Source organism: Modestobacter excelsi (assembly GCF_005930495.1).
Taxonomy (GTDB): Bacteria; Actinomycetota; Actinomycetes; order Mycobacteriales; family Geodermatophilaceae; genus Modestobacter; species Modestobacter excelsi.
In genome coordinates this window covers 1-46,573 of record NZ_SJEX01000037.1, presented here as the reverse complement: position 1 = coordinate 46,573, position 46,573 = coordinate 1, and the positions used below count along the sequence as shown (strand labels likewise).

At 73.6% G+C, this 46,573-nt stretch carries 39 protein-coding genes; 11 read left to right on the top strand and 28 right to left on the bottom strand.

Annotation, left to right across the window (positions count from 1 at the left end; genetic code table 11):
* Positions 1-1,767: SCO7613 C-terminal domain-containing membrane protein (locus FHL80_RS13515; RefSeq protein ID WP_216870699.1), on the top strand; the 1,767-nt coding region annotated here is incomplete at its 5' end.
* A 78-nt stretch (positions 1,768-1,845) separates the two neighbouring features.
* Here the strand turns inward: FHL80_RS13515 and FHL80_RS13510 are convergent.
* From FHL80_RS13510 to FHL80_RS13465, 10 genes are all read right to left on the bottom strand, one after another.
* Complete coding sequence (locus tag FHL80_RS13510; protein ID WP_138733924.1) at positions 1,846-2,403, bottom strand: GNAT family N-acetyltransferase; 558 nt, start codon at positions 2,401-2,403, stop codon at positions 1,846-1,848.
* Positions 2,404-2,534: 131 nt separating this feature from the next.
* Positions 2,535-2,906 (bottom strand): metal-sulfur cluster assembly factor, encoded by a 372-nt coding sequence (locus tag FHL80_RS13505; RefSeq protein ID WP_026844238.1) that lies wholly within the window; start codon positions 2,904-2,906, stop codon positions 2,535-2,537.
* Between the two features lies 1 nt (position 2,907).
* A complete protein-coding gene (gene sufU, locus FHL80_RS13500) occupies positions 2,908-3,384 on the bottom strand; it encodes a Fe-S cluster assembly sulfur transfer protein SufU (protein WP_138733923.1) in 477 nt (158 codons plus the stop codon).
* On the bottom strand, positions 3,384-4,721 hold the full coding sequence (locus tag FHL80_RS13495) for a cysteine desulfurase (RefSeq protein WP_138733922.1): 1,338 nt from the start codon (positions 4,719-4,721) through the stop codon (positions 3,384-3,386). The genes sufU and FHL80_RS13495 overlap by 1 nt, the downstream gene beginning before the upstream one ends.
* Positions 4,718-5,551, bottom strand: a complete 834-nt coding sequence (gene sufC / locus FHL80_RS13490) for a Fe-S cluster assembly ATPase SufC (RefSeq protein ID WP_138733921.1) — start codon at positions 5,549-5,551, stop codon at positions 4,718-4,720. Before sufC ends, FHL80_RS13495 begins: the two co-directional genes overlap by 4 nt.
* 14 nt (positions 5,552-5,565) lie before the next feature.
* Complete coding sequence (locus tag FHL80_RS13485) at positions 5,566-5,922, bottom strand: non-heme iron oxygenase ferredoxin subunit (protein WP_138733920.1); 357 nt, start codon at positions 5,920-5,922, stop codon at positions 5,566-5,568.
* Between the two features lie 3 nt (positions 5,923-5,925).
* Entirely contained in the window at positions 5,926-7,251 is a 1,326-nt protein-coding gene (gene sufD, locus FHL80_RS13480; protein ID WP_138733919.1) for a Fe-S cluster assembly protein SufD, read from the bottom strand.
* A complete protein-coding gene (gene sufB, locus FHL80_RS13475) occupies positions 7,251-8,690 on the bottom strand; it encodes a Fe-S cluster assembly protein SufB (RefSeq protein ID WP_138733918.1) in 1,440 nt (479 codons plus the stop codon). The genes sufD and sufB overlap by 1 nt, the downstream gene beginning before the upstream one ends.
* Positions 8,687-9,502 carry a helix-turn-helix transcriptional regulator gene (locus FHL80_RS13470; protein ID WP_246078658.1) on the bottom strand — a complete coding sequence of 272 codons (816 nt, stop codon included), beginning with the start codon at positions 9,500-9,502 and terminating at the stop codon, positions 8,687-8,689. The genes sufB and FHL80_RS13470 overlap by 4 nt, the downstream gene beginning before the upstream one ends.
* A 97-nt stretch (positions 9,503-9,599) precedes the next feature.
* Positions 9,600-12,155, bottom strand: coding sequence for an ATP-dependent Clp protease ATP-binding subunit (locus tag FHL80_RS13465; protein WP_138733917.1), 2,556 nt, complete (start codon positions 12,153-12,155; stop codon positions 9,600-9,602).
* Between the two features lie 171 nt (positions 12,156-12,326).
* Between FHL80_RS13465 and FHL80_RS13460 the strand changes: the two genes are divergently transcribed.
* A complete protein-coding gene (locus FHL80_RS13460) occupies positions 12,327-13,292 on the top strand; it encodes a COX15/CtaA family protein (RefSeq protein WP_246078657.1) in 966 nt (321 codons plus the stop codon).
* An 87-nt stretch (positions 13,293-13,379) separates the two neighbouring features.
* Here the strand turns inward: FHL80_RS13460 and FHL80_RS13455 are convergent, their stop codons facing one another.
* On the bottom strand, positions 13,380-14,303 hold the full coding sequence (locus FHL80_RS13455; protein ID WP_138733916.1) for a heme o synthase: 924 nt from the start codon (positions 14,301-14,303) through the stop codon (positions 13,380-13,382).
* A gap of 321 nt (positions 14,304-14,624) precedes the next feature.
* Here FHL80_RS13455 and tkt point away from each other — a divergent pair, with 321 nt between their 5' ends.
* The 5 genes from tkt to pgl all read left to right on the top strand — a co-directional run bounded on the left by tkt (position 14,625) and on the right by pgl (position 21,661).
* Positions 14,625-16,856: a transketolase gene (gene tkt / locus FHL80_RS13450; protein ID WP_138733915.1), complete on the top strand. Its 2,232-nt coding sequence runs from the start codon at positions 14,625-14,627 to the stop codon at positions 16,854-16,856.
* Between the two features lie 33 nt (positions 16,857-16,889).
* Positions 16,890-17,996, top strand: a complete 1,107-nt coding sequence (gene tal / locus FHL80_RS13445) for a transaldolase (RefSeq protein ID WP_138733914.1) — start codon at positions 16,890-16,892, stop codon at positions 17,994-17,996.
* A 119-nt stretch (positions 17,997-18,115) separates the two neighbouring features.
* A complete protein-coding gene (gene zwf / locus FHL80_RS13440) occupies positions 18,116-19,633 on the top strand; it encodes a glucose-6-phosphate dehydrogenase (protein WP_138733913.1) in 1,518 nt (505 codons plus the stop codon).
* Positions 19,634-19,667: 34 nt separating this feature from the next.
* Positions 19,668-20,852 carry a glucose-6-phosphate dehydrogenase assembly protein OpcA gene (locus FHL80_RS13435; protein WP_138733912.1) on the top strand — a complete coding sequence of 395 codons (1,185 nt, stop codon included), beginning with the start codon at positions 19,668-19,670 and terminating at the stop codon, positions 20,850-20,852.
* Entirely contained in the window at positions 20,849-21,661 is an 813-nt protein-coding gene (gene pgl / locus FHL80_RS13430; RefSeq protein ID WP_138733911.1) for a 6-phosphogluconolactonase, read from the top strand. The genes FHL80_RS13435 and pgl overlap by 4 nt, the downstream gene beginning before the upstream one ends.
* A 40-nt stretch (positions 21,662-21,701) precedes the next feature.
* Here pgl and FHL80_RS13425 read toward each other — a convergent pair whose 3' ends face one another.
* The 10 genes from FHL80_RS13425 to uvrC form a co-directional block, all read right to left on the bottom strand.
* Positions 21,702-22,043 carry an RNA polymerase-binding protein RbpA gene (locus FHL80_RS13425; RefSeq protein ID WP_138733910.1) on the bottom strand — a complete coding sequence of 114 codons (342 nt, stop codon included), beginning with the start codon at positions 22,041-22,043 and terminating at the stop codon, positions 21,702-21,704.
* 252 nt (positions 22,044-22,295) lie between these two features.
* Positions 22,296-22,529 carry a preprotein translocase subunit SecG gene (gene secG, locus FHL80_RS13420; protein WP_014741619.1) on the bottom strand — a complete coding sequence of 78 codons (234 nt, stop codon included), beginning with the start codon at positions 22,527-22,529 and terminating at the stop codon, positions 22,296-22,298.
* A 114-nt stretch (positions 22,530-22,643) separates the two neighbouring features.
* Positions 22,644-24,416 (bottom strand): ABC transporter substrate-binding protein, encoded by a 1,773-nt coding sequence (locus FHL80_RS13415; protein WP_246078655.1) that lies wholly within the window; start codon positions 24,414-24,416, stop codon positions 22,644-22,646.
* 37 nt (positions 24,417-24,453) lie between these two features.
* The gene (gene tpiA, locus FHL80_RS13410) at positions 24,454-25,263 is read right to left on the bottom strand and encodes a triose-phosphate isomerase (protein WP_138733909.1); all 810 of its coding nucleotides are present in this window, start codon (positions 25,261-25,263) and stop codon (positions 24,454-24,456) included.
* Positions 25,264-25,274: 11 nt separating this feature from the next.
* On the bottom strand, positions 25,275-26,483 hold the full coding sequence (locus FHL80_RS13405) for a phosphoglycerate kinase (RefSeq protein WP_138733908.1): 1,209 nt from the start codon (positions 26,481-26,483) through the stop codon (positions 25,275-25,277).
* 2 nt (positions 26,484-26,485) lie between these two features.
* Positions 26,486-27,493 (bottom strand): type I glyceraldehyde-3-phosphate dehydrogenase, encoded by a 1,008-nt coding sequence (gap, locus tag FHL80_RS13400; protein WP_138733907.1) that lies wholly within the window; start codon positions 27,491-27,493, stop codon positions 26,486-26,488.
* 218 nt (positions 27,494-27,711) lie between these two features.
* A complete protein-coding gene (gene whiA / locus FHL80_RS13395) occupies positions 27,712-28,689 on the bottom strand; it encodes a DNA-binding protein WhiA (protein ID WP_014741624.1) in 978 nt (325 codons plus the stop codon).
* Between the two features lie 73 nt (positions 28,690-28,762).
* Positions 28,763-29,800, bottom strand: coding sequence for a gluconeogenesis factor YvcK family protein (locus FHL80_RS13390; RefSeq protein WP_138733906.1), 1,038 nt, complete (start codon positions 29,798-29,800; stop codon positions 28,763-28,765).
* Complete coding sequence (rapZ, locus tag FHL80_RS13385) at positions 29,800-30,753, bottom strand: RNase adapter RapZ (RefSeq protein ID WP_138733905.1); 954 nt, start codon at positions 30,751-30,753, stop codon at positions 29,800-29,802. Before rapZ ends, FHL80_RS13390 begins: the two co-directional genes overlap by 1 nt.
* Positions 30,750-32,819 carry an excinuclease ABC subunit UvrC gene (gene uvrC / locus FHL80_RS13380; protein WP_138733904.1) on the bottom strand — a complete coding sequence of 690 codons (2,070 nt, stop codon included), beginning with the start codon at positions 32,817-32,819 and terminating at the stop codon, positions 30,750-30,752. The genes rapZ and uvrC overlap by 4 nt, the downstream gene beginning before the upstream one ends.
* 159 nt (positions 32,820-32,978) lie before the next feature.
* On the opposite strand from uvrC, the gene FHL80_RS13375 reads away from it, so the two are divergent.
* Positions 32,979-33,824: an alpha/beta fold hydrolase gene (locus tag FHL80_RS13375; protein ID WP_138733903.1), complete on the top strand. Its 846-nt coding sequence runs from the start codon at positions 32,979-32,981 to the stop codon at positions 33,822-33,824.
* 412 nt (positions 33,825-34,236) lie between these two features.
* Here the strand turns inward: FHL80_RS13375 and uvrA are convergent, their stop codons facing one another.
* Positions 34,237-37,164: an excinuclease ABC subunit UvrA gene (gene uvrA, locus FHL80_RS13365; protein ID WP_138733902.1), complete on the bottom strand. Its 2,928-nt coding sequence runs from the start codon at positions 37,162-37,164 to the stop codon at positions 34,237-34,239.
* Between the two features lie 190 nt (positions 37,165-37,354).
* Complete coding sequence (locus FHL80_RS13360; protein WP_138733901.1) at positions 37,355-38,785, bottom strand: amidase; 1,431 nt, start codon at positions 38,783-38,785, stop codon at positions 37,355-37,357.
* A 47-nt stretch (positions 38,786-38,832) separates the two neighbouring features.
* On the opposite strand from FHL80_RS13360, the gene FHL80_RS13355 reads away from it, so the two are divergent.
* Positions 38,833-39,498 carry an MBL fold metallo-hydrolase gene (locus FHL80_RS13355; RefSeq protein ID WP_138733900.1) on the top strand — a complete coding sequence of 222 codons (666 nt, stop codon included), beginning with the start codon at positions 38,833-38,835 and terminating at the stop codon, positions 39,496-39,498.
* A gap of 16 nt (positions 39,499-39,514) precedes the next feature.
* Here the strand turns inward: FHL80_RS13355 and FHL80_RS13350 are convergent, their stop codons facing one another.
* Positions 39,515-39,982 (bottom strand): cupin domain-containing protein, encoded by a 468-nt coding sequence (locus FHL80_RS13350; RefSeq protein WP_138733899.1) that lies wholly within the window; start codon positions 39,980-39,982, stop codon positions 39,515-39,517.
* A gap of 190 nt (positions 39,983-40,172) precedes the next feature.
* Here FHL80_RS13350 and FHL80_RS13345 point away from each other — a divergent pair, with 190 nt between their 5' ends.
* Together FHL80_RS13345 and FHL80_RS26260 are read left to right on the top strand one after the other, a co-directional pair.
* The gene (locus FHL80_RS13345) at positions 40,173-40,415 is read left to right on the top strand and encodes a hypothetical protein (RefSeq protein WP_138733898.1); all 243 of its coding nucleotides are present in this window, start codon (positions 40,173-40,175) and stop codon (positions 40,413-40,415) included.
* Between the two features lie 8 nt (positions 40,416-40,423).
* A complete protein-coding gene (locus tag FHL80_RS26260) occupies positions 40,424-41,113 on the top strand; it encodes a hypothetical protein (RefSeq protein WP_246078654.1) in 690 nt (229 codons plus the stop codon).
* 81 nt (positions 41,114-41,194) lie between these two features.
* Here the strand turns inward: FHL80_RS26260 and FHL80_RS13330 are convergent, their stop codons facing one another.
* The 4 genes from FHL80_RS13330 to FHL80_RS13315 form a co-directional block, all read right to left on the bottom strand.
* Positions 41,195-41,956, bottom strand: coding sequence for an SDR family NAD(P)-dependent oxidoreductase (locus tag FHL80_RS13330; protein WP_138733897.1), 762 nt, complete (start codon positions 41,954-41,956; stop codon positions 41,195-41,197).
* A gap of 12 nt (positions 41,957-41,968) precedes the next feature.
* Positions 41,969-42,970 (bottom strand): acetamidase/formamidase family protein, encoded by a 1,002-nt coding sequence (locus FHL80_RS13325; RefSeq protein WP_138733896.1) that lies wholly within the window; start codon positions 42,968-42,970, stop codon positions 41,969-41,971.
* Positions 42,971-43,001: 31 nt separating this feature from the next.
* Positions 43,002-44,216, bottom strand: coding sequence for an alpha-hydroxy acid oxidase (locus FHL80_RS13320; RefSeq protein WP_138733895.1), 1,215 nt, complete (start codon positions 44,214-44,216; stop codon positions 43,002-43,004).
* Between the two features lie 113 nt (positions 44,217-44,329).
* Positions 44,330-46,387, bottom strand: coding sequence for a S9 family peptidase (locus FHL80_RS13315; protein WP_138733894.1), 2,058 nt, complete (start codon positions 46,385-46,387; stop codon positions 44,330-44,332).
* Positions 46,388-46,573: the final 186 nt, after the last annotated feature.

The following is a 46,573-nucleotide window of genomic DNA, read 5'->3' as shown; positions in this document are numbered from 1 at the left end:
CTGCCGCCCCCGCCCGCCCCGCCGGCCGGCGAGGGCCTGCGCCGGGTGGCACCGCAGCAGGTGCTGCTGGCCGCCGGCGCCGTCGCCCTCGTGGTCGCGGGGGCCGCGTCCCTCAGCGTGATCGGCCGGCTGGGCTCCACCGTGCTGGCGCTGGCCGCCCTCGCGGCGTCCGTGCGCAGTGCGCGGCGCGGCCTGCGGGCCTCGGAGGAGACCCTGGCCATCGCGGCGGTGTCGTTGTCGGTGCTCGGCGACCGCGCCTCTCCGACGGGCCGGGGCGTGCTGGTGCTCGGGCTGCTCGCCGGGCTCTGGTGGCTGCTCGGGCGGATCGCCCGGAGCACCGTCACCTGGCCGGTCGCTGCGTGGCTCGCTGCCCAGTTCGCCGTGCTCACCGCGCTGACCGGCGGGGACGCGGCATCGCTGACCCAGGTCGCGGCGGTGCTCGGCACCGCCGTCGCCGGCCTGCTGGTCGCGCTGCGCGCCCGGCGGCCGGTGTCGGAGATCGCACTGGTCACCGCGGCGCCGTGGTGGGTCACCGGCGTCGTCGCGGGCCTGCGCCTGGTGTGGACGACGTCCTCCGGGCCTGCCGCCGTCCTCGTCGGGCTGCTGCTCGTCGCCGCGGCGGGCGCGCTGCTCGCGCTGCGCCGCCGGCCGTCCCTGCGGCCGCTGCTCGGCCCCCGCCCGGCGGTGCCCGTGCTGGCCGGTGGGGTCACCGGCGCCGCGGTCGCCGGGGTGCTGCAGGCGCTCGGGCCGGCGGGCGTCCCGGCGGCGGGTTACGTCGGGCTGGTCACCGCGGCGCTGGTCGGCCAGTTCGCCTCCCCCCACCCCCGGTCGCTGCTGCGCCCGGCCGGTCTCGCGCTCGCCGCCACGGCCACCGGGGCGTCCGTCGTCCGGCTGCTGGTCGACGGCCACGGGACGGCGCTGGCCCTGCTGCTGCTCACCGCCGCGGCGCCGGCGGTGCTGGTCGCCGCCCGGCAGCCGGCCGACCGGCCCGGCGCGCTGCCCGTCATGGTGGGCTGCCTGGCCGGGTCGGCCCTGCTGGCCGAGGCCGACGGGTCGCTGGCCCCGGGCTGGACCGGGCCGCTGCTGCTGACGCTGGCGGTGGTCGCGCTCGCCGCGGCCACCCTGGAACGCCATTCCCGGGCCGAGGTGCCGCTGGCGGTCTCCGCCGTGGTGGTGGGCGCGGTCGCCGTGGCCCACGTCGCGCGCACGGGGCACGCGGCTGCCGCCTCGGTCGCGCTCGCCGTGCTGGGCGCCGCCCTGGTCGGCTACGCCGACCGCACCGAGCGCGTCCCGGCGCGTGCGGTCGGCTGTGCGGCGCTCGTCGGAGCCGCCTGGCTCGCCGTCGGGGACGCCGGGGTGCGCGTCCCGGAGGCCTACACCCTCCCCCTGGCCGCGGTGCTGCTGCTGTACGCCGGCCGCCGGTTGCGCACCGGCGACTCGTGGGGGTCGTGGGGGCCGGCCCTCCTCGCGGCGTTCGGCCCGTCGGTGGTGCTGGGCCTCGTGCAGCCCGACCTGCTGCGGGTGCTGCTCGTCGTCGCCGCCACGCTCACCACGATCACGGCCACCGGCGAGGGGGTGCGGGCCCCGTTCCTGGTGGGCGCGACGAGCCTCGTCGTCGTCGCCGTCGGCCGGTTGGCCGCGGTGCTGCCGGCGGCCGGGTCGGTCGCGGTGGCCGTCGCCGGCGTGCTGCTGCTGGGCGTGGGCGCGAGCTACGAGAGCCGCCGCCAGGCCCGCGAGGCGGTCGCCTCCCTCGCCGACATGCGCTGACCACCCCTCGCCAGAGGCATGCCCTTGGCCACGGCCCCGACCGCCGAAGGCGTGCCCTTGGCGGTCGGGCCACCGGGGTCAGGGGGTGAAGAGGACCTCGGCGGCGAGGGGGCGCCAGCCGGCGGCCAGGAAGGACTGCAGGGACGCCGTGTTCGCCGGCGCGACCTGGGCCCAGACCGGCGCACCGTCGGGCACCAGGCCGGGGGCGGCCACCGCCAGGGCGGTGCCCAGCCCCCGTCCGCGCGCGGACGGCTCCACCTCCACGCCGACCTCCCACCGGCCGCACACGCCCCGGCCGAGGGTGACCAGCCCGTCGGCGTCCGGGGTCGTCCACACCCGGACGTCGGTGCGGTGCCGCAGCGACCGCTGCACCCGGGGGTGCGCCGACGGCTGCGCCTGGACCAGCTCGACCCCGGGGCGCAGCGGCGCCGACGGCGCGACGAGCAGCCCGTCGAGGACGCCCGGTTCGGCGCCGACCCGGTCGGCGAGCGCCGCCAGGAACCGGGCACCGAGCGGGACCTCGATCCGGTCGCGCGCCACCTGTGCGGCGACCCACGCCGGGTCGACGTCGGCCGCGACGACGTGCCACGCCGTGCCACCGACGACGAGTGCCCGCACCCCGGAGGGTGCGGGCACTGTCGTCACGCTCGCGTCAGCCGCCGGCGCTGCGCCAACGGCCAGCTGGTCGAGCAACGCAACCAGCGGATGGCCCTTCCGCAGGGTCCCGCTCCGAGCCTGCGAGGGGTGGGGGGCGGAAGGGTCCTTCGTCAGACCCGGAAACCCAACGCGCGCAGCTGCTCCCGGCCGTCGTCGGTGATCTTGTCCGGGCCCCACGGCGGCATCCAGACCCAGTTGATCCGGATGTCGTCGACCAGGCCGGGGCCGGGGCCACCGGTCAGGGCCTGACGCGCCTGGTCCTCGATGACGTCGGTCAGCGGGCAGGCCGCCGAGGTCAGCGTCATGTCGATGATCGCGACGTTGGCCTCGGTGTCGACGTCGAGGCCGTAGACCAGGCCCAGGTCGACGACGTTGACACCCAGCTCGGGGTCGACGACGTCGCGCATGGCCTCCTCGACGTCCTCGAGCAGGGCGGACTTGCCGCCGTAGAGGCCGGCGTCGGGGGTGGTGGGCTCGGTCATGTCAGCCAGCCTTCTCGATCGGGGTGGACGACGGGGCGGAGAGAGCGCGGGCGCTCGCGTCCTTCAGCGCCATCCAGCTCATCAGTGCGCACTTGACGCGGGCCGGGTACTTGGAGACGCCGGCGAACGCGACGGCGTCCTCCAGGTCGTCCTCGAGCTCCTCGGCCACCGCGGTGTCGCCCTTGCTCTGCATCAGCCGCATGAACTGCTCGCCGGTGCCCAGCGCCGTGGTCACGTCCTTGCCGATGACCAGGTCGTACATCGCCGACACCGACGCCTGGCTGATCGAGCAGCCCATGCCCTCGTAGGAGACGTCGGCGATCGTGTCGCCCTCGAGGTGCACCCGCAGGGTCACCTCGTCGCCGCACGTCGGGTTGACGTGGTGCACCTCGGCCTCGAACGGGTCGCGGAGTCCGCGCCCGTGGGGGTTCCGGTAGTGGTCCAGGATGATGTCCTGGTACATCGACTGCAGCTGCATCAGTTCGTCCCGCCCTCGGTCACGACAGGTGCAACACCGAAGAAGCGCTGGGCTTCCCGGACACCCTCGGCGAGCGCGTCGATGTCGTCGTAGCCGGTGTGCACGTAGAACGTGGCCCGGGTGGTGGCCGGCACGCCGTAGCGGCGGACGACCGGCCAGGCGCAGTGGTGCCCGACCCGGACGGCGATGCCCAGGTCGTCGAGGACCTGACCGACGTCGTGCGGGTGGATGCCCTCGACGGTGAAGCTGATCGCCCCACCGCGGGCCACCGTGTCCGGCGGGCCGATGACCGTGACGCCGGGGATCGCGTGGAGCTGGTCCAGCGCGTACGCGGTGAGCGCCTCCTCGTGGGCCAGCACCTTGTCCATGCCGAGGGCCTGCAGGTACTCCACCGCGGCGCCGAGGCCGATGACCTGGGCTGTCATCGGCACGCCGGCCTCGAACCGCTGCGGTGGGGCGGCGAAGGTGCTGCCCTCCATCCGCACGACCTCGATCATCGAGCCGCCGGTGAGGAACGGCGGCAGCGCGTCGAGCACCTCGTACCGGCCCCACAGCACGCCGACCCCGGTGGGGCCGAGCATCTTGTGCCCGGAGAAGACCAGGAAGTCCGCGCCCAGCGCGGCGACGTCGACCGGCTGGTGCGGCACCGACTGCGCGCCGTCGACCAGCACGAGCGCGCCGACCTCGTGGGCCCGGGCGACGATGTCACCCAGCGGGTTGATCGTGCCCAGGATGTTCGACTGCTGGGTGACGGCGACGAGCTTGGTGCGCTCGTTGACCACGGTCGCCAGGTCGGCGAGGTCCAGCCGGCCGTCGTCGGTCAGCCCGAGCCAGCGCAGGGTGGCCCCGGTGCGCTCGCACAGCTGCTGCCACGGGATGAGGTTGGCGTGGTGCTCCATCTCGGTCACCACGATCTCGTCGCCCTGGCCGACGGCGTACCGGCGGAACTCCGGCTCCTTGGCCGTCGCGGCGTTGGACAGCGCGTAGGCGACCAGGTTGATCGCCTCGGTGCTGTTCCGGGTGAACACGACCTCGTTGTCCGCGGCACCGATGAACCCGGCGATGGTGGCCCGGGCCGCCTCGTAGGCGCCGGTCGCCTCCTCCGCGAGCTGGTGGGCGCCGCGGTGCGGAGCGGCGTTGATGTTCTCGTAGAACCACCGTTCGGCGTCCAGCACGCTGCGCGGCTTCTGCGAGGTCGCCCCCGAGTCGAGGTAGACCAGCCGCTTCCCGTCGCGGACCGTGCGGGTGAGGATCGGGAAGTCCGCCCGGATCGCCTCGACGTCCAGCGGCAGCGGCACCTGGTGCGCCCCAGCGGGACGCGAGACGGTCTGGGTCATCCCTGCGACGCCTCCAGCCGGGCCTGCTCGTTCGAGTCCTTGACGTAGGCGGCGTAGCCCTCGTTCTCCAGCTTCTCGGCGAGCTCGGGGCCACCCTCCTCGACGATCCGGCCGGCGACGAACACGTGCACGTAGTCGGGCTTGATGTAGCGCAGGATCCGCGTGTAGTGCGTGATCAGCAGGACGCCGACGGGGCTGTCGGCCTTTGCCCGGTTGACGCCCTCGGAGACGATCCGCAGCGCGTCGACGTCCAGGCCGGAGTCGGTCTCGTCGAGGATGGCCATCTTCGGCTTGAGCAGGCGCATCTGCAGGATCTCGTGGCGCTTCTTCTCGCCGCCGGAGAAGCCCTCGTTGACGTTGCGCTCGGCGAAGGCGGCGTCCATCTCGAGCGCCGTCATCTCGGTGCGCACGTCCTTGACCCAGGTGCGCAGCTTCGGCGCCTCGCCGGTGACCGCGGTGGCCGCGGTGCGCAGGAAGTTCGACACCGAGACGCCGGGGACCTCGACCGGGTACTGCATGGCCAGGAACAGGCCGGCCCGGGCGCGCTCGTCGACGGTCATCGCCAGCACGTCCTCGCCGTCGAGGGTGACGGTGCCGCCGGTGATCGTGTACTTCGGGTGCCCGGCGATCGAGTAGGCCAGGGTCGACTTGCCCGAACCGTTCGGGCCCATGATGGCGTGGGTCTCGCCGCCGCGGACGGTCAGGTCGACGCCGCGGAGGATCTCCTTGACGTCGTCACCCTCGCCGACGGTGACGTGCAGGTCGCGGATCTCGAGCACGCTGCCGGCGGTGGTGCCGGTGGCGGTGGCTGCGGTGGTGGGGCTGGTCACGGGGTCGTTGCTCCTCAGTGGGTGGCCGCGGCGAGGGGGGTGTCGACGTCGGCAGTCAGGTCCACGTAGACGTCGTCACCCTCCACCCGGACCGGGTAGACGGGGACCGGCTCGGTGGCCGGGAGGTTGGTGGGCTCGCCGGTGCGCAGGTCGAAGCAGGAGCCGTGCAGCGCGCACTCGATGGTGGGCGCACCGTCGAACTCCTCGACCTCACCGTCGGTCAGCGGGATGTCGGCGTGCGAGCAGCGGTCCTCGAGGGCGTAGAGCTCACCGTCGAAGTCGACGACCGCGACGTCCACGTCCGGCAGCTCGATCCGCAGCGACCCGTCCTCGGGCACCTCGGACCGGGCGCACACCCGCTCGAAGGCCATCGGTCAGGCCACCTCGACCGGCTGGTCCTCGAGGTCCGGCAGCGCACCGAGGCGGGCCTCGATGGTCGTCATCAGCCGGTCCTGGAGGTCGGGGATGCCGATGTGCTGGACGACGTCGGCGAAGAAGCCGCGCACGACCAGCCTGCGGGCGGTCTCCGCGTCGATGCCCCGGGAGCACAGGTAGAACAGCTGCTCGTCGTCGAACCGGCCGGTGGCGCTGGCGTGCCCCGCGCCGACGATCTCACCGGTCTCGATCTCCAGGTTGGGCACCGAGTCGGCGCGGGCGCCGTCGGTGAGCACCAGGTTGCGGTTGAGCTCGTAGGTGTCGGTGCCGGTGGCCGCGGGGCGGATCCGGACGTCACCGATCCAGACGGTGCGGGCGTTCTCGCCCTGCAGCGCGCCCTTGTAGACGACGTTGCTCCGGCAGTTGGGCGTGCCGTGGTCGACCCAGAGCCGGTGCTCCTGGTGCTGTGTCTCGTCGGCGAAGTACACGCCGTACAGGTCGGCGGAGCCGCCGGGGCCGGCGTACTGCACGTTGCTGACCAGCCGGACCAGGTCACCGCCGAGGGTGACCACGACCTGCTTGAGGGTGGCGTCCCGGCCGACGACGGCGTCGTGCTGACCACCGTGCACGGCGCCCGGGGCCCACTCCTGCACCGAGACGACGGTCAGCTGCGCCCCGTCGCCGAGCAGGAGGGCCACGCCACCGGAGTAGCGGGCCAGGCCGGCGTGGTCGAGCACGACGGTGGCCTGGGCGAACTGCCCGACCTCGACGACCAGCTGGCCCCAGACGACGTCCTCGCTGCCGGTGCCGGACAGCCGCAGGCTGACCGGGCGGTCGAGCACGGCCTCCTTGGCGATCCGCAGCACGTCGGCGCCGTCGCTGTTGCGGCGGGTGAGCGCGGCGAGCCGGTCGACGGGCTCGGGCAGCCCCTCGAGCAGCGGGTCGCCGGCGGGCACGGAGGTCAGCTCGACGCCCTCGGGGAGGTCGGTGTCCCACTGCAGGCGGGCCGTGGACGGCGCGCCGTCCAGCAGGGTGCGCACCCGGCGGAGCGGGGTGAACCGCCACTCCTCCTCGCGGCCCGTGGGCCGCGGGAACGCGTCCGGGTCGGGGGAGGTGAAGCGCTCGGCCGGCGAGCCGGTCGGCGCCGGGCCGCCGTGCGAGTGCGCCCCCGGGGGCGTGTCGCCGGCGCTGCCGGTGCCGGGCGCCGGGGTGGTCGGCGGGCCCGCCTGGGCGCCCACGCCCGGAGCGAACAGCTCCGAGGCGAGGGCGGCGGTGTCCGTGGTCAGGGTGGTCTGGTCGTCAGTACCGGTGTTGTTGGCCGACATCAGCCGACGGCACCTTCCATCTGCAGCTCGATCAGGCGGTTGAGCTCGAGGGCGTACTCCATCGGGAGCTCCCGGGCGATCGGCTCGACGAAGCCGCGCACGACCATCGCCATCGCCTCGTCCTCGGACAGGCCGCGGCTCATCAGGTAGAAGAGCTGGTCGTCGCTGACCCGGGAGACGGTCGCCTCGTGGCCCATCGCGACGTCGTCCTCGCGGACGTCGACGTAGGGGTAGGTGTCCGACCGGCTGATCGTGTCGACCAGCAGCGCGTCGCACTTGACCGTCGACCTCGAGCCGTAGGCGCCCTCGTCGATCTGCACGAGGCCGCGGTAGGAGGTGCGGCCACCGCCCCGGGCGACCGACTTCGAGACGATCGTCGAGGAGGTGTGCGGCGCGGCGTGCACCATCTTGGCGCCGGCGTCCTGGTGCTGGCCCTCGCCGGCGAAGGCGATGGACATGACCTCGCCCTTGGCGTGCTCACCGGTCATCCAGACGGCGGGGTACTTCATCGTCACCTTGGAGCCGATGTTGCCGTCGACCCACTCCATGGTCGCGCCCTCGTGGGCCACGGCCCGCTTGGTGACCAGGTTGTAGACGTTGTTCGACCAGTTCTGGATGGTCGTGTACCGGCAGCGCGCGTTCTTCTTGACGATGATCTCGACGACCGCGGAGTGCAGCGAGTCGGTCTTGTAGATCGGCGCGGTGCAGCCCTCGACGTAGTGCACGTAGGCGCCCTCGTCGATGATCATCAGGGTCCGCTCGAACTGGCCCATGTTCTCGGTGTTGATCCGGAAGTAGGCCTGCAGCGGGATCTCGACGTGCACGCCCTTGGGCACGTAGATGAACGAGCCGCCGGACCAGACCGCGGTGTTCAGCGCGGCGAACTTGTTGTCACCGGCCGGGATGACCGAGCCGAAGTACTCACGGAAGAGCTCCGGCTGCTCGCGCAGCGCCGTGTCGGTGTCCAGGAACAGGACGCCCTGCTCCTCGAGGTCCTCGCGGATCTTGTGGTACACGACCTCGGACTCGTACTGGGCGGCGACACCGGAGACCAGCCGCTGCTTCTCGGCCTCCGGGATGCCCAGCTTGTCGTAGGTGTTCTTGATGTCGTCGGGCAGGTCGTCCCACGAGGCGGCCTGCGCCTCGGTCGACCGGACGAAGTACTTGATGTTCTGGAAGTCGATCCCGGACAGGTCCGAGCCCCAGTCGGGCATGGGCTTCTTGCCGAAGATCTTGAGCGCCTTCAGGCGCCGCTCGAGCATCCACTCGGGCTCGTTCTTGCGACGGGAGATGTCGCGGACGACGTCCTCGTTGATGCCGCGGGTCGCCGAGGCACCGGCGACGTCGGCGTCCGCCCAGCCGTACTTGTAGCGGCCGAGGGAGTCGATCGCCTCGTCCTGCGTGAGCGGGGTGCTCACCGGCTGCTGGGTGCTGGTCATGCGGGGGTCCTCTCCCGGTCGATCGAGGGGGTGCTGCTCGTGCTGGCGCCGGCGTCGTGCGCCACGGCGCTACCAGCAGGTACAGGGCGTGCAGGGGTTGCTTTGTTCCGAGATGTCGGGGTGAGCTGGGCCGGGATGTGGGTCGTGCAGATCCCGTCGCCGTGGGCGATGGTGGCCAGCCGCTGCACGTGGGTGCCGACGAGCTTGCTGATCACCGCCGTCTCAGCCTCGCACAGCTGCGGGAACTCGGCCGCGACGTGGGCGACCGGGCAGTGGTGCTGGCACAGCTGACCACCGCTGGAGATGGCGGAGGTGGTGGCGGCGTAGCCCTCGGCGGTCAGCGCGGCGGCCAGCACCTGGGCGCGGTCGACGGTGGCCCCGGGCTGGGCCTCGGCGGCCTCGACCGCGGTGGTGCACCGCTCCGCGAGGCCGGCCAGCTGCTGCTCGGCGACGGCGCGGACCGCGTCCGGGCCCCCGTGCTCGGCGACGAACCGCAGCGCGGTGAGCGCGAGGTCGTCGTAGGCGTGCGGGAAGGAGGAGCGGCCGGCGTCGGTGAGGGCGAAGCGGCGGGCCGGCCGGCCCCTGCCGCGCCGGCCACCGGGTGCCACCCGCTCGTCCACCCGACCGGCGGCGACCAGGCCGTCGAGGTGCCGGCGGACGGCGGCCGGGGAGATGCCCAGCCGGGCGGCCAGCTCGGCGGCGCTCTGCGGACCGTGCTCCAGGAGCAGCCCGCTCACCCGGTCGCGAGTGCGCCCGTCCTCGGCCGGCACGGCCGGCGAGGGGAAGGCGGCACGCACCGCAGCGGTTTCCACAACACGATTGTGTGCTTATTCGGGGAGCCCGCAAGCAAGGCGGACCTTACTTGCGGGCTCCCGGCGCTCCCGGGAGAGCGATGTCACACGGTCACGGTCAGACGGAGGCGGGCGTCTCCGCCTCGGCGACGGTGTTCGGCTGCCGGTCGGACACCTGGAGGTCCAGGCTGCCGTCGACCACGTCGACCGTCACCAGCTGACCGGGCTGCAGCTCCCCGCCGAGGACGAGCCGGGACAGCCGGTTGTCGACCTCCCGCTGGATCGCCCGGCGCAGCGGCCGCGCACCGAACTGCGGCTCGTGCCCGCGCTCGGCCAGCCAGGCCACCGCCTCCGGGGAGACCTCGACGGCGATGTCCTGGGCGGCCAGCCGGCGCCGGGTCTCGTCCAGCAGCAGGTCGGTGATCCTGGCCAGCTGCTCGGCCTCGAGCTGCCGGAAGACCACGATCTCGTCGATCCGGTTGAGGAACTCGGGCCGGAACGAGTCCCGCAGCCGCCGCATCACCTGGTCGCGCATGTCGTCGCCCGCGTTGCCGTTGGCGGTGAACCCGAGCGGGCCGCGGCCCGCGTTCACGATCGCCTCCGACCCCAGGTTGCTGGTCATGATCACCACCGTGTTGCCGAAGTCGACCGTGCGGCCCTGGGAGTCGGTGAGCCGGCCGGCGTCCAGCAGCTGCAGCAGCGTGTTGAACACGTCCGGGTGGGCCTTCTCGATCTCGTCGAGCAGCACCACCGAGTAGGGACGGCGCCGCACCGCCTCGGTCAGCTGCCCGGCGTCCTCGTACCCGACGTAGCCGGGAGGCGAGCCGACCAGCCGGCTGACCGTGTGCCGCTCCTGGAACTCGCTCATGTCCAGCCGGACCATCCGGTCCGAGTCGCCGAACAGCGCCTCGGCCAGCGCCCGCGCCAGCTCGGTCTTGCCGACGCCGGTGGGGCCGAGGAACAGGAAGCTGCCGATCGGCCGGTCCGGGTCACCGAGCCCGGCGCGCGAGCGGCGGATCGCCTCGGCGACGACCTCGACCGCCTCGTCCTGGCCGATGACCCGCTCGTGCAGGACGTCCTCCAGCCGGAGCAGCCGGTCGCGCTCCTCCTGGGTCAGCTGGGCCACCGGGATGCCGGTGGCCCGGGAGACCACCTCGGCGATCTCGGACACGCCCACCTCGGGGATGCCGCCCTCGCCGCCGGACCGGGCCCGGTCCAGGTCGGCCTGGGCGGTGGCGATCTCGTCACGCAGCCCGGAGGCCCGCTCGTACTGCTCGGCCGCGACCGCCTGGTCCTTCTCCCGCTGCAGCTCCAGCAGCCGCTGCTCGACCTCCCGCAGGTCGGTGGTCGGCCGCTTCACCCGCAGCCGGGTGCGTGCGCCGGCCTGGTCGATCAGGTCGATCGCCTTGTCCGGCAGGTGCCGGTCGGTGATGTACCGCTCGGAGAGCTCCGCCGCGGCCACCAGCGCCTCGTCGGTGAACCGCACCTGGTGGTGGGCCTCGTACCGGTCGCGCAGCCCGCGCAGGATGTCGATGGTGTCCAGCGTGCTCGGCTCGGGGACCAGCACCGGCTGGAAGCGCCGCTCGAGGGCGGCGTCCTTCTCGATGTTGCGGCGGTACTCCTCCAGCGTCGTCGCGCCGATGATGTGCAGCTCGCCGCGGGCCAGCGCCGGCTTGAGCATGTTCCCCGCGCCGGCCGACCCCTCCGAGCCGCCCGCGGTGACGACGGTGTGCAGCTCGTCGATGAAGACGATCACCTCGTCGCTGTGCTCGCGGATCTCGTCCATCACCTTCTTCAGGCGCTCCTCGAAGTCCCCGCGGTACCGGGTGCCCGCGACCAGGCCGGTCAGGTCCAGCTCGACCAGCCGCCGGCCGCGCAGCGACTCGGGGACGTCGCCGTCCACGATCTGCAGGGCGATGCCCTCCGCGATCGCGGTCTTGCCGACGCCGGCCTCACCGATGAGCACGGGGTTGTTCTTGTTGCGCCGCGACAGCACCTCGATCGTCTGCTCGATCTCCTGCGCCCGGCCGATGACCGGGTCGATCTTGCCGTCGCGGGCCATGGCCGTGAGGTCACGGCCGAACTCGTCGAGGGTCGGGGTGCTCGACGGCGGCTGCTCGCCGCCGCCGCTCCCGGCCCCGGTCGGGACGGGGCCGCCGGCCGCGGCCCGCTGCAGCGCCTCGGGGGTCACCCGTGCGCCGCCCAGCACCCGGCCGGCCCCGGAGTCGGGGTTCAGCGCGAGCGCGAACAGCAGGTGCTCAGGGCCGATGTAGGTCGAGCCGCTGGCCCGGGACACCTGGTGGGCGTCGAGCAGCGCCCGCTTGGCCGCGGGGGTCAGCGCCGGGGCCCGCCCGGTCGGCTCACCCCGGGTCAGCTGGCCGGCCAGGTCCCTCTCGAGCCGGTCGGGGTCGGTCCCGCTGCGGGACAGCAGCGTGCGGGTGGGCTCGTGGCGGGCCAGGGCCCAGAGCAGGTGCTCGGTGTCCAGGTCCGGGCTCCCCCACTCGGCGGCCTGCCGCGCCGCGGCGGACACCACCTCACGGGAGTGCGAGCTGAGCAGCTGGGTGATGTCCACCCGCTGCATGCCCCGGCGCGCGCCGGGGCCGCCGAGGAAGGCCTGGAAGAAGTCGTCGAAGGGGTCGCCACCGAAGGGCGCGCCCGGGAAACCGCTGGTCATGTCTGAGGTGGACCTCTCGTAGGATCGGGTCGGCGCTCATGTGCCCACCGCGGACGCTGCGCACTGCTCCGGCGGTGTGTCGAGCTCGTCGGTCTGCGCGCGTCGGGCGGTGCCGCCGGCCGGCTGATCGAGCCGGGGGGCGGGGGCGCCGGGGTAAGTAGCATCGGGAGCGTGCCGGTTCTTCCCGCGTCGTTCCGCTCTCGGATGAACCCGTCCGTCGTCTCCCGGGCAGCCCTGGCCAACGTGGTCGCCAACGGCGTCATCGTGGTGACCGGCGGCGCCGTCCGGCTGACCGGGTCCGGCCTCGGCTGCCCCACCTGGCCCGAGTGCACCGACGGGAGCATCCGGCCCACCCCGGAGCTGGCCGGTCACGGGCTGATCGAGTTCGGCAACCGGATGCTGACCTTCGCCCTGGTGGTCGTCGCCGTCGCCACCGTCGTCGCGGTCTTCGCCTCGGTGCGCCGGGACCTGCGCCGGCTGGCGGTGCTGAGCCTGCTGGGCATCCCCGCGCAGGCGCTGCTCGGCGGGGTGACCGTGCTGACCGGGCTGAACCCCTGGACGGTCGCCGCGCACTTCCTGCTCTCCATGGTGCTGGTGGCGGTCGCGACCGTGCTGTGGCTGTGCTCCCGCGAACCGGGGGTCGGCCAGCTGGTGGTCCGCCGTCCGTTCGCGCTGCTGGCGACCGGGATCGCCGTCACGGTGGCCGCCGTCCTCGTGGTGGGCACCGTGGTCACCGGCAGCGGCCCGCACAGCGGCGACCCCGAGGCCGGGCGCACCGGCTTCGACCCGGAGCTGGTCAGCCAGCTGCACGCCGACGTCGTGTTCCTGCTCATCGGGCTCACGGTCGCGCTGCTGGTGGCGCTGGCCGCCACCGACTCCCCCGGCCGGGTCCGCCGCGCGGCCCGCGACCTGCTCGTCGTGGAGCTGCTGCAGGGCGTCATCGGCTACGTGCAGTACTTCACCCACCTGCCCGCGCTGCTGGTGCTGCTGCACATGGCCGGCGCGGTGCTGATCACCGTCTACACGGCCCGGCTGCTCTGGTCGGTCCGCGGCCCCGCGTCCGAGCTGCCCCTCGGCGATGACACTGCCGTCCTCCGGACGGCAACGCTGCCAGGAGCCGTCCCCGAAGTGCGATGAGCCGCTGAGGTCCCTCCTCGGAGAGCCTCCGGCCCCCCTCGTCGGGACGCGCTCCCGCAGTCGTGGACGGGACCGCCTGCAGTCCCGTCAGACGAGGACGTCGGCGACCAGGGCGATCGAGAGCAGCGTCATGTACGTGATGGACACCGAGAACAGCCGCATCGGCCGGTCGGGCACGCCCGCCTTGATCCGGTTCAGCCAGGCGTGCGACTCCGCGACGTACCAGGCGCCCAGGCCCAGCGTGGCGATCCCTGTGGTCCAGCCCAGCTGCGGCGTCACCGGCACCATCAGCAGCGAGACCAGCAGGGTGCCCCAGGCCCAGGCCAGGGACTGGCGTGCGACGCTGACCGGCCCGGCCACCACCGAGAGCATCGGCACCCCGGCCCGGAAGTAGTCGTAGCGGAACCGGCTGGCCAGCGCCCAGAAGTGCGGCATCTGCCAGCAGAAGACGATGCCGAAGAAGACGACGGCCGGCCAGTCCAGCGACCCGGTGACCGCGGCCCAGCCGATCAGCACCGGCGCAGCGCCCGGCAGCCCGCCGAAGACGGTGTTGTGGTGGGTCCGGCGCTTGAGCACCATCGTGTAGAGCACCGAGTAGGCCAGCACGGCGGCAGCTGCCAGCGCCGTGGCCAGCGGCGTGGTGAACAGGCCGAGCAGCACCAGCGAGACCCACGCCAGCAGGACGCCGAAGACCAGCGCGTTGCGGGGCCGGATCACCCCGCTGGGGATCGGCCGGTCCCGGGTGCGGGACATCAGCCGGTCGATGTCCCGGTCGTACCAGCAGTTGATCGTGTTGGCGGCCCCGGCGGCGAGCATCCCGCCGACCAGCGTGGCCAGCACGAGCCCGGTGCCCGGCCAGCCCCCGGCGGCCAGCATCATCGCCGGCAGCGTGGTGACCAGCAGCAGCTCGACGAGCTTCGGCTTGGTCAGCGACACGTAGGCGGCGACCGTCGCGCGGCCCGAGCGGAGCGTCGAGGCGCGGCCGAGGTCCCGGTCGGCGATGGCCGTCACCGGGTGCCCGGGAGCGCGGCGTCGCGCGGGCAGCAGGGCACCACGAGGTCCTTCTCCGCCGGGGATGGGTTGCCACCCCACTCTAGCCCGGCGCCTCTCCAGGAATGGGCGGGCACCACTAGGGTTCGATCACGTTGACTCTGCGCGTGGAGCGGGTAGGGCCGAGGTCGAGGACGACGTCGCGCCCACGCTTCCGACTCCCCGACCGCGCCGACCGGGGCGGCCGTGGTGTGCACCGTCGTCCGCCCGGGGCGGGATGCCCCCCGTGCCCCCCGGGCGGGTCCGACTCCGACCGATCCCCGAGGGAGCACCGAGCGCCACATGACCAGCGACAGCAGCAGCAACACCGAGAGCACCGAGGCAGAGGCCCCGGCCGAGGCCGCCACCGACACCCCCACGGGATCGCCGCGCCAGCCCCAGCCGACGCTGCCCGACGGCTTCACCGAGCTCGACCGGCGCGCCATCGACACCGCCCGCGTCCTGGCGATGGACGCGGTGCAGAAGGTCGGCAACGGCCACCCGGGCACCGCGATGAGCATGGCGCCCACCGCCTACCTGCTCTTCCAGAAGTGGCTCACGCACGACCCGAGCGACCCGCAGTGGACCGGCCGCGACCGGTTCGTGCTCTCCATGGGCCACTCCAGCCTCACGCTGTACGTCCAGCTCTACCTCTCCGGTTACGGCCTGGAGCTGTCCGACCTGCAGGCGCTGCGCACCTGGGGTTCGCTGACGCCAGGCCACCCCGAGGTCAACCACACCCCCGGCGTCGAGACCACCACCGGCCCGCTGGGCCAGGGCGTGGGCAACGCCGTCGGCATGGCCATGGCGGCCCGCCGCGAGCGCGGCCTGTTCGACCCGGACTCCCCCGAGGGCGAGAGCCTCTTCGACCACACCATCTGGGCGTTCGCCTCCGACGGCGACCTGGAGGAGGGCGTCAGCGGCGAGGCCTCCTCGATCGCCGGCACCCAGCGCCTGGGCAACCTCGTCCTCGTCTACGACGACAACAAGATCTCGATCGAGGACAACACCGAGATCGCCTTCACCGAGGACGTCGGCAAGCGCTACGAGGCCTACGGCTGGCACGTCCAGCACGTGGACGACGGTGAGGACCTCGCCGCCCTCGACGCCGCGTTCGCCGCGGCCAAGGCGGAGACCAACCGCCCCTCGATCATCGTGCTGCGCACGGTCATCGGCTGGCCGGCACCGAACAAGCAGAACACCGGTGCCGCGCACGGCTCGGCGCTGGGCGACGACGAGGTCAAGGCGACCAAGGAGATCCTCGGCTTCGACCCGGAGCAGACCTTCGAGGTCGCCCCCGAGGTCATCGAGCACACCCGCGAGGTGATCACCCGCGGCCAGCAGGCCCACGCCGAGTGGTCGAAGGGCTTCGACGCCTGGGAGCAGAGCAACCCCGAGGGCGCGGCGCTGCTGGCCCGGATGAAGACCCGCACGCTGCCCGAGGGCTGGGCCGAGAAGCTCCCGAGCTGGGACGCCGACCCCAAGGGCGTCGCCACCCGCAAGGCATCCGGTGAGGTGCTCGCCGCGATCTACCCGGAGCTGCCCGAGCTGTGGGGCGGTTCGGCCGACCTCGCGGAGAGCAACAACACCGCGGTCAAGGGCGAGCCGTCGTTCCTCCCGGCCGACCGGCAGACGAAGATGTGGAGCGGTGGCCCCTACGGGCGCACGCTGCACTTCGGCGTCCGCGAGCACGCCATGGGCGCGATCATGAACGGCATCGCGCTGCACGGCGGCACCCGCGTCTACGGCGGCACGTTCCTCACGTTCTCCGACTACATGCGTGGCGCCGTGCGGCTCGCGGCCCTCATGCAGCTGCCGGTCACCTACGTGTGGACCCACGACTCGATCGGCCTGGGCGAGGACGGCCCGACCCACCAGCCGATCGAGCACTACGCCGCGCTGCGCGCCATCCCGGGGCTGGACTTCGTCCGCCCGGCCGACGCCAACGAGACCGCGATCGCCTGGCGGACGATCCTGGAGAACAACGACCGGCCGGCCGGCCTGGCGCTGTCCCGGCAGAACCTGCCCACGTTCGACCGGTCGGTCATGAACTCGGCCGAGGGCACCGCCAAGGGCGGCTACGTGCTGGCCGAGGCGTCGACGGGCACCCCTGAGGTGATCCTCATGGGCACCGGTTCCGAGGTGCAGATCGCCGTCGCCGCTCGCGAGGTGCTCGAGGCCGACGGCATCCCCACCCGCGTGGTCTCCCTGCCCTGCTGGGAGTGGTTCGCCGAGCAGGACGAGGCCTACCGCCTCGAGGTGCTGCCCTCCTCGGTCCGCGCCCGGGTCAGCGTCGAGGCCGGTGTGCCGATGGGCTGGCGCGACTTCGTCGGCGACGCCGGCCGGATCGTCGGCCTCAACCACTACGGCGCCAGCGCCTCCTACAGCAAGCTCTACGAGGAGTTCGGGCTGACCCAGGAGGCGGTCGTCGCCGCCGCCCGGGAGAGCTTGCAGGCCGCCGACGGGGTCCCCGTGCCGCCGGTCGGCGCGAGCGTGTCCGTCGGTGGCCTCGACAGCCCGACCGGCGACCGCTGAACGACCCAACCGAAACCGACAGGAGGGCACGACATGGCCCAGAACGAGAACCTGGCACAGCTGTCCAAGGCGGGGGTCGCCGTCTGGCTCGACGACCTCTCCCGTGACCGGATCCGCAGCGGGAACCTGCAGTCGCTGGTCGACGAGCACAGCGTCGTCGGCGTCACCACGAACCCGAGCATCTTCGCCGCGGCGATCAGCGGGTCGAAGTCCTACGACGACCAGCTGCACGCGATGGCCGTGCGGAAGGTCAGCGTCGAGGAGGCGCTGCGCACCATCACCGCCGCCGACGTCCGGGACGCCTGCGACCTGCTCGCGCCGGTCGCCGCCCGCACCGGCCGCGACGGTCGCGTCTCGCTGGAGGTCTCCCCCGGCGTGGCGCACGACGGGGACGCCACCGCCGCCGAGGCAGCCCACCTGTGGTGGCTGGTCGACCGGCCGAACCTGTTCATCAAGATCCCCGCGACCGTGGAGAGCCTGCCGGCGATCACCACCTCGATCGCGGCGGGCATCAGTGTCAACGTCACGCTGATCTTCAGCATCGAGCGCTACAAGGCAGTCATGGACGCCTACCTCACCGGCCTCGAGCAGCGGCTGGCCGAGGACCCGGAGGCCTCCTTCCAGGGCATCGAGTCGGTCGCCTCGTTCTTCGTGTCCCGCGTCGACACCGAGATCGACAAGCGGCTGGACGCATCCGGGGCCGACGCCTCGCTCAAGGGCAAGGCTGGCGTCGCCAACGCCCAGCTCGCCTACCAGGCCTACGAGGAGGTCTTCTCCTCCGACCGCTGGAAGGCGCTGGAGGCCAAGGGCGCCAGCAAGCAGCGCCCGCTGTGGGCCTCGACCGGCGTGAAGAACCCGGAGTACTCCGACACGCTCTACCTCTCCGAGCTGATCGCCCCGGACACGGTCAACACCATGCCGGAGAAGACGATGATGGCCTACGCCGACCACGGCCAGGCCGGCGCCCCGGTGCAGTCCTCCTACGCCGACGCGGAGAAGGTCCTGGCTGCCGTCACCGACGCCGGTGTCGACCTCGACGACGTCTTCCGGGTGCTGGAGGAGGAGGCCGTGCAGAAGTTCGTCGACGCCTGGGACGAGCTGACCGGCTCGGTCGAGGAGCAGCTCCAGGACAAGGCCTGACAGCCTGACCCCGTGCCGCCCCCGGCGGCACCCGCAGAACCCGGAACACCCTCCCGCCGTCCGGTCCAGCGCCGCGCCGGACGGCGGGAGCTCCTGCGAGCACATCGAGGACGGAAGAGATGCCCACGAACCCGCTGAGGGACCCGCGGGACCGGCGGCTGCCCCGGGTGCCGGAGCCCTGTGCTCTGGTCGTCTTCGGGATCACCGGGGACCTGGCGCGCAAGAAGCTGCTGCCGGCGGTCTACGACCTGGCCAACCGCGGCCTGCTGCCGACCAACTTCGCGCTGCTGGGCTTCGCCCGCCGCGACTGGGGTGACGTGGAGTTCTCCGAGCTCGCCCGCTCGGCCGCCCGTGAGCACGCCCGCACCGCGTGGCGCGAGGAGGTCTGGGAGCGGCTGGCCAACAGCGTCCGCTTCGTCCAGGGCTCCTTCGACGACGACAACGCCTTCGACGAGCTGGCCAGCAACCTGGCCGAGCTGGAGGGCACCCACGGCATCGGCGGCAACGCCGCGTTCTACCTGTCCATCCCGCCGGCCATGTTCCCCACGGTGCTCAAGCAGATGGAGCGCACCGGGATGGCCGAGAGCACCCCCGACCGGTGGCGGCGGGTCGTCGTGGAGAAGCCGTTCGGCAACGACCTGCAGTCCAGCCGCGAGCTCAACGCGCTGGTCGACTCGGTCTTCACCGCCGACGACGTGTTCCGGATCGACCACTACCTGGGCAAGGAGACGGTCCAGAACCTGCTGGCCCTGCGCTTCGCCAACGAGCTGTTCGAACCGGTCTGGAACGGCCACCACGTCGACTCGGTGCAGATCACCATGGCCGAGGACGTCGGCATCGGTGGCCGGGCCGGCTTCTACGAGAAGACCGGCGCGGCCCGCGACGTGCTGCAGAACCACCTGCTCCAGCTGCTGGCGCTGACCGCCATGGAGGAGCCGGTCGAGTTCTCCGCCGAGGAGATCCGCACCGAGAAGCTGAAGGTGCTGCGGGCGGTGTCCGTGCCCGAGGACAAGGCCCGCTTCGCCATCCGCGGTCAGTACGAGCAGGGCTGGCTGGCCGGTCAGCGGGCCACCGGCTACCGGCAGGAGGAGGGGGTGAGCCCGGACTCCACGACCGAGACCTACGCCGCCGTCCGGCTGGGCGTGGAGACCCGCCGCTGGGCGGGCGTCCCGTTCTACCTGCGCACCGGCAAGCGGCTGCCCCGCCGGGTCACCGAGATTGCGCTGGTCTTCAAGCGCGCCCCGCACCTGCCCTTCGCGCCCACGGACACCGAGGAGCTGGGCCACAACCAGCTGGTGATCCGGGTGCAGCCCGACGAGGGCATGACGCTGAAGTTCGGCTCCAAGGTGCCGGGCAGCGTGATGGAGGTCCGCGACGTCGCGATGGACTTCCTCTACGGCGAGCAGTTCACCGAGGCCAGCCCGGAGGCCTACGAGCGGTTGCTGCTCGACGTGCTGCTCGGCGATGCGACCCTCTTCCCCCGCAACGCCGAGGTCGAGGCCTCCTGGGCGGTCATCGACCCGCTGGAGGAGTACTGGGCGGACACCGCGCCGCACTCCTACCGGGCCGGGGAGTGGGGTCCGCGCGCCGCCGAGGACATGCTCGCCGCCGAGGGGCGCCAGTGGCGCCGTCCGTGACCCGCACGCCCCCGCGTCCGTCCGAGGAGAAGTCATGACCACGCTGTGGGACACCACCGGATCCGCGGTCGTCAAGGAACTGGCCGTCCAGCGGCGCACCGGCGGTGCGGTGATGAGCGGCGTGGCGCTGACCCTGGTGGTCGTCGCCGACGAGAGCCGGGTCACCGAGGCCGAGCAGGCGGCGACCGCCGCCGCTGAGGTGCACCCGTGCCGGCTGCTCATCGTCGTCCGCCGGCAGATCGAGGCACCGGTTCCCCGGCTGGACGCCGAGGTGCTCGTCGGTGGCCGGCTGGGTCCCGGCGAGGCGGTGGTCATGCGGATGTACGGCCGGCTGGGCCTGCACGCCGAGTCCGTCGTGCTGCCGCTGCTGGCCGCGGACGCGCCGGTGGTCACCTGGTGGCACGAGGCGCCGCCGGACCAGATCGCCCGCGACCCGCTGGGCGTGATCGCCGACCGCCGGATCACCGACGCCTCGATGGCCGCGGATCCGATGGCAGCGCTGCGCGTGCGCGCCGAGGACTACGCGCCCGGTGACACCGACCTGACCTGGACCCGCAGCACCCCGTGGCGGGCCACGCTCGCCTCCACCCTGGACTCGGTGTCCGGCCGCCGCGGCGAGCCGGTGCGGGTGCAGGGCGGCCAGGTGGAGGGCGACCCGGAGAGCGCGACGGCCCAGCTGGTCGCCGGCTGGCTGGCGTCCCGGTGCGGCTGCGCGATCCCGGTCGTGCTCGGCAGCCGGGCGCCCGGCGCGTCCGGCATCGACTCCGTCCTGCTGCGGCTGGACCAGGACGAGGAGGTCCGGTTGCAGGACGACCGCAAGGGCGGTGCCGTCATCGACCAGCCCTTCCGGCCCGAGTCCGTCGTCGCGCTGCCCGACCGCAGCCTGGGCGAGCTCATCGGTGAGGAGCTGCGGCGGCTGGACTCCGACGAGCCGTACAGCGAGGCGCTGGAGGCGGTCACCGGGGCGGTCGGGCTCTCCGAGCGGGCCGCGTGCCGCGACCACGTCTGGTTCGACCCGATGCGCCCGGAGCAGTCGGAGGAGCCCGCCGACGGCAACGGTGGCGGGCCCCGCTCGGCGGCGGACGCCCCGGCGCCGACCGTGCCCGACGTCCCCGGTGACACCGACGAGATCGCGCTCAGCGGGGAGCACGACTCCCCCGCCGACGACTCCGACGAGCAGCAGGCCGTCCAGGCCGCCGAGGAGGCCGGGACCCGATGAGCCAGTTCGGTCCCGGGGAGCGGGTCGAGGAGGCGCTGTCCGACGAGGGGCTGCCGACGCCGGACGTCGTGATCGAGCCGGACGCCGACCGGCTGGCCCGGGCGGTGTCCTCAGCGCTGGTGGCCCGGCTCGCCGCCGCCCAGGCCGTGCACGGGACGGCGTCGGTCGTGCTCACCGGCGGTGGCATCGGCACCGCCGTGCTGCAGCGGGTCGCCGACCTGGCCGCCGAGCCCGAGCACGCCGTCGTCGACTGGCAGCAGGTCGACGTGTGGTGGGGCGACGAGCGCTTCGTCCCGGCCGACTCCAGCGACCGCAACGAGCTCGGCGCCCGCCAGGCCTTCCTCGGCCGGGTCGGGCTGGACCCGGAGCGCATCCACCCGATGCCCTCCTCCGACGCCGGCTTCGACGAGCCCGAGGAGGCCGCGGCCTGGTACGCCGAGCAGCTGGCCGCCGCGGCGGAGGGCGGCCGGGTCGTCCCCCGCATCGACGTGCTGATGCTGGGGATGGGGCCGGAGGGCCACGTCGCGTCGATCTTCCCGGACTCCCCGGCCGTCTCCGACGAGCGCCCGGTCGTCGCGGTGCGCGACTGCCCCAAGCCGCCCCCGACCCGGATCAGCCTCGGCTTCTCCGCGATCACCTCCGCGGAGGAGGTCTGGCTGCTGGTCAGCGGCGAGGGCAAGGCGGAGGCCGTCGCCCGCGCGCTCAGTGGGGCCGCGCGCTCGGACCTCCCCGCCGCCGGCGCGCGGGGACGCCGGGCCACCCGCTGGCTGCTCGACCAGGCAGCGGCGAGCGCGCTGCCCCGAGGATGAGGGAGGACCCCCTCCCCGGGCCGGGGAGGGGGTCCTCCACTCAGGCGCCTCGGCGGGCGCGGAGGCGGCTCAGCGCCTCCTCGAGGAGGGCGTCGCCGTCCTCGTCGCTGCGCCGCTCACGCACGTAGGCCAGGTGCGTCTTGTACGGCTCCGTGCGGGGGGCCGGCGGCGGGTTCTCCTGGTCGGTCCCGGCCGGGAGACCGCAGCGCGGGCAGTCCCAGGTCTCCGGGACCTCGATGTCGGCCGCGAAGGCGATCCGCGACTCGTGTCCGTTGGCGCACCAGAAGCCGATCCGGTTCCGGGGCGCCGTCTCGCCGCGCTCTGCTTCACCCATCGGTCCCGCACCGACCCGGCTCCCCCGGATCGCGTTCCCACCAGCCACGAGCGGCCCCCTGATCGTCGGCTTCGATCGCGGTCCCAGTTGATCACCGCTCGGGGCAGTCTAGGGCCTCTCCGGTCCGTCTCAGGTCACGATGCGGACACCCTGAGTACCGGCACGCGACCGTCCGTCGAAAACCAGCCGTGGCACCGAGTGCCTGGTCAGACCGGCGGTCGACCGTCCAGCCGCCTGGCCCGGCCCCCTCTCAGGGGCCCGCCCTGAGCCTGCGGAGGTGGGGAGAGAGGGGGTCCTCCGTCAGACCTTGAGCAGGATGCCCAGACCGACGATGCAGACCGCCCAGACCAGTCCGGCGAAGACGGTCAGCCGGTTGAGGTTCTTCTCCACCACGGAGCTGCCGGACAGCTGGGAGGAGACCGCGCCACCGAACATCGACGACAGACCGCCGCCCTTGCCGCGGTGCAGCAGGATGAGCACGATCAGCAGCACGCTGGTGAGGACCAGCAGCACGTTGAGGACCAGCTCGATCATCGTCAGTCTCCTGTCCTCCTGCCCACGGGGTGTGGACTCGCACCCGGTGGGCCGGGGGCACGACGCACCAGCCTAGCCGACGCGGCGCCCGCCCCCGCGATGCTCCCGTACCTGTCAGCTGACCCCGGCGGTCACGACGTCGTAGCCGCCGTAGGGCTGCATCACCACGCCGTTGCGGAGCCGCTGGCCGGCCAGCAGCTGGACGCGGTTCTCGGCGAGCGGGACGTAGGCGTGCGTCGCGTCCACTGCGGCCACCACCTGGCGCCAGGCGTCCGCCGCGGCCGCCGGGTCGCTCACCACGCGGGCGGCGTCGACCAGCCCGGTGACGCCCGGGTCGGCCAGCCGGGCGTAGTTGGTGTTGCCGACCTCGCGGATGGACCGGCCGTCGACCAGCGGGACGAGGATGGACGCGGCGGTCGGGAAGTCCGCGGTCCAGGTGGCCAGCACGATCCCGTAGCCCTGGGCGGTCACGTTGGCCGGCTTGCCGACGTCGGAGGCGTAGTACGTGGTGGGATCCAGAGGCCGCACCTCGGCCTGGATGCCCACCTCGGCCAGGTCGGCGGCGATCGCGTTCGCCACCGCCACGGTGTTCGGGGCGTCCGGGACGGCGAGGACCGTGCTGAAGCCGTCCGGCTTGCCGCAGGCGGTCAAGGACGCCCGGGCCGCCGCCAGGTCCGGGCCGGGGTCCGGGTCGTCGGGGCCGCCGGCGAGCGCGCGCGGCCACAGCAACGAGGAGCGGACCACGTTGCCCGGCCCGCCGAGCGCCTCCTGGACCGCCCCCCGGTCGACCGCGGCGGCCACGGCGGCGCGGCAGTCGGCGTTGTCCATCGGTGCCACGGTGGTCGGCAGGGCGAGCAACCGCAGGGACCCGGTCGTCACGTCGTCGATCCGGCCGGCCAGGGCGTCGTCGTCCAGCCGGCTCGTGGTGGCCATCTGCACACCGGTCCCGGAGAGGTCGGCGTCGGCCGACCCGGCCAGGAGCGCCTGGTCCCGCGCCACACCGGACAGCCCGCTGCGCACGACGACCTGGTCCGGCAGCGCGGTCCGCACCTCGTCGGTGGCCGGGTCCCACTGCGGGTTGCGGTCCAGCACGACCCCGGTCAGCGGGTCGACCGAGGAGACCAGGTAGGGGCCGGAGCTGACCGGGTGGGAGCCGTACGCCCCGCCGGTGTCGCTCTCCACCGGCACCGGGCTGCTCGAGGGCAGCGCCATCACGAACGGGAAGTCCGGCGTCGCGGTGGTGAGCGTGAAGGTGATCGTCCGGTCGTCCGGCGTGGCGATCGAGGCCAGCCCCAGCTTGTCGGCCGACTCGTCCTGGTACGGCCCGGCGTAGGGGTCGTCCGGGTCGTCGAGCAGGTCCAGGACGTACGTCGGCCCACCGACGATGACGTCGGAGGCGAAGGACCGCTCGATGCCGTACTTGACGGCCCGCGAGGTGATCGGTCGCCCGGTCTCGAAGCGGACGCCGTCCTTGAGGGTGAACGTCCAGGTCCGCCCGCCGTCGGGCGTCGTGCCGGTGTCCGTGGCCAGGTCGGGGACCAGTTCGTCGGTCTTCCCCGGGTCGGACGAGTAGGTCACCAGGGTGCGGGCGTACAACCGCATCAGGTTCCACACGCCCGGCACGTAGGAGCGCTGCGGGTCCAGGCTGTCGATCTCCCCCGTCACCAGCCGCAGCGTGCCGCCGGTCGCGTCGGACGGCGCCCGGACGCCGTCCACCCCGCTGTCGGCCTCCCCGGCCTGGGTGGGCACCCCGGCCGCGCCGCTGTTGCCGCTGCCGCAGCCGGTCAGCACCGCGAGCAGTGCCACCACGACCAGCACGACGGCCGGCCGCCCCGCTCCCCGGAGGTCGCGGCGGCGGACCGGCCGTCGTTCGGTGCTGGTGCTCAACGTGGCTGCTGCTCCGCCCGGTCAGTGCCGGCGGCGGTCAGCTCCCACCGGCAGCGGTACGACAGATCTGTGCGAACTCGTCGGCGTCCAGGCTGGCACCGCCGACGAGCGCTCCGTCGACGTCCGGCCCGGCGAGGATGCCGGCGGTGTTGCCGGCCTTCACCGACCCGCCGTAGAGGATACGGATGACCGCCCCCGTCTCCGGGCCGTAGCGCTCGGCGAGCCGCGCCCGGAGTGCTGTGCAGACCTCCTGCGCGTCGTCCGGGGTGGCCACCTCGCCGGTGCCGATCGCCCACACCGGCTCGTACGCGACCACCAGGTCCTGGACCTGCTCGGCGCTCAGGCCGGCCAGGGCCAGGTCCAGCTGGTCGGTGCAGTGCGGCACGTGGCTGCCGGCCCGGCGGACGTCGAGCCCCTCCCCCACGCACAGGATCGGCACCAGGCCGTGCCGGACCGCGGCCTGCACCTTGGCCGCGACCACGGCGTCGTCCTCGCCGTGCAGGGTGCGCCGCTCGGAGTGGCCGACCAGCACGTACCGGCAGGCCAGCGCGGCGAGCATCGCCCCGCTCACCTCGCCGGTGTACGCGCCGGAGTCGGCTGCTGCGAGGTCCTGCGCGCCGTACCCGATCTCCAGCTTGTCGCCGGCGACCAGGGTCTGCACGCTGCGCAGCGCCGTGAACGGCGGGACGACGACCACCTCGGCCGCGTCCAGCTGAGCCTCGGTCAGCGAGAACGCCAGCTTCTGGACGAGCCCGATGGCCTCCAGGTGCGTGAGGTGCATCTTCCAGTTGCCGGCGATCAGCGGCCGGCGGCCCTCGCGGGGCGGCTTGGGCTTGGTGCGTGCCATCGTCGCGCCCCTCAGTCCGCGAGCACCGCGAGGCCGGGGAGCTCCCGGCCCTCGAGGTACTCCAACGACGCACCGCCACCGGTGCTGATGTGGCCGTAGGCCGCCTCGTCCAGGCCCAGCTGCCGGACGCTGGCCGCCGAGTCGCCGCCGCCGACGACGGAGAGCCCGTCGACGCCGGCGACGGCCTGCGCGACGCCGCGCGTGCCGGCCTGGAAGGGCGCCAGCTCGAACACGCCCATCGGCCCGTTCCAGAAGACCGTGTGGGCGCCGGCCAGCGCCTCGGCGAACAGCTCGACGCTGCGCGGACCGATGTCCAGGCTCATCTCGTCGGCCGGGATCTCCCCGGCCGGGAGCACCCGGGTCGGCGCGTCGGCGCTGAACTCGGGGGTGACCACGACGTCGACCGGCAGCACGATGCGGTCACCGGCCTCGTCCAGCAGCCGGCGACAGGTGTCGACCTGGTCGGCCTCCAGCAGCGAGGTGCCCACCTCCAGGCCGCGGGCGGCGAGGAAGGTGTAGGTCATCCCGCCACCGATGAGCAGCCGGTCGACCTTGGGCAGCAGCGCCTCGATCACGCCGAGCTTGTCGCTGACCTTCGACCCGCCGAGGACGACGACGTAGGGCCGCACCGGCGTCGAGGTCAGCTGGGCGAGCACGTCCAGCTCGCGCGCCACCAGCCGGCCGGCCGCGTGCGGCAGCCGGGTGGCGACGTCGTAGACCGAGGCGTGCTTGCGGTGCACCGCGCCGAACGCGTCGTCGACGTAGAGCTCGGCCAGCCCGGCGAGCCGGTCGGCGAGCTCGCCGCGCACCGCGTCGTCCTTGCTGGTCTCGGCCGCCTCGAAGCGGACGTTCTCCAGCAGCAGCACCTGACCGTCGGTCAGCGCCGCGGCCTTCGCCGAGGCGTCCGGGCCGGCGACGTCGGCGGCCAGCGGCACCTCGGTGCCGAGCAGCTCGCCGAGCCGGGCGGCGACCGGCGCCAGCGAGAACTGCGGGTCCGGCTCGCCCTTCGGCCGCCCGAGGTGGGCGGCGACGACGACCCGGGCCCCGGCGTCGCGGAGCGCGGCGATCGTCGGCAGGCTGGCCCGGATCCGGCCGTCGTCGGTGATCTTCGTCGTGCCGTTGGAGGACGCTGTCTTGTCCAGCGGGACGTTCAGGTCGGCGCGCAGCAGCACGCGCCGACCCGAGACCCCGCCGGCGAGGAGCTCGTCGACTGAGCGCATCGTCAGGAGAGCTTGCCGCCGACCAGGACGACGGAGTCGACCAGCCGGTTGGAGTAACCCCACTCGTTGTCGTACCAGCCGACGACCTTGACCTGGTTGCCGAAGACCTTGGTCAGGCCCGAGTCGTAGATGCAGGACGCGGGGTCGGTGACGATGTCGGAGGAGACGATCGGCGCGTCGGTGTAGACGAGGTAGGGCGCCAGCGGGCCGTCGGCCGCCGCCTTGTAGGCCTCGTCGACCTCCTCGACGGTGACGTCGCGGCCCACGGTGACGGTGAGGTCGGTGGCCGAGCCGGTCGGCACCGGGACGCGCAGCGCGTACCCGTCGAGCTTGCCCTTGAGCTCCGGGAGGACCAGGCCGATGGCCTTGGCCGCACCGGTGGAGGTCGGGACGATGTTCAGCGCGGCCGCGCGGGCCCGGCGCAGGTCCTTGTGCGGGCCGTCCTGCAGGTTCTGGTCGGCGGTGTAGGCGTGGATCGTGGTCATCAGGCCACGCTCGATGCCGAACGCGTCGTTGAGCACCTTGGCCAGCGGCGCCAGGCAGTTGGTGGTGCAGGACGCGTTGCTGATGATCGTCTGCGAGCCGTCGTACTGCTCGTGGTTGACGCCCATGACGATCGTCAGGTCGTCACCGGTGGCCGGCGCGGAGATGATGACCTTCTTGGCGCCACCTGCGTCGACGTGCTTGCGGGCGTCGTCGGCCTTGGTGAAGAAGCCGGTGGACTCCACGACGACATCGACACCCAGGTCGCCCCACGGCAGGTTGGCCGGGTCGCGCTCGGCCAGCACCTTGACGGTCGCGCCGCCGACCTTGATGCCGTCACCGACGACCGAGACGTCCTCGGGCAGCTTGCCCAGGATGCTGTCGTACTTGAGCAGGTGCGCCAGCGTCTCGGGGGTGGTGAGGTCGTTGACCGCCACGATCTCGATGTCCGCCCCGCCGGCGGCAGCTGCCCTGTAGAAGTTGCGGCCGATCCGACCGAACCCGTTGATCCCGACCCGTACCGTCACTGCGGACCTCCCAGACCGTGTTGCCCAGCCGGGCCGGTCGGCCCAGCGGCACCGTGGGCCACGCGTGTGCGCGGCCACATTCCACGGACAGCCTATCGGCCCGCGAGCCCGCTCCCGACCGCGCGTCCGGGTCGTCCCGACCGGCCGGCAGACGTCCGCGACGTCTCCCCCGGCGTGCGGAGGAGACGTCGCGGCGTGCTCTCAGTCCCGGCGTGCCCTCAGGTGAGCATGTCGTCGGTGACGACGGACTCCGTGTCCGGGATGCCGAGGTCCTTCGCGCGCTTGTCGGCCATCGCCAGCAGACGCCTTATGCGCCCGGCAACAGCGTCCTTGGTCATCGGTGGGTCAGCGCGCTGGCCGAGCTCCTCCAGCGACGCCTGGCCGAACTCCAGCCGCAGCCGGCCGGCCACCAGCAGGTGCTCGGGGGCCTCGTCGGCCAGGATCTCCAGGGCCCGCTCGACCCGGGCGCTCGCCGCGACCGCGGCGCGGGCGGACCGGCGCAGGTTGGCGTCGTCGAAGTTGGCCAGCCGGTTGGCCGTCGCCCGGACCTCGCGGCGCATCCGCCGCTCCTCCCAGGCGAGCACCGCGTCGTGGGCACCCATCCGGGTGAGCAGGGCGCTGATCGCGTCGCCGTCCCGGACGACGACCCGGTCGGTGCCGCGCACCTCCCGGGCCTTGGCCGCGATCCCCAGCCGGCGGGCGGCGCCGACGAGAGCCATCGCCGCCTCCGGCCCGGGGCAGGTGACCTCGAGGGACGACGAGCGCCCCGGCTCGGTCAGCGACCCGTGCGCCAGGAAGGCGCCGCGCCACGCGGCCTCGGCGTCCCCGATCCCGCCGGAGACCACCGACGGCGGCAGGCCGCGCACCGGCCGGCCACGCTGGTCGACCAGCCCGGTCTGCCGGGCCAGGCCCTCGCCGTGCTTCGCGATCCGCACGAGGTAGCGCACGCCGCGGCGGATGTTGCCACCGGCGAGCACGCTCACCCCGCTCGTGTAGCCGTACACCTCGCTGATGTCGCGCCGCAGCCGTCTGGCCACCGAGCCGGTGTCGAGCTCGGCCTCGATGACCACGCGGCCACCCACGATGTGCAGGCCGCCGGAGAAGCGCAGGAGCGCCGTCACCTCGGCCTTGCGCTCGGAGGTCTTGGTGCACTCCACGCGGGAGAGCTCGTCCTTCACCATCGCTGTCATGGCCATGCGTGCTGTTCCTTTCCCCCTGTGTGCCGACAGGTGCCCCGGTCGTCCCGGGAACCTGCCCGGGTCCGTCCGGTCACCGCGCACCGACCACGGAGGCCAGTGCGGCGGCGAGCCGTGAAGGATCGTGCCGTGGTGCACCGTCGGGTGCAGCGACCGGTGCGAGCACCAGTTCCGCACCACATGTCTGCACAGCAGACAGCAGACCACGCCGGTCAACAACCGCAACCGCATCGGCGATGACGGTGTGCAGCGACACGCCCTCGCAATGGGCCTGCAGGACCCGCAGGTGCTCCTCGGGTGAGAAGCCGTCGGTCTCCCCCGGCTGCGGCTCGAGGTTGAGCACGACGACCACCCGGGCGGTGGTCTCGGCCAGCGCCTGGCGCAGCCGCGGCACCAGCAGGTGCGGCAGCACCGACGTGTACCAGGAGCCCGGGCCGAGGCTGATCACGTCCGCCTCGGCGATCGCCTGCAGCACCGAGGGCGGCACCGGCGGGTCGGCCGGCGAGACGCGGATCTCCCGCACCCGCCCCGGGGTCGAGGCGATCGCCACCTGGCCGCGGATCCGCCGGGTGTCCTGCGGGTCGTCGGGATCGGTGCTGTCCACCGTGGCCACCAGGTCCAGCGGCACCTCGGCCATGGGCAGCACCCGGCCCTGGGCGCCCAGCAGCTGCTCCAGCACGCCCAAGGCCCGCACGCTGTCGCCACCGTGCATCTCGGTGAGGCCGGTGAGCATCAGGTTCCCCACCGGGTGGCCGGCCAGCACCCCGCTGCCGCCGAAGCGGTGCTGCAGCAGCCGGGCCATCTCCTGGGTGCGCGGCTCCTCACCGGCCAGCGCGGCCAGCGCCATCCGCAGGTCACCGGGGGGCAGCACCGGCATCTCCCGCCGGATCCGCCCCGACGAGCCGCCGTCGTCGGCGACGGTGACCACCGCGGTCAGCTCGCCGGCCAGCCGCCGCCAGGCGGTCAGCGCCGCGGCGAGGCCGTGGCCGCCGCCCAGCGCGACCACCCGCAGCCGCTCGCGCCCGGCCGCCCGGCGTTCGCCGCCGGTGGGCGCAGGCACCGGCGGCGGCGCGGCCATCCGCACCGGGCCGGCGTCCGGCGTGGGCTCCACTACTCCCGCCCCAGGTCGCGGTGCCGGGCGTTGGCCGGGACGCCCTCGGCGGAGAGCCGCCGCGCGAACTCCTCGGCGATCGCGACGCTGCGGTGCTTCCCGCCGGTGCAGCCGACGGCGAGGGTCAGGTAGCGCTTGCCCTCCCGCCGGTAGCCGGGCAGCAGCAGCCCCAGCACCTTCATGTACTCGTCGAGGAACTCGGACGCGTGGTCCTGCCCGAGCACGTAGTCGCGGACCTCGGCGTCCCGGCCGGTCATCGGCCGCAGCTCGGGCACCCAGTGCGGGTTGGGCAGGAAGCGGGCGTCGACGACCAGGTCGGCGTCCAGCGGCAGGCCGTACTTGAAGCCGAAGCTGAGCACGGTGGCGACCACCTGGGGCGGCGCGTCGTGGTCCACGAACGCCGACTCGAGGGTGGCCCGCAGCTGGTGCACGTTGAGGTCGCTGGTGTCGACCCACAGGTCGGCCTCGCCGGCGATCCCGGTGAGCAGCTCCCGCTCGGCGTCGATGCCGTCGACCAGCCGCCCGCTGCCCTGCAGCGGGTGCTCGCGGCGGTTGGACTCGTAGCGCCGGATCAGCACCTCGTTGCGGGCGTGCACGTAGACCACCCGGGGCCGGTGGCCGGCCTCGGCGAGCAGCCGGATCGACTCCTGCAGGTCGCTGGAGAACGCCCGGCTGCGGACGTCGACGACGGCGGCGAACCGCCGGACGTCGCCGCGGGCACCGAGCTCCACCATCGGCTGCAGCAGGGCCGGCGGCAGGTTGTCGACGACGAAGAAGCCCAGGTCCTCCAGCACCCGGCCGGCACTGTTCTTGCCCGCCCCGGACAGCCCGGTGACGACCACGACGTCCAGCGGCGCCGGGTCGGTGCCCGGCACCTCCGCGGCGGGGAGGACGTCGCCCGGCGAGCCGGTGTCCCCGGCGACCGGTTCGCCGGCGCGCTCGTCGACGGTCATCGCCCGCTCACCTCCGCCTGCTGGACCCGGCCGACCTCGGCGGTGTCGCCGGCATCCGCGCCGTGCACCGGGCGGACGGGGGCGGCCGCGCCCACGGGCGCCTCCTCCAGCTCCACCGCGTCCTCGGCCACCCGGTCGGGGTCGGCGCCTGCCGCCACGGGCTCGGCCACGGCCGCGAGCACCGCCTCCGCGGTGCGCCGACCGATGCCGGGTACCGCGGTCAGCTCCTCGACCGTGGCCGCGCGCAGCCGCTTGAGGGATCCGAACTGCTTCATCAGCGCCTTTCGCCGGGTGTCACCGAGCCCTGGGACGTCGTCCAGGAGCGACACCAGCATCGTGCTGGATCGCTTCTGCCGGTGGTAGGTGATCGCGAACCGGTGTGCCTCGTCGCGGACCCGCTGGAGCAGGTACAACGCCTCGGAGGTGCGCGGCAGGATGACCGGGTCGGGGTCGTCGGGCAGCCACACCTCCTCCATCCGCTTGGCCAGGCCGCAGACCGCGACGTCGACGACGCCGAGCTCGGCCAGCGACCGGCTGGCGGCCGTCACCTGCGGCTGGCCGCCGTCGACGACGAGCAGGTTGGGCGGGTAGGCGAACCGGCGCGGCCGGCCCTCCTCCGCCGCGACGCCCTGCTCGTCCTTGCGGTCGGCCTCCTCCTTGAGGTGCCGGGCGAAACGGCGGCGGACGACCTCGGCCATCGCGGCGGTGTCGTCGGTGCCCTGGGCGACCGAGAAGCGCCGGTAGTCCGACTTCTTCGCCATGCCGTCCTCGAAGACCACCATGCTGGCCACCACGTTGGTGCCCTGCACGTGCGAGATGTCGATGCACTCGATCCGCAGCGGGGCATCCGGCAGGTCCAGCGCCTCCTGGATCTCCGACAGCGCCATCGACCGGGCGGTCAGGTCGCTGGCCCGCTTCACCCGGTGCCGGGCGAAGGACTCCTTGGCGTTGCGCTCGACGGTCTCCATCAGGCTGCGCTTGTCACCGCGCTGCGGGACCCGCAGGGACACCCGGGAGCCGCGCAGCTCCGACAGCAGCTCGGCGTAGACCTCGGCGTCGTCGGGGAGCTCGGGGACGAGCACCTCGCGGGGCACCGCCTCCCCCGCCTCGCCGGTGCCGGTCTGCTCGTCGACCCCGCCGTAGACCTGCAGCAGGAACTGCTCGACGAGCTGGCCGGTGGTGACCTCCTCGACCTTGTCGATGATCCAGCCGCGCTGGCCGCGGACCCGGCCGCCCCGGACGTGGAAGACCTGGACGGCGGCCTCCAGCTCGTCCTGGGCGAAGGCCACGACGTCGGCGTCGGTGCCGTCACCGAGGACGACGGCCTGCTTCTCCAGCGCCCGGCGCAGCGCACCGAGGTCGTCGCGCAGCCGGGCGGCCTTCTCGTAGTTCATCTCCTCCGCGGCCTCGGCCATCTGGCGCTCGAGCCGGCGGATCATCTGCTCGGTGCGGCCGCCCATGAAGTCGCAGAAGTCGTCGACGATCTCCCGGTGCTCCTCGGCGCTGACCCGGCCGACGCAGGGCGCGGCGCACTTGCCGATGTAGCCGAGCAGGCAGGGCCGGCCGATCTGGCCGGCCCGCTTGAAGACGCCGGTGGAGCAGGTGCGCGCCGGGAAGACCCGGGTCAGGGTGTCCAGCGTCTCCCGGATCGCCCACGCGTGGGCGTAGGGCCCGAAGTAGCGGACGCCCTTGCGCTTGGGCCCGCGCATGACCTGCAGCCGCGGGAACTCCTCGTTCAGCGTGACCGCCAGCGACGGGTAGCTCTTGTCGTCGCGGTAGCGGACGTTGAACCGGGGGTCGAACTCCTTGATCCAGTTGTACTCGAGCTGGAGCGCCTCGACCTCGGTGCCGACGACGGTCCACTCCACGCTGGCCGCGGTGGTGACCATCTGCCGGGTGCGCGGGTGCAGGCCCCACACGTCGGCGAAGTAGCTGTTCAGCCGCTGCCGGAGGTTCTTCGCCTTGCCGACGTAGATGACCCGGCCCGCCGGGTCGCGGAACTTGTAGACGCCGGGGTCCTCGGGGATGCTGCCGACCGCTGGGCGGTACGTGGACGGATCGGCCATGGGCCCAGGTTAGGTCCGACCGCCGACACTCCGGGCGACCCCTCGCCGACCTGCGGTAACGCCGATCCGCCCCGCGGGCGACCCGGCGCGTTGACACCCGCCGTGGGCGGAGAGGAGCCTCACGGGCACCTCGACGACGGTGCTCGGGAGGAGCTGGGCATGGGCCGGCACGTGCGCGCAGGCGACCTCGACGTCTGGGTCGAGCAGGTGGGCACCGGGCCCGACGTGCTGCTGATCGGCGGCCTGGGCGACACGGTGGAGTCCTGGCAGTTCCAGCTCGACGGCCTGCAGGACCGCTACCGGCTCACCGCCCTCGACAACCGGGGAGCCGGCCGGACGGCGATGCTCGACGGACCTCTCACCGTGGCGGCGATGGCCGACGACGCGGCGGCGGTGCTCGACGCCGTCGGCATCGACTCGGCGCACGTCGCCGGGTTCTCCGGCGGCAGCATCATCGGCCAGGAGCTGACGCTGCGGCACCCCGCCCGGGTCCGCAGCCTGGTGCTGCAGAGCACGTGGGGCGCCATGGACGGCTACCTGCGGTCGTGGGCCGGCTTCATCCGCTGGCTGGTCGGCGCGGCTCCCAGCGAGCGAGCCTTCCTGGAGGGCTTCTTCCTGGCGATCTACACCCCCCGCGCGCACAACGACGGGACCGTGGCGGCGATCATCGACGAGGCGATCGCGTTCCCGCTCAAGCAGTCCCCGGAGGACACCCAGCGGACCCTGGACGCGTTCACCGAGCACCGGACCATCGACCGGGTCCAGCGCATCGCGGTGCCGACCCTGGTGCTGGCCGGCAGCCTCGACCCGACCGCGCGTCCCGAGCTGGGGCGCGCGGTGGCCGAGGCCGTCCCCGGCGCACGTTTCGAGGTGCAGGTGGGCGAGTCGCACCAGCCGTTCCAGGAGGTGCCCGAGCAGTGGAACGCCCGGGCGGACGCGTTCTGGCGCGAGGTCGGCGTCGGCCGCCGGGTCAGCGCGGGGGCACGCGCTGGTCGGTCCAGCTGACCAGCTCGGCGAGGACCTCGTCCAGCCCGCCCTGCTCGCCGGAGTCCGCGGTGCCGGAGATGCCGGCGGCGACCTGGTTGCCGAGCAGCGCGGCGAGCGACTATCCGCCGCCGGAGTACGGGATGTAGTTGGCTGGCCGGGACCATCATCCGCAGCCGGGAGAGGTCACCGGGCTGGACGACGGTGCCGGCGCAGGCCGCCAGCGACGGGACGGCTACCGCTCCGGCAAGGAACGAACGACGGCTGAGCTCCACGACCGAGCACCTCCCGACGCAACGCTGCGGTGAGGAGCCCAGGCAGTCACAGAGCTGCCGCGGACGCTGGGGTCTGGACGCGGTCACCGGGCCGGGGTGCCGGGCGCGCCGGGCGGAGGTCGCGCGACCCCCGCCCGGTCAGCCGGTGTGCGCTGCGGTCAGCTGGCCTTCTCACCGGCCGCGGAGGCGACCAGCTCGCCCTTCTTGCGCGGCCGCTTCTTCACCGGTGCGGCCGCAGCGGCCACGGCGTCCGGGTCCAGGATCTGGGCCAGGAACCGGCCGGTGTGGCTCTCCGGCACCGAGGCCACGAACTCCGGCGACCCCTCCGCGACGACCATGCCGCCGCGGAAACCGCCCTCGGGACCCATGTCGATCAGCCAGTCGGCGCTCTTGATGACGTCGAGGTTGTGCTCGATGACGATGACCGAGTTGCCCTTGTCGACCAGGCCCTGGACCACCTTCAGCAGCTTGTTGATGTCCTCGAAGTGCAGGCCGGTGGTCGGCTCGTCCAGCACGTAGATGGTCCGGCCGTTGGACCGCTTCTGCAGCTCGCTGGCGAGCTTCACCCGCTGGGCCTCACCACCGGACAGCGTGGTGGCGGGCTGACCGAGCCGCACGTAGCCGAGCCCGACGTCCGTGAGGGTCCGCATGTAGCGGGCGATCGCCGGGATTGCCGCGAAGAACTCGGCGGCCTCCTCGATCGGCATGTTGAGCACCTCGGCGACGGTCTTGCCCTTGTAGTGCACCTCGAGCGTCTCCCGGTTGAACCGGGCGCCCTTGCACACCTCGCAGGGGACGTACACGTCGGGCAGGAAGTTCATCTCGATCTTGAGCGTCCCGTCACCGGAGCACGCCTCGCACCGGCCGCCCTTGACGTTGAAGGAGAACCGGCCGGGCTGGTAGCCGCGGACCTTGGCCTCCGTCGTGCTGGCGAACAGCTTGCGGACGTGGTCCCAGACACCGGTGTAGGTGGCCGGGTTGGACCGCGGCGTGCGGCCGATCGGCGACTGGTCGACACCGACCACCTTGTCCAGCTGGTCCAGGCCGGTGATGGTGCGGTGCCGGCCGGGCACCATCCGCGCGCGGTTCAGCTCGTTGGCCAGGGTGGTGTAGAGGATGTCGTTGACCAGGCTGGACTTGCCCGAGCCCGAGACCCCGGTGACGGCGACCAGCACGCCGAGCGGGAAGGCCACGTCGATCCCCCGGAGGGTGTTCTCCCGGGCGCCCTTGACGACCAGTTCGCGCCCCGGAATCGGCTCACGGCGGATCTTGGGGATGGTGATCTCCCGACGGCCGGACAGGTACTGCCCGGTGATCGACCGCTCGCTGGCCAGCAGGTCGTCGTAGGTGCCGCTGACGACCACCTCGCCACCGTGCTCGCCGGCGCCGGGGCCGATGTCGACGATCCAGTCGGCCTGCTTGATCGTGTCCTCGTCGTGCTCGACGACGATGAGCGTGTTGCCCATGTCGCGCAGCCGGACGAGCGTCTCGATCAACCGGACGTTGTCGCGCTGGTGCAGCCCGATGGAGGGCTCGTCGAGCACGTAAAGGACGCCCACCAACCCGGACCCGATCTGGGTGGCCAGCCGGATGCGCTGCGCCTCGCCACCGGCGAGCGTCGCCGCCGGCCGGTCGAGCGAGAGGTAGTCCAGGCCGACGTCGACCAGGAAGGAGAGCCGGGCCTGGATCTCCCGGAGCACGCGGTCGGCGATGGCCTTCTCGCGGCCACCCAGCTCCAGGGCGCCCAGCCACTCCGACGCATCGCCGATGGACAGGCCGGTGACCTCGGCGATCGAGCGGCCGTTCATCTTGACGGCGAGGATCTCCGGCTTGAGCCGGGTGCCGTGGCAGACCGGGCACGGGACGTCCCGCATGTAGCCCTCGTACTTGTCTTTCATGAACTCGCTGTCGGTGTCCTCGTGGCGGCGCTCGAGGAAGGGCAGCACGCCCTCGAACGCGGCGTAGTAGCTGCGCTCACGGCCGTAGCGGTTCTTGTAGCGGACGTGCACCTGGTCCGGGGACCCGTGCAGCACGGCCTTCTGCACCTTGGCCGGCAGCTCCTGCCACGGGGTCTTCATCGAGAACCCGATCATGTCGGCGAGGCCACCGAGGAGCCGCTGGAAGTACTCGTTGCTCATCGACCCGGCCCACGGCGCGATGGCGCCCTCGCCGAGGCTCTTCTGCGGGTCCGGCACGACGAGGTCGGGGTCGACCTCCTTGCGGGTGCCGATGCCGGTGCACTCCGAGCAGGCGCCGAACGGGGAGTTGAAGGAGAACGAGCGGGGCTCGAGCGCCTCGAAGGAGAGACCGTCGTCGATGCAGGCCAGGTGCTCGGAGAAGGTGCGCTCACGCTGCGGGTCGTCCTCGGCGAGGTCGACGAAGTCGAGCACGACGAGGCCACCGGCCAGACCGAGGGCGGTCTCGACCGAGTCGGTGAGCCGGCGCTTGGCGCTCTCCTTGACGGTGAGCCGGTCGATGATCACCTCGATCGTGTGCTTCTCCTGCTTCTTGAGCTTCGGCGGCTCGGTCAGCGGGTGCACCGTGCCGTCGACCCGGACCCGGGAGAAGCCCTGGGTCTGCAGCGAGCTGAACAGGTCGACGTACTCGCCCTTGCGGGCCCGGACGACGGGGGCCAGCACCTGGAAGCGGGTGCCCTCCTCCATGCCCAGCACCTGGTCGACGATCTGCTGCGGCGTCTGCCGGGAGATCGGCTTGCCGCAGTTGGGGCAGTGCGGCTGACCGGCACGGGCGTACAGCAGCCGGAGGTAGTCGTAGACCTCGGTGATGGTGCCGACGGTGGACCGCGGGTTCCGGTTGGTCGACTTCTGGTCGATCGACACCGCCGGGGACAGGCCCTCGATGAAGTCGACGTCCGGCTTGTCCATCTGGCCGAGGAACTGGCGGGCGTAGGCCGACAACGACTCGACGTAGCGGCGCTGGCCCTCGGCGAAGATCGTGTCGAAGGCCAGGCTGGACTTGCCCGAGCCGGAGAGCCCCGTGAACACGATCATCGCGTCGCGGGGCAGGTCGATGTGGACGTCCTTGAGGTTGTGCTCTCGGGCGCCGCGGACGACGAGCCGGTCCATGTGATCCCTGTCGGTCGCAGTGTGCTGGTGCTGGTCCGTTCGCGGCGGGGCGAGGGACAGTGGTGCGGGGCGGAGCGGTGGCCGCGTGTCGTTCATCGACCAGTCGAACGGTGTGCCGGGAGGCGGGCTTCCCGGCGCGGCGTGTCGCGCAGGTCTCCCCGGCGGGCATCGCTGCCCGGGACGAGCAGGGTCAGCCGGCGCGGCTCCCGGCCGGCTGACCGGGGACGAAGACGGGTGCGTGCCGGCGCCAGGGCAGCCGGCGCTCCACCTCCCCGGCAAGCCAGAGTAGACGCGTCTCGGACCCGGCCGGGCCGACGAGCTGCACCGAGCTGGGCAGGCCCGACCGACCGGGCCCGGCGGGCAGCACGAGGGCCGGGAGCCCGGCCAGGTTCCACGCGGGGGTCCACGGCGCCCACCGCGCGTTGGCCGTCATGTTGGCCAGGAAGCCGCGCTCGTGCCATGGCCGGGCCGGCAGCGGCGGACCGGTGACCACCGGGGTGAGCAGCACGTCGACGTCGGTGAAGAAGTCGGTCATCCGCGCGCGGAACGCCTCCGCGGTGCGCGGCCGCACCAGCCCGGCCCGGCGCACCCAGCGGCCGAGGCGGGCGTGGGTGCGGCTGCGCGGCTCCATCCCCGCCGGGTCGAGGGCGAGCGCCTCGGCGTCGGCGTCGGCCCCGGCCAGCCACCGGGCGACGGTGCCGAGCGCGGCGCCGGGGGTGACCACCGGGTCCCTGCGCAGCACGGTGTGCCCGGCCGCCCGCAGCTCGCCCACGACGACGTCGACCGCGGCCCGGCCGGCGGCGTCCAGCCGGACCCCGGGGACCGGCGACCGGGTCGAGACGGCGATCCGCAGCGGGGCGACCGGCGCCTCCGGCTCGGCCACCGGCCGGCCGGCGACGACGGCCAGGCCGGCCGCGAGGTCGGCGGCGGTGGTCGCGAGGACGCCGTGCTCCGCCATCCCGAACCACGAGTTGGCGCCCACCGGGCCGGGCACGACACCCCGGCCCGGCTTGAGCGTGACCAGCCCGCAGGCGGCCGCGGGCAGCCGGAGCGACCCCATCCCGTCGTTGCCGTGGGCCAGCGGCACCACACCGGCGGCGACCGCGGCCGCGCTGCCGCCGGAGGACCCCGCGGAGGAGCGCGCCGTGTCCCAGGGGTTGCGGGTGACCGTGCCCGGACCGTCGGTGGCGGAGTAGATGCACAGCTCGGGGACCCGGGTGATGCCGACGACGACCGCACCGGCGGCGCGGAGCCGGGCCACGACGGGGTGGTCCGCCGACGCCGGGCGGGGGGCGTGGGCCCGCGAGCCGTCGGTGGCGACCTCGCCGGTGACCGCGACGTTGTCCTTGACCGCGACCGGCACGCCGGCGAGCGGGAGCTCGGCCCGCCGCGGGGAGCTGTCGACGGCGGCCGCCTCGGCGAGCGCGGCGGCGGTGCGCACCACCCGGAAGGCGCCGATCCGTGGCTCGACGTCGGCCAGGTGGGCCAGGTGGGCGCGCACCACCTCGACGGCGGACAGCTCCCCCGACCGGACCCGCGCGGCGATCTCCGTGGCCGGCAGCCCGACGAGGGCCCGGTCGGCGACCTCGGGGCCCGGCAGCGGGGCTGCACTAGCGTCCATGCGGTCGAACCTAACCGGGGTCACCGACAGTCTCAGATCGGAGCGCGATGAGCGGGCAGTCGTACACCGGGGACGTGCAGGTCGGTGGGCCGGCCGACGTCCGGGAGCTCCCCGGGCTGACCATCGCCAAGCTGGCCGTGAGCGAGATGGCGAACAACGCCTACCTGCTCACCTCCCCCGCCACCGGCGAGGCGTTGCTCATCGACGCCGCGGCCGAGCCGGCGGCGCTCCTGGAGCTCGTCGCCGGTGCCGACGTGCGCACGGTGGTCACCACGCACGGGCACTGGGACCACCACCGGGCGCTGCCCCAGGTGGTCGAGGCGACCGGCGCGCAGACCGTCGCGCACCCGGCCGACGCGGCCGACCTGCCGGTCCCGGTCACCCGCCCGGTCGAGCACGGCGACACGGTCGCCGTCGGTGACCAGGTGCTCGAGGTGGTGCACCTGCGCGGGCACACGCCCGGCAGCATCGCACTGGTCTGGCGCGGCCCTGGAGGCGCCGGGACGCACGTGTTCACCGGGGACAGCCTCTTCCCGGGCGGTCCGGGGAGGACGACGAGCCCGGCGGACTTCGCGTCCCTCATGGACGACCTGGAGGAACGGGTCTTCGGGACGTTGGACGACGGGACGTGGTTCTACCCCGGGCACGGCAAGGACTCGACCCTCGGCGCGGAGCGCCCGCACGTCCCCGAGTGGCGGGCACGCGGCTGGTAGACCGCCCCTCGGGCCGTCAGAGGTACGAGTCCGGCACCGGGCCCAGGACCTCCATGTCGTGCGCCCCGGCGATCCGGTCGAGGAGGTCGGGCGTCGCCTCGCCGTGCGCCTGGGCGCGTGACAGCTCCTCGAAGAAGCCCACCATGGCCGCCGGTGCGAACAGGTTGAGCTTCCGTCCGGCTCCTTCGGACACCACCGTGAAGGTGTGCGGGACCCTCCGCGGGACGTAGACGAAGCTCCCCGGAGGGCACAGGTCCTGCCGGTCGTCCGTGTACACGAGGTAGGTGCCCTCCAGGACGTAGAAGGCCTCAGCGGCGTCCTGGTGGCGGTGGAGGGGCGGGCCGAAACCCGGAGGCTCCCGTCGCGTGTGGATGAGGGAGAACGACTCCTCGGTCCGAGCGCCCTCGGCGATGACCTCCGCTTCGAAGGTGCCCAGGTCGAGCAGTCGACCCTCGCCGGGCGGGACCACGAACGGGGTGCTCATGACCCATGGTGCCGGGCGACGCGATGTCGCGACAAGCCCCGCGTTCGGTCACCCGGGCGGCCCGCCCGTCGCGGGGTGCGGCGGTGGCCGGTTCGATTGCGCACCGCCGGGTAGGAGGCGACCGATGTCGCACGGCGTCCGTCCCGGCCCGCCGGCCGGGACCCCGACCGACCCGAGGAGAGCCCATTCCATGACGAGCAACGACGCCGCCACCGGTAGCCGGGACATCACGTCCCACGACACCACGAGCTTCGCCGACCTCGGCAAGGAGATGTGGTCCTACCTGACCGGCAAGGGCGCGGCGATCAACTACGAGTTCGTCGACATGGTGGTCGCGGTGCCGCGGGAGACCGGTGCGGACGCCCCGCGCGCGACCTGGCGGCTCAACGGCACGCTGCGGATCACCACCGCCGAGAACGCCACCCAGGGATGACCGCGGAGGTGACCCGCCTCGACGTGACCGCCGACCTGTCCCTGGAGGTCGACGGCGCGCCCGTGCGGGTCACCGCCCAGGGCGGTGACCTGGACGTGGTCGCCGATGACGTCCGCGGCCTCGCGCTCGCCCTCCGCGAGGCGGCCACCGCGCGGACCGGCATCCGGCCGGGGAGGGCGGACGTCGGCGACCTGGCCGACGCGCTGGCCGGCGCCGGGCTCACCGCCCGGCTGCGCTCCCCGGCCCAGGACGTCGTCACCGTCGGCGCCGGCGTGGACTCCGCCCTCGGCGGCCTGCTGCTGGGCACCCGCCGGGCACGGCCCGACGCGCTCGGCATCGTCCGCGCCAGTGGCCGGGCGCGCGCCGTCGAGGCGGCGCTGGCCGGCGCGCTGGTCCTCGTCGGTGCCGCGGCCCTGCGCCGTCGGCGGCGTCAGTCCTCGAACAGCTCGACGAGCTCGTCCGCCGTCCCGGCGACGTGCAGCGGCACGACCGACACCGTCCACTCGGGGCGCCGGTCGTCGAGGTCGACGGCCAGGTCCCAGGCGGCCCGTGCGGTGAGCGGGCCGAAGCAGGCGTCGTCGCCGTCCTCACCGACCGCGATCTCGACCAGCCAGGTGTCGGACAGGTCGGCGGCGAGCTCGGCGAAGTCGGGCTCGCTCTCCTCGTCGGGCTCGGGAGCGTCGGCCTGCACGGGGTAGATGAGCGCCATCCGTGCACGCTAGGGCCCGCCGCGGGCTCCCCGCGACCCCGTCGTCCCCGCGATCACGCCGGCCGGGGGGTCAGAGCTGGATGCCGCGGGTCAGCGCGCCGTCGACGACGAGGTTCGTGCCCGTGGTGAAGCTCGAGACCGGGCTGGACACGAAGACCACGGCCTTGGCCATCTCCTCCGGCGTCCCCATCCGGCCGGTGGGGTTCAGCGCCAGCGCCGAGGCGAAGACGTCCGGGGCGGCCCGCTCCACGGCGGGCCAGAACCCGCCCTGGAAGTAGGTGTTCCCCGGCGAGACGACGTTGGCCCGCACGCCCCGGCCGGCCAGCTGGAACGCCAGCCCGGAGATGTAGCCGACGATCGCCGTCTTCATCGTCCCGTACGGGCCGGACACCACGTCCGACTCCCGGCCCGAGACGCTCGAGACGGCCACGACGGAGCCGTTGCCGCTGGCCTCCAGGTGCGGCACCGCCGCCGTCGCCAGCCGCACGGTGTGCATCAGGTCCACCTCGAAACAGGTGCGCCAGTTCTCCTCGGTGTCCTCGGTCGCCAGCGCGCTCACGTTCGCCACGACGGCGTCGAGGCCGCCCAGCCGCCCGGCCGCTGCCGCCACCCATGCGGTCAGCGCCGCGCCGTCGCGGACGTCGAGCTGCACGCCGCGCACGCCGGCGCCACGGCCGGCCAGCGCCTTCTCGGTCGCCTCGATCTCCCCGGCGTCGCGGGCGCAGAACTCGACGGCGGCGCCCTCGTCGGCGAACGCCTCGACGATCGCCCGCCCGATGCCGCGGGTGCCACCGGTGACGAGCACGCGGGAGCCGGTCAGCTGAAGGTCCATGGTCGGTCCGATCTAGCGGAGGGTCGCCGCGCGGGCGCGCAGGTCGTCGTGCAGGCCGCCGTACGCCGCGGCCCGGGGCAGCAGGGACTTGCGCGCCTTGACGACGGCGCTGTAGTTCGCGTCGACGACGTTGGCGATCGGGGCCTCGGTGATCTGCGAGAGCAGCTGGTAGGCGTCCATCGGGGCCAGGCCGTACAGCTCGCCGAACCAGCGCACGAGCTCGACCTGGCCGATCCGCCAGGCGTCCTCCAGCGGGCGCGAGGAGCCGACGGTCATCCAGGAGGTGTCGTCCTCGAGCCGCGGCCAGGCGGGCGCCCCGCCCTTGACCAGGTCGACGATCAGGGTCGTCGTCATGGCGCCCTCCACGGCGGTGCCGCAGGCCTCCCCCTCGCCCTGGCGGTAGTGCCCGTCCCCGACGGAGAACAGCGCGCCCTCGACGTTGACCGCGAGAAAGCAGGTGGTCCCGGCCCGCATCTGCGGGGTGTCCATGTTGCCGCCGAAGCGCTCGGGCACCAGCGAGCTGCGCGCCTCTCCCCCGGGCGGCGCGACGCCCACCGTGCCGAGCATCGGCTCGACCGGCAGGTCCACCGAGAAGTCGCTGGAGCCGGCCACGAAGGTGACCGTGTTGCGGGCACGGTCCAGCTCGTAGATCCAGGTCGTGTCCGGCAGCGGGTCCTGGAGGGTGGCCACCCGGTCGGTGCTGGTGAGCCCGCCGAAGAACGGGATGGCGGCCGACGCGCCCCAGTCCCGGGCGGGCTCGAGCGACACGAGGTGCAGGGCCAGCGTGTCGCCGGGCTCGGCGCCCTCGACGTAGAAGGGGCCGGTCTGCGGGTTGACGAAGCGCAGGTCGACCTTCTCGCTGGACAGGTCCGCCACCGAGCGCAGCGCGCCGCCGAACGCGTCGTCGGACCACAACCGCAGCGCCGTCCCCGGTCGGACGCGCATCAGCGGTGCGATGCCGCCGAAGGTGAACGCGTACTGCTGAGGAGACGGGGTGACCTCGACGACGTCCATGACGCACCCTAGGACGGGAAGCAAGCCCAGGTCAGGGACGCAGCCGGGCGCGCTCCGGGGTCAGCTCGGCGACGCTCGTGACCCCCAGCAGCTGCATCGTGCGGGTGATCTCCCTGGTCAGGATGTCGGCCGCCCGCTGCACCCCGCGCTCACCGCCGGCCATGAGGCCGTACAGGTAGGCCCGGCCGACCAGGCAGGCCCGCGCCCCGAGGGCGACCGCGGCGACCACGTCGGCGCCGTCGAGGACGCCCCCGTCCACGTAGACCTCCGCCCGGTCCCCGACGGCCCGCGCGATGGCGGGCAGCTGCTCCAGCGGTGTGGGTGAGCGGTCCAGCTGCCGGCCACCGTGGTTGCTGACGACCACGGCGTCGGCTCCCGCGTCCACGACCGCCCGCGCGTCGTCCACCCCCTGCACGCCCTTGACCACCAGCGCACCCGGCCACGACGCGCGCAGCCGCTCCACGTCGGCCAGCGTCGCCGCCGGCTCGAAGACGCGGTCGGCCAGGTCGGCGACGGTGCCGCCCCACGAGCGCAGCGAGGCGAACTCCAGCGGCGGGGTGGTGAGCAGGTCGACCCACCAGCGCGGGTGGACGGCGGCGTTCGCCATGGTGCGCAGGGTCAGCGCCGGCGGGATCGAGAAGCCGTTGCGCACGTCGCGCAGCCGGGGCCCGGCGACCGGGGTGTCGACGGTCAGCACCAGCGCCTCGTAGCCGGCCGCCCGGGCCCGCTCGACCAGCGCCGCACTGGCGTCCCGGTCCCGCCACAGGTACAGCTGGAACCACTTCCGGGCCGCCGGCGCCGCGGCGGCCAGCGCCTCGACCGACGTCGTCCCCATGGTCGACAGGGCGTAGGGGACGCCGACCCGCTCGGCCACCCGGCCCACGGCGGACTCGCCCTCGCTGTTCATCAGCCGGGTGAAGCCGGTCGGCGCGAAGGCCAGCGGCAGGGCCGACGGGGCGCCGAGCAGCGTCGTCGAGGGGTCCACCACGCTCACGTCGCGCAGCACCCGCGGGCAGAACTCGACCCGCTCGAAGGCCTCGCGCGAGCGCCGCAGCGAGATCTCCGCGCCGGCGGCGCCGTCGGTGTAGTCGAAGACCGCGCGCGGCACCGTCCGGCGGGCCAGCTCGCGCAGGTCATCGATCGTGGCCGCCCGGGCCAGCCGGCGGTCGGTGGCGTCGCCCGGCAGCCGGCGGGGCCGGACCAGCTCGGAGAACTCCGACCAGCGAGGGACCCGGCGCTCGACCACGCCCCGACCCTGCCCCAGTCAGTGCTGCTCGTCCAGGTACAGCAGCGCATGGGCGCGCACCGTCCGCAGGGCGGTGGCGGCGAGCTCCGGCGCGGCGAGCAGCGGGAGCGAGGTCACCGCACCCGCGTCGCCTCGACCGTCAGCGGCTCGGCGTGCGGGGCACGACCGTTCGACGCGGCCGACCCGGCCGGGAGGGCGCCCACCGCCGAGCTGTTCCGCGACGTCGGCAACCACCGCCCCCACCAACGCAGCACGTGCTCCAGCCGGGCCTGCCGGTGCTTCGGCCGGCCGGACCGGGACAGCTCGTGCCCCTCGCCCGGGAACAGCAGCAGCTCGGTCGGGACGCCGCGGCGCTTGAGCTCGACGTACAGCCGGGTGCCCTGCTCCAGCGGGCAGCGCCAGTCCTCCTCGGAGTGGATGACCATCGTCGGCGTCGTGATCCGGTGCGCGTGCGCCATCGGCGACTGGGCGGCGATCCGCTCGGGGTCGGTGCCCACGTACTCGTCGGGGAAGAAGAACCCGATGTCGGAGGAGCCGACGAAGCTGACCGGGTCGTTGAAGGCCCGCTCGCTGATGCCGGCGACGAACCGGTCGGTCCGGCCGAGCAGCAGCGTCGTCATGAACCCCCCGTAGGAGCCGCCCATGATGCCGACCCGCGAGGAGTCCAGGGTCGGGTCCTCGAGCGCGGCGTCCAGGAACGCGAGGACGTCGTCCGCGTCCCGCTCGCCCATGTGCTCCTTGACGACCCGCCCGTGCGCCTGGCCGTAACCGGAGGAGCCCCGCGGGTTGCACTGGACCACCGCGTAGCCGGCCTCGACGTAGGCCTGCGTCTCGTCGAACAGCGTCCAGCCGTACTGGGCGAACGGGCCGCCGTGCACGGTGAGCAGGACCGGGTGCGGCCCCGGGCCGGGCGGGGTGGTGACCCAGCCGTGCACCGGGTAGCCGTCGGGTGCGGTCGCCGTCGTCTCCCGCATCCGGTGCAGCCGGCCGGTGGCCTGCAGCGGAGCACCGAACCCGGTGATGAGCCGGCGCCGGCCCGGGGTGACCGCGATCAGCTCGCCGGCGGACCGGTCGTGCGCGACGGTGGCCACGACGACGCCGCCGCCCACCCCGATCCCGCGCACCGTGTAGTGCCCGTCGACGAGCGGCTCGGGAGCCCCGCCGGACAGCGGCACGCGCAGCAGCTCGACCGCGCCGCGGCGCTGGATGCCGATGAACGCCGCCCCGCCGGCGACCACCGTCGCCGGGGTCTCGTCACCCCGGTCGTGCTCCTCGGGGTCGAGCAGCGGTTCCACCGGACCGCCGGCGGCGGGCACCCGGCACAGCGTGGAGTTCCGGCCGACGAAGTCGCGGCCCAGCGGACCGAGGTCGGGCTGCGCGGTGAGGTAGATGGTGCTGCCGGCGGGGTCCTCGGGGTCGTAGGCCGGGTGGGCGACCGCGGACCGGGACTCGGTCACCTTCCGCAGCCCGGTGCCGTCCGGGCGCACGGTGTGGACGTCGGTGACCCGGTCGGTGTCCGCGCCCTCGTGCCGGGCGGAGACGAAGGCCAGCTCGGCGCCGTCCGGGCTCCAGGCGACGTCGGTGTCGTCGACGTCCCCGCCGGTGACCTGGAACGGCGGGGGCGGTGCGACGCCGTCGTCCTCGGTCTCGGCGGGCAGGTCCACCACGAAGACGTGGCTGCGCCGGTCGTTGGTGAAGCCGACCCCGTCGGCGCGGTACTCCAGCGTGGTGATCAGCCGCGGCGCCTCGGCCGCCGGCGGCACCTCCTCGTCGGTGCCGTAGCGGCCGGCCTCGGGCACCCGCGCGGTGTAGGCCAGCCGGCGGGAGTCCGGCGACCAGACCGGTGCCCCGGCGCCGAGGTGGTGCTCGGTGAGCGCGCGCGCCACTCCCCCGTCCGTCGCCAGCACGTGCAGCTGCGGCTTGCCCTTCGGCTCGGCCGAGAGGTAGGCCAGCCAGCGGCCGTCCGGGGAGAACACCGGCTCGGTGTCGCGGTGCCCGTGGGTGAGCGGGCGGGCCTGCGCCGATCCGTCCGTCGGCACGGTCCACAGCTGGCTGCGGTACTCGTCGGCGTCGAGGTCCAGACGGGTGACGGAGACGACGGCGGTCGTCCCGTCCGGGGACACCGTCGGCACACCCGGGACGCGCAGCAGGGACAGGTCGGTCGGCCGCATGCACCGCACGCTAGCCCAGCCCGGGAGCGCCCCGGATGGTGAGCACCACTAAGGGGTGCGAGTTCCCGGGTCGCGCCGGTCCGCCCGGATGCTGCGGACCAGGCCGAGCGCACCGAGCAGCGGTAGCACGGCGAGCACCAGCAGGCTGCGGTCGAGCCCGAGCACCTCCCCGGCGCCGCCCACCAC

Excerpts from the sequence above, each read along its gene's own strand:
- sufU (WP_138733923.1), bottom strand. The coding sequence starts at position 3,384 with ATGCAGCTGCAGTCGATGTACCAGGACATCATCCTGGACCACTACCGG.
- pgl (WP_138733911.1), top strand. The coding sequence starts at position 20,849 with ATGAGCCAGTTCGGTCCCGGGGAGCGGGTCGAGGAGGCGCTGTCCGAC.
- FHL80_RS13435 (WP_138733912.1), top strand. The coding sequence starts at position 19,668 with ATGACCACGCTGTGGGACACCACCGGATCCGCGGTCGTCAAGGAACTG.
- secG (WP_014741619.1), bottom strand. The coding sequence starts at position 22,529 with ATGATCGAGCTGGTCCTCAACGTGCTGCTGGTCCTCACCAGCGTGCTG.
- FHL80_RS13350 (WP_138733899.1), bottom strand. The coding sequence starts at position 39,982 with ATGAGCACCCCGTTCGTGGTCCCGCCCGGCGAGGGTCGACTGCTCGAC.
- rapZ (WP_138733905.1), bottom strand. The coding sequence starts at position 30,753 with ATGACCGTCGACGAGCGCGCCGGCGAACCGGTCGCCGGGGACACCGGC.
- FHL80_RS13330 (WP_138733897.1), bottom strand. The coding sequence starts at position 41,956 with ATGGACCTTCAGCTGACCGGCTCCCGCGTGCTCGTCACCGGTGGCACC.
- whiA (WP_014741624.1), bottom strand. The coding sequence starts at position 28,689 with ATGGCCATGACAGCGATGGTGAAGGACGAGCTCTCCCGCGTGGAGTGC.
- tal (WP_138733914.1), top strand. The coding sequence starts at position 16,890 with ATGGCCCAGAACGAGAACCTGGCACAGCTGTCCAAGGCGGGGGTCGCC.
- tpiA (WP_138733909.1), bottom strand. The coding sequence starts at position 25,263 with ATGGCACGCACCAAGCCCAAGCCGCCCCGCGAGGGCCGCCGGCCGCTG.
- FHL80_RS13505 (WP_026844238.1), bottom strand. The coding sequence starts at position 2,906 with ATGACCGAGCCCACCACCCCCGACGCCGGCCTCTACGGCGGCAAGTCC.
- FHL80_RS13465 (WP_138733917.1), bottom strand. The coding sequence starts at position 12,155 with ATGACCAGCGGTTTCCCGGGCGCGCCCTTCGGTGGCGACCCCTTCGAC.
- zwf (WP_138733913.1), top strand. The coding sequence starts at position 18,116 with ATGCCCACGAACCCGCTGAGGGACCCGCGGGACCGGCGGCTGCCCCGG.
- FHL80_RS13355 (WP_138733900.1), top strand. The coding sequence starts at position 38,833 with ATGAGCGGGCAGTCGTACACCGGGGACGTGCAGGTCGGTGGGCCGGCC.
- FHL80_RS13325 (WP_138733896.1), bottom strand. The coding sequence starts at position 42,970 with ATGGACGTCGTCGAGGTCACCCCGTCTCCTCAGCAGTACGCGTTCACC.
- FHL80_RS13315 (WP_138733894.1), bottom strand. The coding sequence starts at position 46,387 with ATGCGGCCGACCGACCTGTCCCTGCTGCGCGTCCCGGGTGTGCCGACG.
- FHL80_RS13360 (WP_138733901.1), bottom strand. The coding sequence starts at position 38,785 with ATGGACGCTAGTGCAGCCCCGCTGCCGGGCCCCGAGGTCGCCGACCGG.
- FHL80_RS13485 (WP_138733920.1), bottom strand. The coding sequence starts at position 5,922 with ATGGCCTTCGAGCGGGTGTGCGCCCGGTCCGAGGTGCCCGAGGACGGG.
- sufB (WP_138733918.1), bottom strand. The coding sequence starts at position 8,690 with ATGACCAGCACCCAGCAGCCGGTGAGCACCCCGCTCACGCAGGACGAG.
- uvrC (WP_138733904.1), bottom strand. The coding sequence starts at position 32,819 with ATGGCCGATCCGTCCACGTACCGCCCAGCGGTCGGCAGCATCCCCGAG.
- FHL80_RS13375 (WP_138733903.1), top strand. The coding sequence starts at position 32,979 with ATGGGCCGGCACGTGCGCGCAGGCGACCTCGACGTCTGGGTCGAGCAG.
- FHL80_RS13495 (WP_138733922.1), bottom strand. The coding sequence starts at position 4,721 with ATGACCCAGACCGTCTCGCGTCCCGCTGGGGCGCACCAGGTGCCGCTG.
- FHL80_RS13405 (WP_138733908.1), bottom strand. The coding sequence starts at position 26,483 with ATGCGCTCAGTCGACGAGCTCCTCGCCGGCGGGGTCTCGGGTCGGCGC.
- uvrA (WP_138733902.1), bottom strand. The coding sequence starts at position 37,164 with ATGGACCGGCTCGTCGTCCGCGGCGCCCGAGAGCACAACCTCAAGGAC.
- sufD (WP_138733919.1), bottom strand. The coding sequence starts at position 7,251 with ATGTCGGCCAACAACACCGGTACTGACGACCAGACCACCCTGACCACG.
- tkt (WP_138733915.1), top strand. The coding sequence starts at position 14,625 with ATGACCAGCGACAGCAGCAGCAACACCGAGAGCACCGAGGCAGAGGCC.
- FHL80_RS13345 (WP_138733898.1), top strand. The coding sequence starts at position 40,173 with ATGACGAGCAACGACGCCGCCACCGGTAGCCGGGACATCACGTCCCAC.